The organism is Streptomyces sp. CB02980, assembly GCF_014451325.2.
In the GTDB taxonomy this organism is placed as follows: domain Bacteria; phylum Actinomycetota; class Actinomycetes; order Streptomycetales; family Streptomycetaceae; genus Streptomyces.
In genome coordinates this window covers 282,915-338,052 of the sequence record NZ_JACSCH020000003.1, presented here as the reverse complement: position 1 = coordinate 338,052, position 55,138 = coordinate 282,915, and the positions used below count along the sequence as shown (strand labels likewise).

52 protein-coding genes and 1 riboswitch (2 of these 53 only partly in view) are annotated in these 55,138 nt (G+C 73.2%); of the genes, 24 read left to right on the top strand and 28 right to left on the bottom strand.

The window, feature by feature from the left end:
* Positions 1 to 321: the beginning of a triphosphoribosyl-dephospho-CoA synthase gene (locus E0F75_RS08465; protein WP_187621871.1), read on the bottom strand. 456 nt of this gene lie to the left of the window's left edge; the window shows 321 of its 777 coding nt (coding positions 1-321); its start codon is at positions 319 to 321; its stop codon lies off the left edge, out of view.
* Between the two features lie 240 nt (positions 322 to 561).
* Between E0F75_RS08465 and E0F75_RS08460 the strand changes: the two genes are divergently transcribed.
* Together E0F75_RS08460 and E0F75_RS08455 are read left to right on the top strand one after the other, a co-directional pair.
* On the top strand, positions 562 to 1,119 hold the full coding sequence (locus E0F75_RS08460) for a Uma2 family endonuclease (RefSeq protein ID WP_187622164.1): 558 nt from the start codon (positions 562 to 564) through the stop codon (positions 1,117 to 1,119).
* A gap of 108 nt (positions 1,120 to 1,227) precedes the next feature.
* Positions 1,228 to 1,581, top strand: coding sequence for a DoxX family protein (locus E0F75_RS08455; RefSeq protein ID WP_229312594.1), 354 nt, complete (start codon positions 1,228 to 1,230; stop codon positions 1,579 to 1,581).
* Between the two features lie 82 nt (positions 1,582 to 1,663).
* Here the strand turns inward: E0F75_RS08455 and metG are convergent, their stop codons facing one another.
* Positions 1,664 to 3,271 carry a methionine--tRNA ligase gene (gene metG / locus E0F75_RS08450; protein WP_187621870.1) on the bottom strand — a complete coding sequence of 536 codons (1,608 nt, stop codon included), beginning with the start codon at positions 3,269 to 3,271 and terminating at the stop codon, positions 1,664 to 1,666.
* 88 nt (positions 3,272 to 3,359) lie between these two features.
* On the opposite strand from metG, the gene E0F75_RS08445 reads away from it, so the two are divergent.
* Entirely contained in the window at positions 3,360 to 4,016 is a 657-nt protein-coding gene (locus tag E0F75_RS08445) for a response regulator transcription factor (RefSeq protein ID WP_187621869.1), read from the top strand.
* On the top strand, positions 4,013 to 5,164 hold the full coding sequence (locus tag E0F75_RS08440; protein WP_187621868.1) for an ATP-binding protein: 1,152 nt from the start codon (positions 4,013 to 4,015) through the stop codon (positions 5,162 to 5,164). Before E0F75_RS08445 ends, E0F75_RS08440 begins: the two co-directional genes overlap by 4 nt.
* 7 nt (positions 5,165 to 5,171) lie before the next feature.
* Here the strand turns inward: E0F75_RS08440 and E0F75_RS08435 are convergent, their stop codons facing one another.
* The 3 genes from E0F75_RS08435 to E0F75_RS08425 all read right to left on the bottom strand — a co-directional run bounded on the left by E0F75_RS08435 (position 5,172) and on the right by E0F75_RS08425 (position 10,492).
* The gene (locus E0F75_RS08435; RefSeq protein ID WP_187621867.1) at positions 5,172 to 6,935 is read right to left on the bottom strand and encodes a methyltransferase; all 1,764 of its coding nucleotides are present in this window, start codon (positions 6,933 to 6,935) and stop codon (positions 5,172 to 5,174) included.
* A 111-nt stretch (positions 6,936 to 7,046) separates the two neighbouring features.
* Positions 7,047 to 8,234: a 4-hydroxybenzoate 3-monooxygenase gene (locus E0F75_RS08430; protein WP_187621866.1), complete on the bottom strand. Its 1,188-nt coding sequence runs from the start codon at positions 8,232 to 8,234 to the stop codon at positions 7,047 to 7,049.
* 209 nt (positions 8,235 to 8,443) lie between these two features.
* Positions 8,444 to 10,492 (bottom strand): VWA domain-containing protein, encoded by a 2,049-nt coding sequence (locus tag E0F75_RS08425; RefSeq protein ID WP_229312593.1) that lies wholly within the window; start codon positions 10,490 to 10,492, stop codon positions 8,444 to 8,446.
* Positions 10,493 to 10,749: 257 nt separating this feature from the next.
* Here E0F75_RS08425 and E0F75_RS08420 point away from each other — a divergent pair, with 257 nt between their 5' ends.
* Positions 10,750 to 12,822 (top strand): PhoX family phosphatase, encoded by a 2,073-nt coding sequence (locus tag E0F75_RS08420; protein WP_187621865.1) that lies wholly within the window; start codon positions 10,750 to 10,752, stop codon positions 12,820 to 12,822.
* A gap of 30 nt (positions 12,823 to 12,852) precedes the next feature.
* Here E0F75_RS08420 and E0F75_RS08415 read toward each other — a convergent pair whose 3' ends face one another.
* The 9 genes from E0F75_RS08415 to E0F75_RS08375 all read right to left on the bottom strand — a co-directional run bounded on the left by E0F75_RS08415 (position 12,853) and on the right by E0F75_RS08375 (position 22,070).
* Positions 12,853 to 13,842: a hypothetical protein gene (locus E0F75_RS08415; RefSeq protein WP_073908453.1), complete on the bottom strand. Its 990-nt coding sequence runs from the start codon at positions 13,840 to 13,842 to the stop codon at positions 12,853 to 12,855.
* Between the two features lie 90 nt (positions 13,843 to 13,932).
* Entirely contained in the window at positions 13,933 to 15,408 is a 1,476-nt protein-coding gene (locus E0F75_RS08410; protein WP_187621864.1) for an APC family permease, read from the bottom strand.
* A gap of 197 nt (positions 15,409 to 15,605) precedes the next feature.
* Positions 15,606 to 17,558, bottom strand: coding sequence for an FUSC family protein (locus E0F75_RS08405; RefSeq protein WP_187621863.1), 1,953 nt, complete (start codon positions 17,556 to 17,558; stop codon positions 15,606 to 15,608).
* A gap of 98 nt (positions 17,559 to 17,656) precedes the next feature.
* Positions 17,657 to 18,814 carry a hypothetical protein gene (locus E0F75_RS08400; RefSeq protein ID WP_187621862.1) on the bottom strand — a complete coding sequence of 386 codons (1,158 nt, stop codon included), beginning with the start codon at positions 18,812 to 18,814 and terminating at the stop codon, positions 17,657 to 17,659.
* Positions 18,815 to 19,003: 189 nt separating this feature from the next.
* Positions 19,004 to 19,240, bottom strand: a complete 237-nt coding sequence (locus E0F75_RS08395; protein WP_187621861.1) for a DUF2630 family protein — start codon at positions 19,238 to 19,240, stop codon at positions 19,004 to 19,006.
* 18 nt (positions 19,241 to 19,258) lie between these two features.
* Positions 19,259 to 20,338 (bottom strand): endonuclease/exonuclease/phosphatase family protein, encoded by a 1,080-nt coding sequence (locus E0F75_RS08390; RefSeq protein ID WP_187621860.1) that lies wholly within the window; start codon positions 20,336 to 20,338, stop codon positions 19,259 to 19,261.
* A 4-nt stretch (positions 20,339 to 20,342) separates the two neighbouring features.
* On the bottom strand, positions 20,343 to 20,780 hold the full coding sequence (locus tag E0F75_RS08385) for a hypothetical protein (protein ID WP_187621859.1): 438 nt from the start codon (positions 20,778 to 20,780) through the stop codon (positions 20,343 to 20,345).
* Positions 20,781 to 20,794: 14 nt separating this feature from the next.
* Positions 20,795 to 21,226, bottom strand: coding sequence for a hypothetical protein (locus E0F75_RS08380; protein WP_187621858.1), 432 nt, complete (start codon positions 21,224 to 21,226; stop codon positions 20,795 to 20,797).
* A 37-nt stretch (positions 21,227 to 21,263) separates the two neighbouring features.
* The gene (locus E0F75_RS08375) at positions 21,264 to 22,070 is read right to left on the bottom strand and encodes an alpha/beta fold hydrolase (protein WP_187621857.1); all 807 of its coding nucleotides are present in this window, start codon (positions 22,068 to 22,070) and stop codon (positions 21,264 to 21,266) included.
* A 58-nt stretch (positions 22,071 to 22,128) separates the two neighbouring features.
* Between E0F75_RS08375 and E0F75_RS08370 the strand changes: the two genes are divergently transcribed.
* The 5 genes from E0F75_RS08370 (at position 22,129) to E0F75_RS08350 (ending at position 26,364) form a co-directional block, all read left to right on the top strand.
* Entirely contained in the window at positions 22,129 to 23,487 is a 1,359-nt protein-coding gene (locus E0F75_RS08370; protein ID WP_187621856.1) for a PLP-dependent aminotransferase family protein, read from the top strand.
* Between the two features lie 68 nt (positions 23,488 to 23,555).
* Entirely contained in the window at positions 23,556 to 24,029 is a 474-nt protein-coding gene (locus E0F75_RS08365) for an Rrf2 family transcriptional regulator (RefSeq protein ID WP_187622161.1), read from the top strand.
* Between the two features lie 167 nt (positions 24,030 to 24,196).
* Positions 24,197 to 25,414: an MFS transporter gene (locus tag E0F75_RS08360; RefSeq protein ID WP_229312592.1), complete on the top strand. Its 1,218-nt coding sequence runs from the start codon at positions 24,197 to 24,199 to the stop codon at positions 25,412 to 25,414.
* On the top strand, positions 25,411 to 25,851 hold the full coding sequence (locus tag E0F75_RS08355) for a RidA family protein (protein WP_187621854.1): 441 nt from the start codon (positions 25,411 to 25,413) through the stop codon (positions 25,849 to 25,851). The genes E0F75_RS08360 and E0F75_RS08355 overlap by 4 nt, the downstream gene beginning before the upstream one ends.
* A 108-nt stretch (positions 25,852 to 25,959) precedes the next feature.
* Entirely contained in the window at positions 25,960 to 26,364 is a 405-nt protein-coding gene (locus tag E0F75_RS08350) for a hypothetical protein (RefSeq protein WP_187621853.1), read from the top strand.
* Here the strand turns inward: E0F75_RS08350 and E0F75_RS08345 are convergent.
* Entirely contained in the window at positions 26,322 to 26,897 is a 576-nt protein-coding gene (locus E0F75_RS08345; RefSeq protein WP_187621852.1) for a hypothetical protein, read from the bottom strand. The genes E0F75_RS08350 and E0F75_RS08345 overlap by 43 nt on opposite strands.
* A gap of 313 nt (positions 26,898 to 27,210) precedes the next feature.
* On the opposite strand from E0F75_RS08345, the gene E0F75_RS08340 reads away from it, so the two are divergent.
* Complete coding sequence (locus E0F75_RS08340; RefSeq protein ID WP_187621851.1) at positions 27,211 to 28,179, top strand: ATP-binding cassette domain-containing protein; 969 nt, start codon at positions 27,211 to 27,213, stop codon at positions 28,177 to 28,179.
* Positions 28,176 to 29,039 carry an ABC transporter permease gene (locus E0F75_RS08335; RefSeq protein WP_187621850.1) on the top strand — a complete coding sequence of 288 codons (864 nt, stop codon included), beginning with the start codon at positions 28,176 to 28,178 and terminating at the stop codon, positions 29,037 to 29,039. Before E0F75_RS08340 ends, E0F75_RS08335 begins: the two co-directional genes overlap by 4 nt.
* 7 nt (positions 29,040 to 29,046) lie before the next feature.
* Here the strand turns inward: E0F75_RS08335 and E0F75_RS08330 are convergent, their stop codons facing one another.
* Positions 29,047 to 29,418, bottom strand: coding sequence for a glyoxalase superfamily protein (locus E0F75_RS08330; protein WP_187621849.1), 372 nt, complete (start codon positions 29,416 to 29,418; stop codon positions 29,047 to 29,049).
* Between the two features lie 173 nt (positions 29,419 to 29,591).
* On the opposite strand from E0F75_RS08330, the gene E0F75_RS08325 reads away from it, so the two are divergent.
* On the top strand, positions 29,592 to 30,743 hold the full coding sequence (locus E0F75_RS08325) for a MerR family transcriptional regulator (RefSeq protein ID WP_187622160.1): 1,152 nt from the start codon (positions 29,592 to 29,594) through the stop codon (positions 30,741 to 30,743).
* A 10-nt stretch (positions 30,744 to 30,753) separates the two neighbouring features.
* On the opposite strand, the gene E0F75_RS08320 is transcribed toward E0F75_RS08325, so the two are convergent.
* The 3 genes from E0F75_RS08320 to E0F75_RS08310 are packed head-to-tail and all read right to left on the bottom strand — an operon-like array spanning position 30,754 to position 32,965.
* Complete coding sequence (locus E0F75_RS08320; RefSeq protein ID WP_187621848.1) at positions 30,754 to 31,182, bottom strand: universal stress protein; 429 nt, start codon at positions 31,180 to 31,182, stop codon at positions 30,754 to 30,756.
* A 52-nt stretch (positions 31,183 to 31,234) separates the two neighbouring features.
* Positions 31,235 to 31,873, bottom strand: coding sequence for an FMN reductase (locus E0F75_RS08315; RefSeq protein ID WP_187621847.1), 639 nt, complete (start codon positions 31,871 to 31,873; stop codon positions 31,235 to 31,237).
* 3 nt (positions 31,874 to 31,876) lie between these two features.
* On the bottom strand, positions 31,877 to 32,965 hold the full coding sequence (locus tag E0F75_RS08310) for an LLM class flavin-dependent oxidoreductase (RefSeq protein WP_187622159.1): 1,089 nt from the start codon (positions 32,963 to 32,965) through the stop codon (positions 31,877 to 31,879).
* 109 nt (positions 32,966 to 33,074) lie between these two features.
* Here E0F75_RS08310 and E0F75_RS08305 point away from each other — a divergent pair, with 109 nt between their 5' ends.
* From E0F75_RS08305 to cobM, 3 genes are all read left to right on the top strand, one after another.
* Positions 33,075 to 33,203 carry a DUF6126 family protein gene (locus E0F75_RS08305; RefSeq protein WP_229312591.1) on the top strand — a complete coding sequence of 43 codons (129 nt, stop codon included), beginning with the start codon at positions 33,075 to 33,077 and terminating at the stop codon, positions 33,201 to 33,203.
* A gap of 129 nt (positions 33,204 to 33,332) precedes the next feature.
* On the top strand, positions 33,333 to 34,559 hold the full coding sequence (gene cbiE, locus E0F75_RS08300) for a precorrin-6y C5,15-methyltransferase (decarboxylating) subunit CbiE (RefSeq protein ID WP_187621846.1): 1,227 nt from the start codon (positions 33,333 to 33,335) through the stop codon (positions 34,557 to 34,559).
* On the top strand, positions 34,556 to 35,305 hold the full coding sequence (gene cobM / locus E0F75_RS08295) for a precorrin-4 C(11)-methyltransferase (protein ID WP_187621845.1): 750 nt from the start codon (positions 34,556 to 34,558) through the stop codon (positions 35,303 to 35,305). The genes cbiE and cobM overlap by 4 nt, the downstream gene beginning before the upstream one ends.
* A gap of 104 nt (positions 35,306 to 35,409) precedes the next feature.
* Here cobM and E0F75_RS40700 read toward each other — a convergent pair whose 3' ends face one another.
* Positions 35,410 to 35,484, bottom strand: a complete 75-nt coding sequence (locus E0F75_RS40700) for a 50S ribosomal protein bL37 (RefSeq protein WP_015034725.1) — start codon at positions 35,482 to 35,484, stop codon at positions 35,410 to 35,412.
* Between the two features lie 63 nt (positions 35,485 to 35,547).
* On the opposite strand from E0F75_RS40700, the gene E0F75_RS08290 reads away from it, so the two are divergent.
* Positions 35,548 to 36,261 (top strand): hypothetical protein, encoded by a 714-nt coding sequence (locus E0F75_RS08290; RefSeq protein WP_187621844.1) that lies wholly within the window; start codon positions 35,548 to 35,550, stop codon positions 36,259 to 36,261.
* Between the two features lie 72 nt (positions 36,262 to 36,333).
* Here the strand turns inward: E0F75_RS08290 and E0F75_RS08285 are convergent, their stop codons facing one another.
* Positions 36,334 to 37,467 carry a cobalt-precorrin-5B (C(1))-methyltransferase gene (locus tag E0F75_RS08285; protein WP_187621843.1) on the bottom strand — a complete coding sequence of 378 codons (1,134 nt, stop codon included), beginning with the start codon at positions 37,465 to 37,467 and terminating at the stop codon, positions 36,334 to 36,336.
* A 12-nt stretch (positions 37,468 to 37,479) separates the two neighbouring features.
* On the opposite strand from E0F75_RS08285, the gene E0F75_RS08280 reads away from it, so the two are divergent.
* The gene (locus E0F75_RS08280; RefSeq protein WP_187621842.1) at positions 37,480 to 38,205 is read left to right on the top strand and encodes a cobalt-precorrin-6A reductase; all 726 of its coding nucleotides are present in this window, start codon (positions 37,480 to 37,482) and stop codon (positions 38,203 to 38,205) included.
* 3 nt (positions 38,206 to 38,208) lie between these two features.
* On the opposite strand, the gene E0F75_RS08275 is transcribed toward E0F75_RS08280, so the two are convergent.
* Positions 38,209 to 39,624, bottom strand: a complete 1,416-nt coding sequence (locus E0F75_RS08275) for a fibronectin type III domain-containing protein (RefSeq protein ID WP_229312622.1) — start codon at positions 39,622 to 39,624, stop codon at positions 38,209 to 38,211.
* A gap of 249 nt (positions 39,625 to 39,873) precedes the next feature.
* On the opposite strand from E0F75_RS08275, the gene E0F75_RS08270 reads away from it, so the two are divergent.
* Positions 39,874 to 41,394: a serine hydrolase gene (locus tag E0F75_RS08270; RefSeq protein ID WP_187622158.1), complete on the top strand. Its 1,521-nt coding sequence runs from the start codon at positions 39,874 to 39,876 to the stop codon at positions 41,392 to 41,394.
* Positions 41,395 to 41,421: 27 nt separating this feature from the next.
* Here E0F75_RS08270 and cobJ read toward each other — a convergent pair whose 3' ends face one another.
* The 3 genes from cobJ to E0F75_RS08255 are packed head-to-tail and all read right to left on the bottom strand — an operon-like array spanning position 41,422 to position 44,791.
* Positions 41,422 to 42,906, bottom strand: a complete 1,485-nt coding sequence (gene cobJ / locus E0F75_RS08265) for a precorrin-3B C(17)-methyltransferase (protein ID WP_187621840.1) — start codon at positions 42,904 to 42,906, stop codon at positions 41,422 to 41,424.
* Positions 42,903 to 43,538 carry a precorrin-8X methylmutase gene (locus E0F75_RS08260; protein ID WP_187622157.1) on the bottom strand — a complete coding sequence of 212 codons (636 nt, stop codon included), beginning with the start codon at positions 43,536 to 43,538 and terminating at the stop codon, positions 42,903 to 42,905. Before E0F75_RS08260 ends, cobJ begins: the two co-directional genes overlap by 4 nt.
* Positions 43,539 to 43,552: 14 nt before the next feature.
* On the bottom strand, positions 43,553 to 44,791 hold the full coding sequence (locus tag E0F75_RS08255) for a cobalamin biosynthesis protein CobG (RefSeq protein WP_374115383.1): 1,239 nt from the start codon (positions 44,789 to 44,791) through the stop codon (positions 43,553 to 43,555).
* A gap of 341 nt (positions 44,792 to 45,132) precedes the next feature.
* Positions 45,133 to 45,281: riboswitch (cobalamin riboswitch) on the top strand.
* Between the two features lie 39 nt (positions 45,282 to 45,320).
* On the opposite strand from E0F75_RS08255, the gene cobN reads away from it, so the two are divergent.
* Positions 45,321 to 48,932 (top strand): cobaltochelatase subunit CobN, encoded by a 3,612-nt coding sequence (gene cobN, locus E0F75_RS08250; RefSeq protein WP_187621838.1) that lies wholly within the window; start codon positions 45,321 to 45,323, stop codon positions 48,930 to 48,932.
* Here the strand turns inward: cobN and abc-f are convergent.
* Positions 48,929 to 50,527, bottom strand: a complete 1,599-nt coding sequence (gene abc-f, locus E0F75_RS08245; protein WP_187621837.1) for a ribosomal protection-like ABC-F family protein — start codon at positions 50,525 to 50,527, stop codon at positions 48,929 to 48,931. The two genes, cobN and abc-f, sit on opposite strands and share 4 nt — an antisense overlap.
* A 150-nt stretch (positions 50,528 to 50,677) precedes the next feature.
* Complete coding sequence (locus tag E0F75_RS08240) at positions 50,678 to 51,025, bottom strand: DoxX family protein (protein WP_187621836.1); 348 nt, start codon at positions 51,023 to 51,025, stop codon at positions 50,678 to 50,680.
* 92 nt (positions 51,026 to 51,117) lie between these two features.
* Here E0F75_RS08240 and E0F75_RS08235 point away from each other — a divergent pair, with 92 nt between their 5' ends.
* The 4 genes from E0F75_RS08235 to E0F75_RS08220 all read left to right on the top strand — a co-directional run bounded on the left by E0F75_RS08235 (position 51,118) and on the right by E0F75_RS08220 (position 54,180).
* Positions 51,118 to 51,561 carry a MarR family winged helix-turn-helix transcriptional regulator gene (locus tag E0F75_RS08235; protein ID WP_194480333.1) on the top strand — a complete coding sequence of 148 codons (444 nt, stop codon included), beginning with the start codon at positions 51,118 to 51,120 and terminating at the stop codon, positions 51,559 to 51,561.
* Positions 51,562 to 51,654: 93 nt separating this feature from the next.
* A complete protein-coding gene (locus E0F75_RS08230; RefSeq protein ID WP_187621834.1) occupies positions 51,655 to 52,530 on the top strand; it encodes an alpha/beta fold hydrolase in 876 nt (291 codons plus the stop codon).
* A 331-nt stretch (positions 52,531 to 52,861) separates the two neighbouring features.
* Complete coding sequence (locus E0F75_RS08225; protein ID WP_187621833.1) at positions 52,862 to 53,821, top strand: hypothetical protein; 960 nt, start codon at positions 52,862 to 52,864, stop codon at positions 53,819 to 53,821.
* Between the two features lie 2 nt (positions 53,822 to 53,823).
* The gene (locus tag E0F75_RS08220) at positions 53,824 to 54,180 is read left to right on the top strand and encodes a GntR family transcriptional regulator (RefSeq protein WP_055598364.1); all 357 of its coding nucleotides are present in this window, start codon (positions 53,824 to 53,826) and stop codon (positions 54,178 to 54,180) included.
* Between the two features lie 99 nt (positions 54,181 to 54,279).
* Here E0F75_RS08220 and E0F75_RS08215 read toward each other — a convergent pair whose 3' ends face one another.
* A protein-coding gene (locus E0F75_RS08215) for a D-2-hydroxyacid dehydrogenase family protein (protein ID WP_187621832.1) crosses the window boundary here: on the bottom strand, positions 54,280 to 55,138 show its 3' portion. Its footprint extends 101 nt past the window's final position; only the last 859 of its 960 coding nucleotides appear in the window; its start codon lies beyond the right edge, outside the window; it ends in the stop codon at positions 54,280 to 54,282.

Sequence of the window (55,138 nt, the reverse complement as noted above, 5' to 3'; positions counted from 1 at the left end):
CCCCGCGACCAGCAGCCCCAGCGGCCACACGGCCCCGTGGTGCAGGGTCGCACCGCCGTCCGCCCGCGCCATGTCCCGCTCCGTGGCCCGCCCGATCGCCCCGAGCTCGACCCGCAGCTCCCGCGAAGGCTCCCCGGTCCGCCGTGCCGCCCCCGCCATCGCGGCGAGCCCCGGCTCCAGCGCCCGCGCGGACCACCGCAGCCCCGGCAGATCCGCCTCCCGCGCATCCGGAAGCCCCGGCTTGGGCGTCAACTCCACCCCCGCCAGGAGCCCTTCCACCGCAGCCCGGGCCAGCACCTCGTCCTCACGCGTCACGACCATGCCGCGCACGCTAGGCACCGGACCTGGGCGTTTCCTCGCGCGGGCCTGTGCGTCGGCTGTGTCACCCACAGGGGTGAAGGCTGAGGATTCTTGGATCCCAGGCCGCCGGCATATGTCAATGTGCCCGCCATGGCGACAGCGACGAACCCGGTCACGCGGGCCGGCGAACACGTACCGTGGAGGGCACCACCGATCCAGGAGGACGCCGCCGTGGATGCAGTCGAGCAGCGGACACGTGCCATGACGCAGGAGCAGTTCGAGGAGCTCGCGCGTGTGGGCGACCGGTTGAGCGATGCACTGCGACTGGAGTTCATCGACGGGAAGATCGGGGAGAAGGCTTTGCCTGACGGCGACCACGGACGCATCATCCAGTGGCTGACCCGCCTGTGCATCCAGGCCGACGCGGGCTGGTGGCTGCACGTGGACCAAGGGCTACGGATCGGGTCCTACCGCAAGGGGAACGCTCGCCCCGACGGCTGCCTCGCGCCCAGCGACGCCTTCGTCGGCCAGGGCGAGTGGGCGAGCGCCGAAGGTGTGCTGATGGCGGTCGAGGTCACCTCGCACGACTCCGACACCGACCGACGTGACCGCGTCGAGAAGCCGCGCGCCTATGCCGAGACCGGCATCCCCGTCTATCTGTTGATCGACCGTGTGACGGGCGAGGTGAAGGTGCACTCCCAGCCCGGCGACGGTCGCTACGACATGATCGTGACGACGACCTTCGGAAAGACGGTCACGCTGCCGGAGCCGGTCGGCATGGAGCTCGACACCGAGCCGCTCAAGGACTGGGTGCACTGACCCCCGAAGATTTCTCGCGCGGGCTGTCACACATCCCGTCCGGGCTCCGTCAGTGCTGTGTCCGGCTCGGTCGAGGCGGACACGGGAGAGGCTGAAGGAGCCGTCGCGATGTTCACCGAGATGTCCACCACCGCCGTCGTCGTCACCGCCGTCGCCGCCTTCATGGCCGGGTTCTCCGCCGCGGCGATCTTCTTCAGGGCCGCGTTCGTCGTCGAGCCCCTCGCCCAGTACGGCGTACCGCAGTCGTGGTGGAACCGGCTCGGGGCCGCCAAGGCCGCCGGGGCCGCCGGGCTGATCGTCGGGTTCTTCGTGCCGGTCATCGGGACCCTCGCCGCGATCGGGCTGGTCCTGTACTTCGCGGGTGCCGTGATCACGATCGTCCGCGCCCGCTCGTACGGGCACGTGCCCTTCCCGCTCGTCTACATGGCCCCCGCCGTCGCCGCCCTCGCTCTGACCTGGTGACGAGCAGCGTGTACGGCGAAGGCCGCCGCCCCTGCGTGCAGGGACGGCGGCCTTCTTCGTACGACAGAGACGTCAGACGACGTCAGTCCTTCTTCGGGTCCTCCAGGCGGGGGAACAGCACCGCGCCCTTCGTCACCGTCGTGCCCGCGGGGAGCTGCCCCCACGTGCCGGAGGACTGGACCGGCTGTGCCGCCAGGGCGCCCAGGGACGCCTCGGCGCCCAGCGACTCCCACAGGGCCTGCGAGGTCTCCGGCATGATCGGGTTCAGCAGGACGGCGACGGCGCGGAGGGACTCGGCGGCCGTGTAGAGGATCGTCGCCAGGCGGGCCCGGCCCTCCTCGGACTCGTCCTTCGCGACCTTCCACGGCTCCTGCTCCGTGATGTAGCCGTTGACCTGCTTCACGAAGTCGAAGATCGCCAGGATGCCGGCCTGGAAGTCCAGCTCCTCGCCGATCTTCGCGTCGGCCGTCGCGACGGCCTTGGCGAGGCCCTCGTGGATCGCCTTCTCCGCGTCGCCGTCGGCCGTCGAGGCCGGCAGCGCGCCGTCGAAGTACTTGCCGACCATGGCCGCGACGCGCGAGGCGAGGTTGCCGTAGTCGTTGGCCAGCTCGGACGTGTAGCGGGCGGAGAAGTCCTCCCACGAGAACGAGCCGTCCTGGCCGAACGCGATCGCCCGCAGGAAGTACCAGCGGTACGCGTCCACGCCGAAGTGCGAGGTCAGGTCCTGCGGCTTGATGCCGGTCAGGTTCGACTTCGACATCTTCTCGCCGCCGACCATCAGCCAGCCGTTGGCCGCCACCCGGCCCGGGACCGGCAGGCCCTGCGCCATCAGCATCGCCGGCCAGATCACCGCGTGGAAGCGCAGGATGTCCTTGCCGATGAGGTGGACGTTCGCCGGGAAGGTCTCGTCGAACTTCTCCGGGTTCTCGTTGTAGCCGACGGCCGTCGCGTAGTTGAGCAGCGCGTCGATCCACACGTAGATGACGTGCTTCTCGTCCCACGGCACCGGGACGCCCCAGTCGAACGTCGAGCGCGAGATGGAGAGGTCCTCCAGGCCCTGCTTGACGAAGTTCACGACCTCGTTGCGGGCCGACTCCGGCTGGATGAAGCCCGGGTTCGCCTCGTAGAACTCCAGGAGCTTCGGGCCGTACTCGCTCAGCTTGAAGAAGTAGTTCTCCTCCTTGAGGATCTCCACCGGCTTCTTGTGGACGGCGCACAGCTTGGTGCCGTCCTCGGCCTCGATGAGGTCGCCGGGGAGCTTGTACTCCTCACAGCCCACGCAGTACGGGCCTTCGTACCCGCCCTTGTAGATCTCGTCCTTGTCGTACAGGTCCTGCACGAACTCCTGCACGCGGTCGGTGTGACGCTTCTGCGTGGTGCGGATGAAGTCGTCGTTCGCGATGTTCAGGTGCTCCCAGAGGGGCTTCCACGCCTCCTCGACGAGCTTGTCGCACCAGGCCTGGGGCGTGACGTCGTTCGCCTCGGCCGTGCGCATGATCTTCTGACCGTGCTCGTCCGTGCCGGTGAGGAACCACACCTTCTCGCCGCGCTGACGGTGCCAGCGCGTGAGCACGTCGCCTGCGACGGTCGTATAGGCGTGGCCCAGGTGAGGAGCGTCGTTGACGTAGTAAATGGGGGTCGTGACGTAGAACGCCTTCGCCCCCTGCTTCTCGGATCCAGTGGCCGCCATGGTCGAAATCCTAACGGTCGTACGAAGATCCACTCACATCGATAAACCCGGGGGCCGGCGGCGGGGGCCGGGTGGGGAGGATGGGGGCATGCGTGTACTGGTAGCCGAGGACGAACGACCCCTCGCCGAGCTCGTCGCCACCGGACTGCGGCGCGCGGGCTTCGCCGTCGACACCGTCCACAGCGGCGACGCCGCCCTCGACCACCTCGGGCTCCACCCGTACGACGTCCTCGTCCTCGACCGCGACCTGCCGCGCGTCCACGGCGACGACGTCGCCCGCCGCCTCGTCGCCGAGGGCTCCCCGACCCGCATCCTCATGCTCACCGCCGCCACCGCCACCGAGGACCGCGTCACCGGCCTCGACCTGGGCGCCGACGACTACCTCGGCAAGCCTTTCGAGTTCCCCGAGCTGGTCTCCCGGGTCCGCGCCCTGCGGCGCCGCACCGCCCGCGCGCCCCTGCCTCCGCTCCTGGAGCGGTACGGGCTCCGCATGGACACCGTCCGGCGGACCGCCACCCGCGACGGGCGGGACCTCGACCTCTCCCCCAAGGAGTTCTCCGTCCTCCAGATCCTCCTGGAGGCCGACGGGGCGGCCGTCTCCGCCGAGGAGCTCCTCGACCGCGCCTGGGACGCCCACGCCGACCCCTTCACCGGCGCCGTACGCGTCTGCATGAGCAAGCTGCGCGCGAAGCTGGGCGAGCCGGCGCTGATCAGGACGGTGCAGGGCGTGGGGTACCAGCTGTGAGGCCGGGCGGTGACGGATACCTGGGGTCCGGCTCCACCATCCGGACACGGATCGCGCTCGTGTACGGGGGTGCCTTCCTGGTCCTCGGGACGGTGCTGCTGCTCGTCGTGAACCTGCTCGTCCTCGCCGGGACGGACGACGAGACCGACGCGATCGTCGCTCGCGCCAACGGCGTCGCCGACGGTGCCGCGAACGGGGTCGCGAACGGGGTCGCCGTCGTCGAGGCGTACGAGCTGGGCGACGACATCAGCCGCGCCGCCGGCGAGCAGATGCTCATGTGGTCGGGCCTCGCCCTGCTCGTCATGGCCTGCTGCGCCGTCGTCGTGGGGTGGTGGACCGCCGGTCGCGTGCTCCGGCCCGTGCACGAGATGACCGCCCGCGCCGCCCGCCTCTCCGAACGCAACTTGCACGACCGGATCGCCGTCACCGGACCCGACGACGAGCTCAAGGAACTCGGCGACACGATCGACGCGCTGCTCGGCCGCCTGGAGACCGCCTTCGACAGCCAGCGCCGGTTCATCGCCAACGCCTCCCACGAACTCCGCACCCCCCTCGCCACCCAGCGCGCCGCGATTCAGGTGGGTCTGGACGACAGCTGCGACGTGCGACAGGTCCTCCTCGACAGCAACCGTCGAAGCGAACGCCTCATCGACGGTCTGCTGCTGCTCGCCCGCAGCGAGCGGGGGCTCGCCGAACGCGAGGACGTGCGGCTCGGGGAGCTCGCCGAGGAGGAGTGGGCGGACGCGTACGTGGTGGCCGACGGCGGCGTCGTACGGGGCAGCCGGGTGCTGCTCGGGCAGCTCGTACGGAACCTCGTCGCGAACGCGGTCGCCTACAACGTGCCGGACGGCACGGTCGGCGTACGGGCCGAGGACGGCGTGCTCACGGTGACCAACACGGGACCCGTCGTCCCGCCCGACGAGGTGGCCGGGCTCTTCGAACCCTTCCGGCGCGGCGAGGGGCGGGACCGGATGGGGCCGGGCGCGGGGCTCGGCCTCTCCATCGTGCGGTCGATCGCGGAGGCGCACGGGGGGCGGGTGCGGGCGGTGGCCCGGGGCGCGGGGGAGGGCGGCGGCCTGGTGGTGACGGTGACCCTGCCGGACACCGCCGCCTCCGCCCTTTCCCCCGCCGTCCCCTTCGCTCCCTGAACGGCCCCTACTGCCGACGGGCGTGCAGCACGTGGGCCTCCAGGGGCAGCGGACTGTGGCCGACGAGGGCGAGTCCGGCGTCGGCGAGCAGCCCGGCGTACGCGGCGGCCGTGCGCTCCCGCCCTCCCGTGTTGCACATCATGTGGAGGTCCCAGGCCGTCGCCAGCGAGGGCGTGGGGTCCACGGGCAGGAGGCGCTCCACGATCAGCAGGTCGGCCTCCGGCGGCATCGCGGCCGCGCAGTGGCGCAGGATCGCCCGGCACCGCTCGTCGTCCCAGTCGTGCAGGACCCTGGAGAGGACGTACACGTCCCCGTCCGGCGGCACGTCCGCGAAGTCGCCGGTCAGGAAGGCGCACCGCTCCGCGACGGTGCCGAGCCGGGCCCGGGCCGCGTCGACCACGTGGGCGCGTTCGAGGAGGACCCCGCGCAGGGCGGGGTGGGCGGTGAGGAGACGCCCGAGGAGTTCCCCGGTGCCGCCGGCGATGTCCACGACGGTGCGGCCGCCGGCGGCGGCCGCCGTGACGACCGGGTGCTGCGGCAGCGGGTCGAACATCGGGGCGCTCGCCGTCATGGACCGGTCGAACCGGGCGGCAAGCTCGGGATCGCGCGCGAAGTGGTCGAAGTGGTTCTCGCCGTACAGGTCCTCGAACCCCGGCTCCCCCGTCCGCACGGTGTGCGCGAGCCGGGCGAAGGACCCGTAGAACGGCCCCCCGTACATCAGCGCCAGCGCCCGCACCGACCCCTCGGCGTCCTCGCGCAGCAGCAGCCCCGCCTCCGTCAGCCGGAACGTGCCCCGCGCGCCGGGTTCCTCGGCCACCACACCCACCATGGCGAGGTACCGGAGCAGGGTCGCCAGGTTCTCCGGCCGGGCCCCCACCACCGGTGCCAGCGCCTCGGCTCCGCGCGCGGTGCACGGGCTCATCGCCTCCGGCAGCCGCAGCTCCGCGCACGCCGCCAGCGCCTGCGTCGTCCAGGCGCCGGTCAGCAGGCGAAGGAGCGTTTCCGCCGGATGCGCGGCCCGCCGCCCGGCGAGGTGCTCGGCCAGGACGTCCCGGTGGTCACCGCGCGCGTACAGCTCGACCCGCCGGTAGGGCGTCTTCGTCTCGTCGGGCGCGGCGAAGTAGAAGACGGTCCCGTCCTCGTGCGGGTTGTAGCCGCCGCCGTCCGGCGCTGCGCCGTGCCGCAGGAAGCCCGCCCGCAGCCCGCGCAGCACCAGGGGGTCCGGCCGCTCGACGTCGAAGGCCAGATGCGCCTCCCGGTCGGCGACCCGCTCCTCGGCGGCGACCGCCGCCGCCGATCCCGCCGGATCGGTCAGCACGAACACCTCGACCGCACGCCGCTCGCCGCCCGGCCCGTACACCGCCGGCCGGAGGATCCGTACGTCCAGCTCTCCGGCGGCCAGTCCGTGCCGTGCCGCCAGCCGGTCCCGCACCACCACGCTCGGCCGCGCCTCGCCGTCCGGGGACAGTCCGGCGGCGGCCAGCTCCGTCCGGAGGGCCCGTTCGTCGGGCGGGGAGACGAGCAGCGCGGCGTGCGCGAACCGGCACCGCTCGGTCATCGCCCGTAGCTCTGGGCCGTCGAGTCCGGGCAGGACGCGGGCCAACAGGTCGGGCGTCTCCTGATCCCGTACGAAATCGGCGGCAGCGCGCAGACGCTCGACGTCGGCAGCGGCGGTGGCGGCGGCATCGGTGGCGGCTGCGGCTGCGGCGGCGGGTGTCGGGCGGTCGGTGGCCTGGGCCGGGCGGTCGGCGGCCGGGGTGGTGGTCGTCATCGCGGGGGTTCCTTCGGGGAGGGGAAGGGACGGCGGAATTCGGGCAGGGGAGGGCGGAGCCACGGCCCCTGGGGCGGGGACGGGGCTTTCCGTGGCCGTACGGACGGACGGTCAGACGCCGACGTAGTTCTCGGCGAACCAGTCCTGTTGGGTACGGGAGTTCCGCAGCGCCTCCATACGGGCACGCCGCAGCCCCTCCTGGAAGGGGGAGGCGGCGCCGTCGGGGCCGGGCACGCGATGGAGGAGCCGGATCATCCAGTGCGAGAACTCCTGGGCGCGCCAGATGTGTTCGAGGCACCGCGCCGAGTACGCGTCGAGTCCCCCGGAGTCCCCGTGCAGCAGGTCGTCGGCGAGGGCCCGGGCGAGGAGGTCGGCCTCAAGGACGGCGAGGTTGGCCCCCTTCGCGGCGGAGGGGCTGATCAGGCTCGCGGCGTCACCGACGAGGAACAGCGGTCCGTGGCGCAGCGGTTCGAGGACGTCCGACTCGAAGTCGACCACCGTCCGCTGCAGAATGCCTCCCCGCCTCAGCGGCCCGAACTCCTCGGCGCGCATCCGCAGGCCGAGCTCGTCCCACACCCGCTCGTCGGGCCAGTCGTCCGGCACGGTGCCGCGCGGGCACTGGAGGTAGTAGCGGGTGACCTCGGGCGAGCGCGCCATGTGGCCCGCGAATCCCCGGGCGTGCGTGGCGTATCCGACGGCGTCGAGGCTCGGGGGCGCCTCTGCGAGCAGTCCCAGCCATGAGACCCCGTGGTCACGGTGGTGGTGCCGTACCGCGCCGGGCGGCAGCGAGCGGCGCCCCGCGCCGTACCGCCCGTCGCAGGCGGCGACGTACCGCGCCCGCCAGTGCGCGGTACCGCCGTCCGGCGTCCGTACGGCCACCGAGGGGCGCGGCCCGTCGAGGCCGGTCACGTCGACGGCCTCGGTGCCGAAGCGGATCCGCCCGCCGGCCCCGAGGAAGAGCCGGACGAGATCGGTGACCAGGTCGTGCTGCGGATAGACGGTGTGCGGTTCGCCGTTGCCGAGCCGGCTGTAGTCGAGGCGGAACCGCCCGCTCTCGGTGCGGAACTCGCAGACGCCGTGTTCCTGCCCGCGCTTCCGCAGCCCCTCGTCGAGGCCGTACCGGGCCAGTACCCGGGCGGTGTGCGGGACGAGGAAACCGGCCCGCGCCCGCTGCTGCACGTGCTCGCGGCTCGCCCGCTCCAGGACGACACAGTCGACGCCGCTGCGCAGGAGGAGGTTTCCGAGCACCAGCCCGGCGGGGCCCGCGCCGAGGATGACCACGTCGGCGGAATCGGTCATGTCCGGTGCGGATAAAGGATGTTGACTTGCTGTCACGAGAATGGATCTTAGGGGCGGCGAAACTCAGCGGATGCTGAATATCACCCGAATGCCGTACGGGAAGAGAAAAAGGATTCTGCCGGGGGACCCCGCGCGCGGACTGCACGTGCGCGGGCCGGGCCCGGAAGATCCCGGACCCGGCCCGCGCCGTGGAACTCCTTCTCGGAGCCTCAGAACTCCAGACCCGCGAGCAGGCCGGCGTAGAAGGCCGCGTGAGCGGTCTCGGCCGGGGCGGTGCCCGCGAAGTACGTCCCGGTACGAGGAGTGCCGTCGAGCTTCCGGACGAAGTCGAAGGCCTTGTTGTCCTCCTCGCCCCAGACCACGAACCGCCAGTGCAGCGGACGCTCCGCCGCCTCGGCCAGGGCCTGGGTGGCGGCGGTCTTCGACTCCGGCGCGCCGTCCGTCTGGAAGACGACCAGGGCGGTGCGGGTCGGGTCGGCCTTCTCGTGGTGGGCGAGGACCTCTTCCACGGCGCGGTGGTAGTTGGTCCGGCCCAGGCGACCGAGGGTGGAGTTGACCTCGTCGATACGGGTCGGCGTGAGGTCGGCCGGGGTCAGCTCGACCGTCCCGTCGATGTCCGTCGAGAAGAACACGGTCGTGACGGTGGCGTCCTCGTCGAGGTGCGCCGCGAGCGCGGTCACCTGCTCGGCGAGCCGCTGCACGGACCCGTCCTTGAAGTACCCGCGCATCGACCCGGACCGGTCGACCACGAGGTACACGGCGGCCCGGGCCCCGGTGAGCCCCTGCGCCTTCAGCTGCGCGGCGGCGGCGGCGTAGGCGTCCGCCAGGTGCGGCGGGAGGCTGTCGCCGGAGGCCGGGACGGCGACGGTCGCCTCCGGCTCGGTGACGGTGGCTACGGGCTCCGCCTCGGCCGCGGCGGCGACGAACTCCGGCTCCGGGGCGGGCGCCTCGGCGACGACGGGCTCGGGCGCGACCTGGGGCTCGGCGTCGGGCTCGGGCTCGACGGAGGCGGCGGGCTCGTCGGCCTGCGGCTCCGCCGCGACGGCCTCGGGCTCGGCCGGCTCTGCCTGCGGCTCCTCGGCGGCCTCCGCCGCCGGGGTCGTGTCGTCGGCGACGACAGCGGCCTCGGGCTCCGCGTCCTGCTCCGCCGGGGCGGGTTCGGCCTCCGCCGCGGGAACGTCCGCGACGACGTCGGTCGCCTCGGCGACGGGGGCCGCCTCCGGCTCCTCCGCCGTGTCGGCGGTCGCGGCCGGCTCGGCCGTCGCGCTCGCCTCGGCCTCGGCGGTGTCTGCGGTCGCCTCGGGCTCGACGGCGGCGGCGGTCGCTTCCGCCTCCGCCTCGGGCTCGACGGCGGCGGCGGTCGCTTCCGCCTCCGCCTCGGGCTCGGCGGCGGCGGCGGTCGCTTCCGCCTCCGCCTCGGGCTCGGCGGCGTCGGCCTCGGGCTCGGCAGCCGCGCTCGCCTCGGCCTCGGCCTCGACGGCGGTCACCTCCGCCTCGGCCGTGTCGGCGCTCGCCTCGGCCTCGGGCTCGACGGCGGCGCTCGCCCCCGCCTCCGCCTCGGGCTCGGCGGCGGTCGCCTCCGGCTCCACCTCGTCGGCCCCGGCCTCGGCCTGCACCTCGGTCGACTCCTCGGCCACCGGCGCCTCCACCGACTCCACGGCCTGCGGCTCGGCCGCCTCCGTGGACGCGGTCTCCGCCTCGGGCTCGGCGTCGGCCGCCGCCTCCGGCTCCGCCGGGGCGTCCGCGGTCGCGGCGGCGTCCGTCGACTCGACGTCCGCCGTGTCCGCCTCGACCGGCGCTGTCTCCGCGGCGGCCGCAGGCGCCTCAGCCTCCGCCGTCACCTCCACCTCGGCGGCAGGCGTCTCCGCAGCGGCAGCAGCAGGCGTCTCCACCTCAGCAGCAGGCTTCTCCGGCTCGGCCACCGGCTTCTCCGGCGCGGCCGACGGCGTCTTCGCTCGGGCCCGCGGGATCTGCGGGTTGTCGAACGACGCCGCCACGAGGTCGTCCGCCGCCTGGCGCGCCACCGCCTCCGAGGTGTCCGAGGACCCGGACCCGGACGACGCCGTGGCCCTGGCCGCAGTCGTCGGCGTAGCGGCCGAAGACACGGCCGCAACCGTCTTCTCGGCCGTCACCGTCTCCGAAGGCGAAGCCGTCGCCGTCGACGTGGTCTCACGCGTCTGGGGCGGGACGACGGAGGTTGCCGGGGATTCCTCGCGGTCTCGGCCGAACACCTTGCGCAGCATGCTCCGAATACCCATGGGCGAACCCTTTCGCATGAGTGGGGTGCGTGTGAATGTCCGTACTGGGCGTTTCGGGACGTTCATCCCTGGCCAGGGCGGACACGTAAGGTTAGCGGCCACCCCTCCCCTCCTCGGCGACCCGGTCGCCCTCGGTTGCCGTGCATTCATTCGTCGTTCACCCCGTCGCCGTCCCTGTGCAGATGTGCGCACATAGCGTCGCGGCCGAAGGCTTACCCGACACCATGTCGGCGCAGTGTGCGCCGGAGGAGGACGAAGTGCGCAAACTGCTGCCGCTGCTGAGCACGAACCCCCACGGAGGCGGACGTTCCGCTCTCACCTGCCGTTACCGGTGTGGTGACGCCTGCTTCCACGAGGTTCCCAACACCAGCGACAACGAGTACGCCGGCGACGTCATAGCCGGTGTTCTCTCCCGTCGTTCGGCCCTCCGCGCCGCCGCCGTCGTGACGGTCGCCTCCGCCGCCGGCGGTGCCATCGCGTTCGGCAACGCGCCCGAGGCCGTCGCCGGCCAGGAGACCTTCGGTCACGGGCACGGTCACGGCCACGGCTCCGGCAAGGTCGACGGCGCCCGCGGTCTCCGCTTCACCCCCGTCGCGCCCAACACCGCCGACAAGGTGACCGTCCCCTCCGGCTACTCGCAGAACGTGGTCATCCGCTGGGGCGAGCCCATTCTCCGTGGCGCCCCGGCCTTCGACTCCGAGAAGCAGACGGCGAAGGCCCAGGCCGGCCAGTTCGGCTACAACAACGACTTCCTCTCCCTGCTGCCGCTGCGCGGGGAGCACGACCGCCAGGTCCTCGTCGCGAACCACGAGTACACCGACGAAGTCCTGATGTTCCGCAACTACGACGCCGCGAACCCGACCCGCGAGCAGGTCGAGATCGCCTGGGCCGCGCACGGCCTCTCGGTCGTCGTCGTCCAGGAGGAGCACCGTACGGGCAAGCTGGCCCCGGTCTCCCGTCACCACCTCAACCGTCGCCTCCACACGACGAGCGAGTTCGAGGTGACCGGCCCCGCCGCCGGCAGCGGCCTGCTGAAGACCTCCGCCGACCCCGAGGGCCGTATCGTCCTCGGCACGCTCAACAACTGCGCCGGCGGCACCACCCCGTGGGGCACCACCCTCCACGGCGAGGAGAACTTCAACCAGTACTTCGCCAACGGCTCCAGCGCCACCGACAAGCGCTACGGCGTCGGCACCGGTGCCACCGAGCGCAAGTGGGAGCGGTTCGACAAGCGCTTCGACCTCAAGCAGGAGCCCAACGAGGTCCACCGCTTCGGCTGGGTCGTCGAGCTCGACCCGTACGACCCCGACTCCACCCCCCGCAAGCGCACCGCGCTCGGCCGCTTCAAGCACGAGGCCGCGCAGCCCCGTCTCACCGCCGACGGCCGTCCGGTCGTCTACATGGGCGACGACGAGCGGTTCGACTACTTCTACAAGTTCGTCTCCAGCAAGCGGATGAAGAAGGGGAACTCGCGGGCCGCCCGCGAGCACAACCTCACCCTGCTCGACGAGGGCACGCTGTACGTCGCCAAGCTGACCGGCGACTCCCCGGCCGCCGAGATCGACGGCACCGGCAAGCACCCCGCCGACGGCGAGTTCGACGGTTCCGGCGTGTGGATCCCGCTCGCCACCGGCGACGTCTCGCACGTCCCCGGCATGACCGCCGAGGAGGTGTACGTCTTCACCCGCCTCGCCGGTGACAAGGTCGGCGCCACCAAGATGGACCGCCCCGAGGACGTCGAGCCGTCCCCGCGCACCGGCCGCGTCTACGTCGCGCTCACCAACAACACCGACCGCGGCAAGGCCGGCAAGGCCGCCGCCGACGAGGCCAACCCGCGCAACCTCAACAAGCACGGGCAGATCCTCGAACTCGCCGAGAACTGGGACGACCCGTCCTCCGACGGCTTCGCCTGGCGCCTCTTCCTGGTCGCCGGTGACCCGAACGACCCGGCCACCTACTTCGCGGGCTACCCCAAGGAGAAGGTCTCCCAGATCTCCTGCCCGGACAACGTGGCCTTCGACCCGCACGGCAACCTGTGGATCTCCACGGACGGTGCCCAGCTCGGCTCGCACGACGGTCTGTTCGGCGTCGCGACGCAGGGCGAGCGTCGCGGTGAGCTGAAGCAGTTCCTGACCGTGCCCAAGGGCGCCGAGACCTGCGGCCCGATCATCCAGGACCGCCGCGTCCTGGTGGCCGTGCAGCACCCGGGCGAGATCGACGGCGCCTCCGTCGAGAACCCGAAGTCGGAGTGGCCCGACGGACCCGGCAAGATCGTCCGCCCGTCGGTCGTCGCCGTGTGGCGCACGGACGGCCGCGACATCGGCGTCTAGCAGCGGGCGCCCAGGGGGTGGAGTGCTCGCTCACTCCACCCCCAGGCCCTCCCTGAACCGGACGAACTGCTCCTCGGGATCCCCCGTGTACGCCCACGGCACCCAGGCCGCCCGTGCGCCGAGCATGCCGAGCAGCTCCCGCGCGATCTCCACCTGGCCCGCGTAACAGGCGGCGTGCACAAGGAAGTTGAGGTCGCCGACCTCCTCGGGCGCCACCGGAGCCGCCGGGTCGCGGCCGCCGATCCACCGCGCGTGCGTGCGCCGCAGCTCCGTCACCGCGAGCTCGTGCTTCCAGTGCTGGTCGAAGCCGCGCACCGGGCCCCGGCCGAGCGCCCCGTCCGCGATGTACCGGTACTCCTCCACCCGGGCCACCTGCACGAGTACCGGCAGCGGGGAGCCGGGCGGTGCCACCCCCGCCGCGTCCCGCGCGAAGTCGTACATACTGCCGTGCGTCCCGTGCCACCGCGCCGACCAGTAGCGCAGCACCTGGATGTGCCCCTCCGTGTTGTACGGGTCGCGGCGACGCAACTCGTCGAACCAGTGGCGCAGTTCGCGGCGCGGCACCCCGCCCTCGTACAGCCTGGCCACCGAGAGCAGCGACACCCACGGCATCGGGTCGGCGGGCGCCGCCTCGGCCGCGCCCCGGCAGGCGTCGACGGCGGCGTCGATCCGGCCCCGCTCGACGGCCGCGCCCCGGCCGGCCGCGATGGCCGCGTCGAAGACCCGCACCACCTCGGTCGCGGCCCGCAGCACGGCCGCGTCGGGGTTGCCCGGCTCGGCGGCCCGCCAGGTCTCCACGGTGGAGCTGCCCGCGGCCGCGTGCGAGAGGAGCCGCAGCCGGTGGGTGCGGCGCGCCCAGTGGTCACCGGTGGCGGCGAGCAGGTCCCGTACGCCCTGCCAGCGGCCGATGACGATGTCGTGGCGCGCCTCGGTCAGGGCGCGGTCCCCGAAGTCCGGGTCGAAGTCGGGCGCGAAGCGCTCCTGACGTGCCGAGCGCGCGGAGCGGCGGCGTACGGCCATCGGGGGCCTCCTTCGGGTTCGGCTGCCGTCAGAAGTGGTGACTCGCTTGTGTTCCCGTGCTCTTGGCTCTGCTCTTGGTGACGGCCGGGATCAGAAATCCGTTGCGTAGCTCTTGTCCCTGGTTCCGCTCCGCGCGCGCGTGGCCGGGCCCGAGCCCTCCGAGGCCGCCATCGCGCGGGCGGCGTCCAGCCGGGCCGGGCGGTAGTAGTCGCTGCCCTTGCGCCAGTACACGACCAGCGGGACGACCCCGAGGAGCAGGCCGCCGAGGCCGATGGTGAGGGCGGTGGTGGAGAGCTCGCCGATCGATTCGACGAAGGTCCAGAGCATGAACGCGGAGCCGAGCAGCGGCCAGACGCCGCCGAGCAGCAGGTTCCGTACGGAGCGGAAGAGGACCGACTTGTAGGCGACGACGGCGGCGATGCCCGCGAGGCCGTAGTAGAACGCGATCTGGAGTCCGATCGCGGAGACGGCGTCGCGGAGGATCTGCTGCACCGAGCCGGCGGCCGCGGCGGCCGCGAACAGCAGCAGGGCGGCCCCGCCGACGGCGACGATCGCGACCCACGGGGTGTTCCAGCGGCGGTGCACGGCGCCGAGCGCGGACGGCAGGGTCCGGTCGCGGCCCATCGCGAAGAGCGAGCGGGTGACCTGGAGGAGGGTGGTCTCCAGGGTGGCGACGGTGGACAGCAGGACGGCGACGACGAGGAGTCTGCCGCCGACCCCGGGCCAGACTTCCTGGCCGATGACGGCCAGGACGTTGGGTCCCGCGGTACGGATCTCCTCCGCGCTCAGCAGCACGTTGACGACGACGGTGACGGCGACGAAGAGGAGGAAGACGAAGCCGACGCCGACGAGCGCGGCGAGTCCCGCGGTGCGGCGGCTGTTCCGGGTCTCCTCGCTGAGGTTGCTGGTGACGTCCCAGCCCCAGTAGTAGAACGCGGCGATCAGCGCGCCGGCGGCGAAGCCCTGCGGCCCGTCGAACTGGCCGAGGCCGAACCAGGACCAGTCGAAGGCGGTGGCCCGCCCGCGGTGCGCCACGGCCGCCAGGATGAAGCCGACCAGGATCAGCATCTCGACCCCGGACATGATCAGCTGGGCGCGCACGGTCAGCCGGGCGCCGCCCAGGACCACGAGCAGCATCATCAGGAACCAGCCGGCGCCGACGGCCGCCGCGAGCGGGGTGCTGTCGGCGAGGTCCTGGTCGATCAGGGCGAGCGTGAGGGAACCGGCGGGCAGCGAGCCGGCCACCATGAAGACGGTGGCGGCGAAGACGAGGGCCCAGCCGGACAGGAAGCCGAGGAACGGGTGGAGGGTGCGGCCCACCCAGGAGTAGCCGGCACCGGCGTTGACGTCGATCCGCCCGAGACGGGCGTACGCGAGGACGATGCCGAACATCGGTATCGCGCAGTACAGCAGGGCGGCGGGCCCCGCGTAGCCGACGGCGCCGAAGAGCACGGCGGTGGTCGCGGCCATCGAATAGGCGGGGGCGCTGCCGGCGACGGCCATCACGATCGTGTCGAAGGTACCGAGGACATTGGGCTGCAGCCCTCTGTTCGTGGTGGTACGCATGGCGGTGTCCTCGGGGCGCGGGGGGTGAGGCAGGACGAAGTGGCCCGTCCGCCGCGCCGGTTGCCGACGGCGGCGGGCGCGGATCACGGTGAGATCGAGCGCATCGTAGTCGCCCGGATGGCTTCGGGTAACGGCGGTGGGGAGGGTTCCGTTCCGTGACCGCCGGTAAGTCCTCCCGTACGCCCTCGGGGGAAGGTTTACCGCAGGTCGGGACCGGCGATGGCGCGGGCCGCGCTGACCTCCTGGCGGAGGGGTGCGAGGACTCCGTTCTCGTCGCCGGGAAGCTCGCTGCGGACCTCGATCAGGGTGTCCGATTCCCGGATTCCCTGGGCGAGTTCGCGCAGCTCCCGCTCGACGGCGGCGACCTCGGCGGGGTCGGGGTCGGGGGCGCCGTGGTCGACCCTGATCCGGGCGGCGGTCGTGGCGTCCACGATCCGTTCGACGGCCACGACGAGCGGCCACCAGGCGGCGGCGCGGGTCCCGGTCGGCGGGGGCTCGGTGAGGGCGCGCTGGAACTCGGAGCGGACGGTGGAGAGATCGCGGTAGAGCTTCCGCCGGGCCCGCAGCCGCCCGTCCTGGTCCTCCGTCCCTCCGAAAGCGCAGGTCACATAGGCGGCGGAGTCGGCGACGGCGTCCGCGAGCCGGTCGCCGATCCGGGAGTGCCAGGACTCGGGCCAGAGGAGATAGCCGGCGATCAGCGCGATGCCGCAGCCGATCAGGGAGTCGTACAGGCGGGGCATGACGAGGTCGAAGCCCTGCTGGTTGAGGGTGTCGGAGAGCAGCAGGATGACCGGGGTGATGGCCGCCGTCTGGAACGCGTACCCCTTCGCGGAGAAGGCCGGGATGAGGGCGGCGAGCACGCACATCACGGGGACGTCCCACCAGCCGCGCGGCACCTCGGCGAGCACGAGGGCGGCGAGGAGGAGCCCGGCGGCGGTGCCGAAGGCGCGGAGCACGGCGCGGGAGAAGACCGAACCGAAGTCGGGCTTCATGACGAAGGTGACGGTGAGCGCGACCCAGTACGAGCGGGGGACGGGGATCAGCGAGACGAGCGCCTGCGCGAGCCCGATGCAGAGGGCGAGGCGGAGCCCGTACCGCCAGGACGCCTCGGAGAACAGGACGGCGCGGGTGGTCCGGCGGACACGGACCCGGAGCGCGGCGGGGCGGCCGAGCCGGTCGTCGACGTTGTAGGCGTCGGGCTCGGCCTTGTGGACGACGGCGGCGGCGTACCGCAGGGCGTGGTCGACGGCCTTCTCGGCGGGCCGCTCAGGGGTCGGCAGATCGAGTGCGGGTGCCCCGGTGCGGCCCTCCTCGACGGCGTCGGCGAGTTCGCGCACGGCCGCGGGGATCGTGGCGGACAGCGGGCCGTGGAGCTGGGCGCGGAGATGGGCGGCGGGGGCGGCCTCGACGAGCGGGATGGCGACGTTCAGCTGGGCGAGCAGCCGGACGAGGGAGGGCGCGCGGCCGTGCTGGCGGGCGCGGCGGGCGAGGACGAGGTCGTAGGACTGGTTGAGGGAGGCGGTGACGGCCTGCCGCTTCTCGTCGTACGCGGGGGTGCCGGTGGCCTCGTACAGCTCGGCGACGGAACGGTAGGTCGCGGCGACGGCGGACCGCTCGGGCGCCGCGCGGCGGAGGGGCCAGCCGAGCAGGGTGAGGAGGAGCACGAACAGCCCGCCGAGGCCGAGCAGCAGGGGCGCCTTCCACCAGGGGTCGGGCATGGGGAGCCCGGCCCCGACGACGGCGTTGAGGAGCAGGAGCAGCCCGGAGACGGAGGCGACGGCGCCGATCGAGGAGATCATCCCGGAGACGAGCGCGACGAGCGTGAGCACGGCGACGGCGACCCACCCGTGTCCGAAGACGAGGGTCCCGAGGGTGACTCCGACGGCGCCGAAGAGCTGCGGCACGGCGATGTTGAGGATCCGCATCCGGTAGGCGTCGGCGGTGTCGCCGATGACCCCGGAGAGCGCACCCATGGACACGAGCGCCCCGTAGGCCGGCTGCCCGACGGCCAGCCCGAGGGCGAGCGGCGCGGACAACGCGACGGCGGCGCGTCCGACGGCGGCCCAGGGGATGGGGGTGGGCGCGGGCTTGAAACCGGCGGTGAGCCAGGCGGGCGGGGCGAGGCGTACGGGCCGAGCGGGGCGTGCCATGCGCCCAACCTACGTCGCTGTCGCCGAGGACCCCCGTCCGCGCGCTGTCCTGCCCGGGGAGCCTCCGCGGGACGGCCGGCCGGTGCGGCGGACCCGTGTCAGATGATGAAGACGTCGAGGGACTGCGTGACGATGTCGATCGGGTTCGCGAACGACCTGATGCTCACCGTGCTGGACGAGGAGTAGACCAGGCCGATCGGAGTCCGGACGAGATCGAAGGTCCACGCGATCGCGCCGGAGTCTCCCTTCTTGCTGAAGGGAAGGGGACCGAAGGTTCCGGTCCCCTCGATGGCGAGGGAGCCTGCGAAGAAGGCGTTCTGCCCTCCCTGGTTGACCCAGTGAGAGGCGCCGATCTCCTTGACGGTTCCCGTCGTCACCTCGGTCGTCCGGCCGCTCTTGAAGACGAGCATCCCCAGGGTGGCCGCCCCTGTCATGGTGCTGATGGGCACTTCTACCGGCCCCAGGACTCCGTTGATCAGGATGTTGGAGTTGACCTGCGCCGGATCCACCCATGCCGTCGCGCAGTCGACGCTGTTGATGACGCCGCCGAACTCGATTCTGGTGAAACGCTCGAGCACCCCGATGAGATGCTGCGGGCAGACGCCCGCGTCGGCGCGGCCGGGCTGGGCGATGCAATTCCCCAGCGCTCCGGCATTGACGTCCGCGATGACGTGGTTGCAGCTGATGGCGAGCGTTCTCAGGTCGCGCGGGAACGATCGGCCCGTGGCCAGGCAGCCCAGCGTGCCGGCGCTCGGCGGGCTGACGGGGCTGCTGATCGACGTGCCACCCGATGCCGGCCTGCGGTGGAGGGTGAACATCTGCGTCGCTATCTCCCCGGTGACCACCGGAACGATCGGAACCCTCGACGACGCCGCGACGCGCACGCCCATCTCCTCGACGATCAGCGCCTCCACGTCGTCGGCGGTTCGCGGCTGGGACAGATAGACGCTCAAGGTGGGTTGCCCCGGCTCGATGACTCTGCTGCGGGGCCCGTATTCGGAGGGTGTGGCCCTGCCGATGCCGACGCCCTGCACGTTGGTCAGTTCGGTCAGATGCTCCGCGGACCGGAGTCCGCCGCGCTGCTCGCCCTGACCGCTGAGGACTCCTTCGAGCGCGGCTCGCGCGTCGACCAGCTCCGTGGGGAACTGATCGGGGTCGAATCCGATGTGATCGGACGTCACCTCGGGCTGGGGGATTTCCACGGCCTCGCCGGACTGCGCGAAATCATCGGGCGGCGGTTCATTGATTCTCGGCACGACAGCCTCCTGGAAGGCTCTGGATCGGGTGCCCCGCTCTCGGCGTTCACTTCACGAGAGGCGATGAATCAAGCGTAGATCCGGGTGAGGGGAGATCGCCACCTGCGGTATCGCCCTCTGCGGTTTCGGCGCACGGGATGCGCCGGACGGTTTCGGCGCGTACCGTACCGCCGCGCATCGTGGGGGACGTCAGTTGCGGTAGGACTCGACCTCGGTGGCGGGGCGGAGGGTCGCCGTGTCCGGGTCCTCGCCGAATTCCGCCTTCGCCCTCCGCTGCCGCAGCAGGTCCCAGCACTGGTCCAGCCGGACCTCCAGTTCCGACAGCCGCGCGAGTTCCTCCGGGAGGAGCCCGCCCGTGCGCTGCCGTAGGGCGCGTTCCTCCTCGACGAGGGCGCCGATGTCGTCCAGGATCTCCTCGTTCTCCATGTCCTCAAGGGTGGACGATCAGCGCGGCCCGCGCAGGTCGAGATCCGCGAGGACCGCCCGGTGGTCGGAGCCCGGCAGGTCCAGGAATCGGACCTCGCGGACGCTGAAGTCCCTCACCAGGACGTGGTCGATCTGGACGAACGGCGGCAGCGGCGGGCCCTCCATCGGCCAGGTCGGCGTGCGGCTCCGGTCCGCCCGCCGCGCCGCGTCCTGGAGCCCGCCCGCCGCGAGGACCGCGCGGAAGGCCGCGTGGTCCTGTGAGGCGTTGAAGTCGCCCGCGACCAGCATCGGCCCGGTGCGCTGCGCCGCGACGGCGTCCTTCACCCGCCCCAGTTCCCGCTTCCACAGGGACACCTGTCCCGGCACCGGCGGCAGCGGGTGCGCCAGCTGGAGCCGTACCGGCACGCCCGCGATCTCGGCCGTGGCACCGGGCATGCCCATGGCCGACGGGATCATCCGCCAGTCGCGCAGCGGGTACGAGCTCAGCAGGATCGAGCCGACCGACCCCTCTCCCTCGACGGAGGCGTAGTGGGGCAGCGCCGCGGCGAAGGTCCTGGTGAGGGTGGTCCGGCAGGCGCGGTCGCATTCCGACACGAACACGAGCTGGGGGCGTTCCCGCCGTACCGCCTCGACCAGGGAACCCGTCCCCTGGCCGAATTCGACGTTCGCCGCGATGACCTTCACCCGCGCCAGCGGCAGCCCGTACGAGATGACGGTCTGCGGCATGTACGGCACGGTGCTCCAGGCGGTCGCGCCCAGGACCAGGACCGTCACGAAGGTCAGCACCCGGCGCCGGGCCGCGGCGGCGAGGAGCAGGGCGAGGGCCGCGGGGACCGTCAGCCAGGGGAGGACCGAGAGGAGTTGGGGGACCGGGGTCATCGCGTCCGTGTCCAGGGCGCGGCAGGCGGCGATCAGGGCCGGCACCACCATGAGCAGCCCCGCGGCCCAGGCCATGACGCGGTGCCTGGGCCGGAGGGGCGGCGGCTCGGGGGCCGGCCCCGGGGTCGGCTCGGGTGTCGGCTCGGGGGTCGCTTCGGCGGGGCTGCTGTTCACGGGTTCCGCCGTCTCCCCGTGCTCCGCGGTCTGGACTCGGTCCACCCCGTCAGTGTCGCAGGGCCTGCGCGATCTCCGCCTTCGGTTCGCCCGAGAGCGTGCGATTGCTGCGTGCCGTACCGGTCTTGGACTTCCCGGGTTCCACTCCGTCGATGTTCAGGACGACCGAGTCGAGGAAGTTCCCGTCCCCGTCCCGGAAGGTGACCATGACCGTGTAGTCGGCGTTCGCGTCCTTCGGGTTGGTCGCCGTGATCTCGGCGACCGTCCGGTCCCCGTCGGTGCTCGTCGGCCCGGCCTTCACGTCGCCGGTGGCGTTCACCCCGTCCTTGACCTCGTTCATCTTCTCCTCGGCGGCCGAGGCGACCGCCGCCGTGGCGGAGGAGACGATGTCGCCCGCCGTGTCCTTGACGGTGTCGCACCCGGTGACCGTGAGGGTGAGCGCGGTGGTGGCGGCCAGGGACAGGGCCGCCGTCGTCGTGCGTCTCATCGTCCGCCCGCCCCTCAGAACTTCTCTTCCCGGCCGTACGCCTCGTCCGTGGCGAGCGCCCAGATCACGAAGACCGAGATGGCCATCGAGAACAGCGCCCACCACGGCTGGTACGGCAGGAACAGGAACTGGAGCAAGAGGTTCAGGGACGCGAGCGCGATACCGGCGACCCGGCCCCACTCCGCTCCCTTGAGGATCCCGAAGCCGGCGATCGCGACCACGACGCCGAGGATCAGATGGATCCAGCCCCAGGTGGTGAGGTTGAACTTGAAGACGTAGTCGCCGACGCGGGTGTAGACGTCGTCCTCGGCGATTCCGGCGATGCCCTGGAAGACGTCCATGAAGCCGGTGACGAGCATGAGGACGCCCGCGAAGAGCGTGCCGCCGCTCGCCCAGGCGGCGGAGGAGGACGTGGGCCTGCGGGGTGGTGCCGTGTTCTGGCTCATGAACCCATCGTCGGAGCGTTCGTACCGTTCCGAACGTTCAGTGGGGCCGTACGAGTGAGCGGAGGTAGTTCTCCAGTACGGCGTTGAAGTCGTCGGGGCGCTCCAGGTTCGGCAGGTGCGCGGCCTCCTCGATCACGGCGAGCGTGGAGTGGGGGAGGAGCGCGTGCATCTCCTCCGCGTCCGCGACCGGGGTGTACGAGTCGTCCCTGCCGACCACGACGAGCGCGGGGAACGGGACCGTCGTCAGCGTCTTCCGGTAGTCCGGGCGCTCGGCCCTGCCCCGCAGCGCGGCCGCCGCGCCGGCCGGGTCGGTCGCGCACATCATGCGGTGCACGTGCGGGGCCGCGTGGGTGTTGTACGGGGCCACCATGCGGTCGAGGACCTCGTCGGCGTACCCGCGCATCGCCTCCGCGCCGCCCGCGACCAGCCGGTCGGCCATGGCGTTCCTGGCGGCCTTGCCCTCGTCGGTCTCGGCGGCGGGGAAGGTGTCGGCGAGGACGAGGCCCCGGATGCGCTCCGGGTGGCGGCGGTAGAGCTCCATGGCGATCTGGCCGCCCATGGAGAGACCGGCGAGGACGCACTGATCGATGCCCAGGTCGTCCAGGAGGTCGACGAGGTCCTCGGCGAAGACACCCAGGTCGGTGGAGTCGGGACACGCGCCGAGCGGTGTGGCGCCGTAGCCGCGCAGGTCCGGTGCGATCACGCGGTGCGTGCGCGAGAAGTGATCGAGCTGGGGCTGCCACATCGTGTGGTCGAAGGGGTGGCCGTGGACGAGGAGGAGGGCCGGGCCCTCTCCCTCGTCCTCGTAGTGGATCTCGGTGTGGAGGGTGCGAGTGGCGTGCATGTCCGCAGGCTAGGCAGCCGCAACTTCTCGGTGCAATAAGATCTTTGCTCTCGGTGCAATGGGGGAGGGGCTGGGCGTGGAGGAGTACCGGAGGATCGCCGACCGGGTCGAGGCCGCCGTACGGGACGGGCGGCTGCGCCCTGGCGACCGGCTGCCGCCGCAGCGTGTCTTCGCCCGCCGGCACGCCATCGCGAACTCGACGGCCATCCGCGTCTACGGCGAGCTCGCCCGGCGCGGCCTCGTCGTCGGGGAGGTCGGGCGCGGCACCTTCGTCCGGGCCGCACCCCCGCTCCCGGGGCCCGCGCTCGCCGAGGCGACCGGCGCCGCACCCGTCGACCTCCAGCTCAACTACCCGGCCGTCGAAGGGCAGTCGGAGCTGATGGGCCGTGCCCTCGCGGCCCTCGCCCGGTCCGACGTCCTGGCCGATGCCGTCTCCCGGCCGGCCGCCGCCACCGGCACCGCGGAGGCCCGTGACGCGGCGGCGACCGTGCTCACCCGGCCCGGCTGGGCGCCCGGCCCCGAGAGCGTGCTCTTCGCCGGGAACGGCCGGCAGGCCATCGCCGCAGCCCTCTCCGCGCTCGTTCCGCCCGGCGGTCGGCTGGGCGTCGAGGCCCTTACGTATCCCCTGGTCAAAGCGGTGGCCGAGACGCTCGGCATCCGGCTCGTACCACTCGCCCTGGACGAGGAGGGGGTACGCCCCGAGGCGCTCGCGGCGGCCCACCGGGCGGCGCCGCTGGCCGCCGTCTACCTCCAGCCCACCCTGCACAACCCGCTCTCCTCGACCGCGGGGGAGGGGCGCCGGGCCGAACTGGCCGAGCTGCTGCGGAATCTGGACCTGACGGCGGTCGAGGACACCACCTGGGCCTTCCTCGTGCCGGACGCGCCCGCGCCGCTCGCCGCGCACGCCCCCGAGCGGGTCCTCCTCGTCGACAGCCTCTCCAAGCGCCTGGCCCCCGGTCTGACCGTCGGCTATCTCGTCGTCCCCGGACGGTTCCGGGCGGCCGTGGCGGAGGCCCTGCGCTCCGGCGCCTGGACGGCGGGCGGGCTCGCCCTCGCGGCCGCCACCCGGTGGACCGCGGACGGGACGGTCGCCGAGGTGGTCGCGGCCAAGCGGGCGGACACGCGGGCCCGGCACGCCCTGGTCCGGCGACGGCTGGCCGGGCAGGTGGTCCGGACCTCCCCGTACGCGTACTACTGCTGGTGGGAGCTGCCCGCGCCCTGGCGGGCGGAGACCTTCACGGCGGCGGCCGCCGCGCGCGCGGGCGTGGCGGTCACCCCGGGCGGCGCCTTCGCGGTGGGCGGCCGGGACGGTACGGGGGCGGCGCCGGACGCGATCCGGATCGGGCTCGCGTCCCCGCCGCGAGCGGTCCTCGACGAGGCGCTGGGGCGGCTGGCGGCGCTGGCGGCGGAAGCCTGAACAGGCTTCCCCCGTGCCCTCGTTCCTTGCGTTCTCTATTCTGGATATGTATGGTCCAGGATATGAAGATGAGCGAGGGCGTGGAGTGGGCGCTGCACAGCTGCCTGAACCTGGCCTGGATCGGGTCCGAGCGGGCGGTCACCGCCGCGCGTCTCGCGTCCTATCACGAGCTGCCCCCCGCGTATCTGAACAAGCAGCTCCAGGCGCTCGCCCGCGCCGGGATCGTCACCTCGGTCTCCGGACCCAAGGGGGGCTTCCGGCTGGCGCGCGCCCTCGACCGGATCACGCTGATGGATGTCGTCGCCGCCGTCGAAGGCCCTGACGAGGCCTTCCGCTGCACCGAGATCCGCCAGAAGGGACCCGGCGCGGGGGCGCCGGAGACGTACGCCGCCGAGTGCGCCATCGCCGGGGCCATGGGGCGGGCCGACCTGGCCTGGCGCCGGGAGCTCATGGCCCAGACCCTGGACGACATCCGGGTACGGGCCGAACTCCAGGCACCGGCCGCGCCCGAACGGCTGCGCCGCTGGTTCGCCAACGTCTGACACGGCCGCCCTCCCGGTGGTGGGAGGGCTCCTGAAGGGGGTGATTCTGGATGTTAGATGTCCAGTTAAAGAAGGGGCAGTCGACGGGCCGGTCGACGGGCCGGTCGAAGGGGCTGTCAGGGAAGGCGAAGGGCCCGGCGCGGGGTAGGCCGCCCGCCGTCGCCGCCGTGACGCTCGGCATCTTCACGGTCATGACCGCCGAACTGCTGCCGGTCGGCCTGCTCACACCGGCCGCCGCCGACCTCGCCGTCTCCGAGGGCACCGCCGCCCTCATGGTGACCGTGCCCGGCCTCGTCGCGGCACTGGCCGCACCGCTCGTCACCGTCCGCGCCGCCGGCGCCGACCGCCGGGCGCTCCTGGTCGCCTTCCTGCTCCTCGCCGCGGCCGCCAACCTCGTCTCGGCCCTCGCCGGACACCTCGCGGTCGTCCTCGCCGCCCGGGTCCTGCTCGGGATCGCCATCGGCGGCTTCTGGGCACTGGCCGGCGGCCTCGCGCCCCGGCTCGTGCCCGCCGGCGCCGTGGGACGGGCCACCGCCGTGATCTTCGGCGGCGTCTCCGCGGCCTCGGTCCTCGGCGTTCCCGCGGGCACGTTCCTGACCGAACGGGCGGGCTGGCGCTGGGCGTTCGCGGCCACCGGGGTACTCGCCCTGCTCGCGGCGGCCGCACTGCGGGCCCTGCTGCCGCGCCTGCCGGGAAGGGGCGCGGGAACGGGAGCGGGAGCGGGTACGGAATCAGGCGCAGGGAGCACAGGCGCAGGGACCGGCGCAGGCACAGGGACCGGCGCGACCGCCGACCGCACGGGCCCGGCCACCACCCTCCTCGCCCTCCTCCGCCGCAACCGGCGGGTGCGGGCCGGGCTGCTGCTCACCCTCGCCCTCGTCACCGGGCACTTCCTCGCGTACTCCTTCGTCCGCCCGCTGCTCACCGACCACTCCGGGATCTCCGGCTCGCTCCTCGGCGCCCTGCTCCTCGGCTACGGGGTCGCGGGTGTCGCCGGGAACTTCCTCGTCGGCACCCTGGCCGCCCGCTCCCCGGGCCGAACGCTCGCGGTCATCTCCGCCGCGCTCGGCACCGTCCTCCTCGCCGGCTTCCTCCTCGGCGACTCGGCGATCGCCGGCGCAGGGCTGCTGCTCCTCTGGGGGCTCGCCTACGGCGGGGTCTCGGTCGCGCTCCAGTCCTGGTTCATGGCCGCCGCCCCCGACGACGTCGAGACGGCCACCGGCCTCAACGTCAGCGTCTTCTGCCTCGCGATCGCGCTCGGCGCCCTCCTCGGCGGGCTCCTGGTCGACGCGTACTCCCTCGACACGGTGCTCCTCGCGGGCGCCGCACTCACCCTGGCCGCGTTCCCCGTGGCCGTCCTCTCCGGAAGGCACGATCAGTCATGACCGCCCAGCGCTCCGCCACCGCTCAGACCGCCGCCGACCAGCGGGTCATCACCAATCCCGACACCCTCCACGACCCGACCCCCTTCGGTTACAGCCACGCCGTCTCCGCGCCCGGCGAGCTCGTCTTCATCGGCGGCCAGTACGCCTCCGACGCGTCCGGCTCGCCCGTCCCCGGCGGCTTCGCCGCCCAGGTCGAGCTCTCGCTCACCAACCTGCGGCTCGCCCTCGAAGGCGTCGGCCTCGGTCTGGAGCACGTCGTCCGCCTCGGCTCGTACGTCGTCGACCACGACATGGCCAGGCTGGAGGTCCTCGGCAAGGGCCTGCACGCCCACTTCGGCGAGCGGCTCCCGGCCCAGACCCTCAGCGGCGTCGCGGCGCTCGCCCTGCCGGGCATGCTCTTCGAGATCGACGCGGTCGCCGTACGCCCGGCCGCCTGACCCCGTCGCCCGGCCCGCCGCCTGTTCCACTTGCGGGGTGCCGGGCGCGGGTGTGCCCTTGAGGGTGCGGGAAGCAGCAGGGGGGCGAGAGACGAAGGAGCTCCTGCCATGGCCGCACACGCAGCGATACCCGTCCGGAAGCCGTTCAGCACGCACGGCCTGGCCACCCCGATCATCGTCGGTGTCCTGTACGGCCTCTACGCGGCGACCGTGGTCCGCAAGGGCGGCGCCACCACCCTGGGGCAGCTGTGGCTCGGCCTGATCTCGGCCGTGGTGCTCGGCGCCGGGATCTACGTCCTCCGGCGCTACGGCCGCACCCTGCCCCGCGAGGCACGGGCCGCCGCCTGGGGGTCCCTGACGGGCATCGCGGTCGGTTTCCTCTTCAGTCTGTCGGGCGCCAGCGTCCTGTCGTCGAGCGGACTCGGGCTGGCCTTCGCCGCGCTCAACGGCGTCGGCGCCTACTACCTCTTCTACACCCACGAGGACGCCGAGGGACGGCCCGCGCCGTACTGACGGGTCCCACCCCCGGCAGGACCCCTCCCGCCGCGGCGGCGCCGGTGGTAGGCGACCGCCACGGCGGCGAGCAGCACCGGCCAGGCCAGGAGCGGCGCGTAGCAGACGACCAGCAGGGCGTCCTGGGCCGGTGTGGCGGGGATGCCGGGCCCCAGGTCCGCGTACGAGGCGTACGCGCCCCAGGCGGCGATCGCGCACAGCCCCGCCACCCCGGCCAGGGCGGCGCCGGTCGCGGCGGCCGGGTTCACCCGCCGCCCGCCGAGGAACGGCATCCACCGCGGGAAGACCTCGCCCCAGGAGCGGACGAGCCCCAGGGTGAGGAAGGCGAGCAGTTCGGACACGACGCTGAGGGAGACGACGTACACGGACTCCCCCGCGCTCATGCCGGCACCCCAGTCCGCGTCCTGGGTGACCGGCAGCCCGGCGACGAGCGCGAGCCGCCACAGCCCTGACGGGAGGGTGACGAGCGGAACGGCATGGGCGGCGAGGACGGCCCAACGGGGCACGTCGGGAAGGGCCTTGATTCTCATCATGGGATCAGGGTCCCGCCGGACCCCGCCCCCGGCCGTCGCCCCGAAGACCGTTCCGCCTCCGCCGGGCGGGGGAGACGCGATCCTCCGGGAGACGGGGTCCTCCGGGGGGCGTCACCGAGCAGGCCCACCGAGCAAGGCCCATGGAGCAGGCTCGCGGGAACGCCCCGCCCCGTTCGCGGCACACCGGGACGCCCCGCGCGGAAGACGCGCCTCCGCCGCTCTGGCGGTCCGGCGGTGGTCGACGGAGACTGGGAGGAGCGCTCTCTTCCGCGCGCGTCTGCTCCGCGCCCTCTTCCCCTGGAGGATCCACGGTATGACCGACCTCGCCATCGAGACCGAGGGCCTGGTCAAGGTCTTCGGAAGCAACCGCGCCGTCGACGGCATCGACCTCCGCGTGCCCACCGGCACCGTGTACGGGGTCCTCGGGCCGAACGGCGCCGGCAAGACCACCGCCGTCAAGATGCTCGCCACCCTGCTCCGCCCCGACGGCGGCCGGGCCCGCGTGTTCGGCAAGGACGTCGTCAAGGACGCCGACACCGTGCGGGGCCGGGTGAGCCTCACGGGGCAGTACGCCTCCGTCGACGAGGACCTGACCGGCACCGAGAACCTCGTCCTGCTCGGCCGGCTGCTCGGCCACACCCGGCCCGCCGCCCGCGAGCGCTCCGCGCAGCTGCTCGCCGCGTTCGGGCTCGCGGAGGCCGCCGACAAGCAGGTCAAGAACTACTCGGGCGGCATGCGGCGCCGTATCGACATCGCCGCGTCCATCCTCAACACCCCCGACCTGCTGTTCCTCGACGAGCCGACCACCGGCCTCGACCCGCGCAGCCGCAACCAGGTCTGGGACATCGTCCGCGCGGTGGTCGCCCAGGGCACCACCGTCCTGCTGACCACCCAGTACCTGGACGAGGCCGACCAGCTGGCCTCCCGGATCGCCGTCATCGACCACGGCAAGGTGATCGCCGAGGGGACGAAGGGCGAGCTGAAGGCCTCCGTCGGCTCCGGTTCCGTGCACGTACGCCTCCGGGACCCCGAGCAGCGGCCCGAGGCCCGGCGGGTCATCGTGGACGCCCTGAACGCCACCGTCCAGCTGGACTCCGACCCGGTGGCGCTCACCGCCACCGTCAACGGCCACGGAACGGACCTCGGCGCCGCCGAGCAGGCCGCACGCGCCCTTGCGGAGCTGGCGCGGGCCGGGATCACCGTCGACAACTTCGCGCTGGGCCAGCCCAGCCTCGACGAGGTCTTCCTGGCACTGACGGACAGGAAAGGAACGACGGCATGACCGTCACCACCGGCAAGGACACCCCGACGACCGACACGCTCGACTTCGTCGCCCCGAAGGCGGACGAACTCGCGGCGCTGCTCGTGGGCCACTCCCGCCCGCCGCGCCCCAGCGCGCTCTCCGCCTCGATGACCTTCGGCTGGCGGGCCATGCTGAAGATCAAGCACGTGCCGGAGCAGCTGTTCGATGTGACGGCGTTCCCGATCATGATGGTGCTGATGTACACGTACCTCTTCGGAGGTGCGCTGGCCGGCTCGGTCTCCTCGTACATCCAGTTCCTGCTGCCCGGCATCCTCGTGATGAGCGTCGTGATGATCACGATGTACACGGGGGTCTCGGTCAACACCGACATCGAGAAGGGCGTCTTCGACCGCTTCCGCACCCTGCCGATCTGGCGGCCGGCGCCGATGGTCGGCTATCTCCTCGGCGACGTCGTCCGCTATCTGATCGCCTCGGCCGTGATGCTGACCGTCGGCATGCTCATCGGTTACCGGCCGGACGGCGGGATAGTGGGCGTGCTGCTCGGGGTCGCGCTGCTGGTGATCTTCTCGTTCGCGTTCTCGTGGATCTGGACCATGTTCGGTCTGCTGCTGCGCAGCGAGAAGTCCGTCATGGGCGTCTCGATGATGGTGATCTTCCCGCTGACGTTCCTGTCGAACGTCTTCGTCGACCCGAAGACGATGCCGGGCTGGCTCCAGGCCTTCGTCAACAACAGCCCGGTGACCCACCTGGCGACGGCGGTACGCGAACTGATGGCGGGCAACTGGCCCGCCGCGGACATCGCCTGGTCGCTCGGGTGGTCGGCGGTGCTCGTGCTCGTCTTCGGGGCGATCACCATGCGGCTCTACAACCGCAAGTGACGGACCGCTACTTCCCGCGCGGGGTGGTCTGCTGGACCGCCCAGCGGTTGCCGTCCGGGTCGGCGAAGTAGACGAAGGAACCCCAGGGCTGGTCGTCGATCCCGCTGACCTCGACTCCGCGGCCGGAGAGCTCGCGGTGGGCCTCCTCGATGTCGGTGACGACGACCTGCATGTTGTCCAGGGAGCCCGGGGCCATCTCCGTGATCCCCTTGCCGAAGGCGATCGAACAGGCCGAGCCGGGCGGGGTCATCTGGACGAAGCGGATGTCGTCGCTGACCGGGATGTCATGGTCGGCGTGGAAGCCCACGCGCTCGTAGAAGGCCTTGGCCCGGTCGATGTCGGTGACGGGCACGCCGATCAGTTCGAGTCTGATGTCCATGAGGGCATCATGCGCCGGGCGGCAGCCGGGCGCACGGCGTGCGCCGCCTCGCGGTTGACCTTCCCCCGCGGGGAAGGCCCAGCATCTGGCGTGCCGGGCGGAAGGCCCGGTACAGGGAGGAGAATCGAGTCGTGCGCGACGAAGAGCTCATGCCTGCGCCCGTGTCCGGGCCGATGCTGACCATCGGGGACTTCGCCCGCGCCTCCCGGCTCTCCGCCAGGGCGCTGCGCCGCTACGACGAGCTCGGCCTGCTGCCGCCCGCCCGCGTCGACCCGTTCACCGGCTACCGCTACTACGCCGTGGAACAGCTCGAACGGGCCCGGCTGATCGCCTGGCTGCGGCGGATCGGCATGCCGCTCGCCGAGGTGGGACGGGTCTGCGCGCTGTACGCGTCGGACGCGGCGGGCGCGGCCCGTGCGATCCGCGGCTACTGGGCGCGGGTCGAGTCGGAGACGGCGGCGCGGCGGGATCTGGCGACCTCCCTGGTGGACCGGCTGAAGGGACCCACCGAGATGACCGACGAGATGACCGACAAGGCGATCGACGGGGTGAGCACCGCGAGCGCCGGGGCGAGCACCGGGGCGGCCACTGGGATGGCCACCGGGATGGCCGGCCGGCCCGCCTTCGTCCTGCGGACCGCCGTGCGGCTCGACCGCGGCCTCGTCCGCGCCGCCCAGCAGGACGCGGCCCACGCGGGCCCGCACCTGCTGGCCGTCGCGGACGGGTACGGCCCCGAGGGCGAGCGGGCCGCGCTGGCCGCGGTCGGAGCGCTGGAGGCCGTACCGTCGCCGGCCCCCTCGGCGCGCGCCGGGGACGTGCTCAACGCCCTGGAGGACGCGGTGCGCACGGCCGACGGCGCGGTCTCCGGACTTGCCGAGTCGGGCACGACGCTGACCGCGGCCGTGTGGACGGGCGGCCGCCTGGCCCTCGCGCACGTGGGCGACTCGCGGGCGTACCTGCTGCGGGACGGCGCGTTCGTCCGCCTCACCCGTGACCACACCGTCGTCCAGGCCCTCGTCGACGCGGGCGAACTGGACCCGGCCGAGGCGGCGGACCGCCCCGACCGGGCGCTGCTCCTGAAGGCCCTGGACGGCGGGGACGTGCCGCCCGAGCCGGAGCTCGGAGTGCACGAGACACGGCCGGGCGACCGCTATCTGCTGTGCACGGACGGGCTTTCGGCGGTCGCTCCGGCCGATGACATCCGCCGCGCGCTCGCCGCGGGCGTCGGTCCGGAGGAGGCGGCGGAGGCCCTGGTCGCGCTGGCGCGGGACCTGGGCGGCCCGGACAACGTGGCGTGCGTGGTGGCGGACGTGGTGCCCGCCTGAGGACGCCCCGTCAGTCCCCCGTGCCCCGTACGACCACCACCGGGCACGGGGCGTGCTGGGTCACCCTGCTGGAGACGGAGCCCAGGACCGCCGCCTTGAAGCCGCTGTAGCCGCGGTCGCCGACGACCAGCAGGGACGCGCCCTCGGCCTGGTCGATCAGGGCCTGGGCCGGGTTGCCGCTGACGACCGTTCGGGTCACGCCGGCGGCGACGGCCGGGTCGAGCGCCTGGGACAGGGACTCGTCCAGGGACTGCTCGGCGAGCATCTGGGGGTCGAAGTCCGGCGGTACCCCGGGCGCCGCCGCCCAGGACGCCGGGTACTCCCATCCGATGACCGCCTGGAGGGAGTCTCCGGTGAGGGCGGCCTGCCCGGCCGCCCACTGCAGCGCTTTCAGGGACGGTTCCGAGCCGTCCACGCCCACCACGATCCTGCCGGCCATCGCCGACCTCCGTTCGTTGTCGGGAACCCTCTCCCACAACGTAACAAAGAGCTCAATCCAGCCGCAGATCGGCCAATTGCTTCTCGAACGGGACGACCTCGTCGTCGTCGAGCCGCCGGGACGGCCGGGCGGCGACCGTGTCCGCGAACTCGTTCCCGGCCCGGGTGATCCGGGTGGGCAGCCCCTCCCCCCATCCCGTCGGGGAGGCCTCGTCGCCGCCGGTGCCCCAGTCCTCCGACGCCGCGTAGACGGCGGTCGGGACGACGAGGGCCCGCAGATAGGCGAAGAGCGGCCGCAGGGCGTGGTCGAGGACGAGCGAGTGCCGGGCGGTGCCGCCGGTCGCCCCGATGAGGACCGGGGTGCCGGTCAGCGCGGCCGGGTCGATCAGGTCGAAGAACGACTTGAACAGGCCGCTGTACGAGGCGGTGAAGACCGGGGTCACCGCGATGACCCCGTCGGCGCCGGTCACCGCGTCGATCGCGTCCTGGAGCCGCCCGGAGGGGAAGCCGGTCACGAAGTTGTTCGCGATGTCCACGGCCAGGTCGCGCAGTTCGACGACCTGGACGTCGACGGCGTACTCCTGCTCGGCCAGCCGGTACCGCGCGGCCTGGAGGAGCCGGTCGGTGAGCAGCCGGGTGGAGGAGGGGGAGCTGAGGCCGGCGGAGACGGCGACCAGCTTCAGGGTCTGCATGGCTTACGACTCCTTCTCGGTACGGGTCTTGAGGACGGCGGGGTGGAGCGGCGCCGTGTCCGGGACGCCGGCGGGGCGCAGGTCGGCGAACTCCTTGCGCAGCACCGGCACGACCTCCTCGCCGAGGATGTCGAGCTGCTCCAGGACCGTCTTCAGGGGCAGTCCGGCGTGGTCGACCAGGAACAGCTGGCGCTGGTAGTCGCCCACGTAGTCGCGGAAGGACAGGGTGCGCTCGATGACCTCCTGCGGTGAGCCGACGGTCAGCGGGGTCTCCCGGGAGAACTCCTCAAGGGAGGGGCCGTGGCCGTAGACCGGCGCGTTGTCGAAGTACGGGCGGAACTCCCGTACCGCGTCCTGCGAGTTCCTGCGCATGAACACCTGGCCGCCGAGGCCGACGATCGCCTGCTCGGGGGTGCCGTGGCCGTAGTGGGCGTACCGCTGGCGGTAGAGGCGGACCATCTTCTCGGTGTGCTGCTTGGGCCAGAAGATGTGGTTCGCGAAGAACCCGTCGCCGTAGTAGGCCGCCTGCTCGGCGATCTCGGGGGAGCGGATGGAGCCGTGCCAGACGAACGGGGGGACGTCGTCGAGCGGGCGCGGGGTGGAGGTGAAGCCCTGGAGGGCGCTGCGGAACTTGCCCTCCCAGTCGACCACGTCCTCCCTCCACAGCTTGTGGAGGAGCGCGTAGTGCTCGATGGCGAGCGGGATGCCCTGGCGGATGTCCTGGCCGAACCACGGGTAGACGGGGCCGGTGTTGCCGCGGCCCATCATCAGGTCCACGCGTCCGTCGGCGAGGTGCTGGAGGGTCGCGTAGTCCTCGGCGATCTTCACCGGGTCGTTGGTGGTGATCAGCGTGGTGGAGGTGGAGAGGATCAGGTTCTCCGTGCGGGCGGCTATGTGCCCGAGGAGGGTGGTGGGGGAGGAGGGCACGAACGGCGGGTTGTGGTGTTCACCGGTCGCGAAGACGTCGAGCCCGACCTCCTCGGCCTTGAGCGCGATGGCGACGGTGTTCTTGATCCGCTCGTGCTCGGTGGGGGTGCGGCCGGTGGTGGGGTCGGTCGTCACGTCGCCGACGGTGAAGATCCCGAACTGCATCGTGCTCACCTCTCGCGTTCCTGGTGCCTCGCGGCTAGTGGTTGAAGCTTAAACTATCCGCCTCAACGGTGCCACCCCTCCGTCTATTCCGGCCCGTACCCTGGAGCGCATGACCGATCTGGAGCGCTGGAAAGAGCGCGGAGTGATGCTCCGCGTCTTCGTCTACGTCTTCGCGACGCACGCGTTCGCCGGCTTCGTCTGGATCCTGTTCTACGTGGGGCAGAACGCCCAGAAGTAGGCGCCGCCCGAGAGGCCCGGGCGAGGGCTCGGCGAGGGCGCGGGCGAGGCTCTGCGAGGGCGCGGGCGAGGTACCGAGTGGGGCCCGCCACGTACCGCCGGAAAGCGGCCCTCACGTAAAGTCGCGCAGGTGAACGGTGCGATAGCGGTCGTCGGAATCGGCGCGGACGGCTGGGACGGGCTCCCCGAGAGCTCCCGCCGGGTCCTGCGGACCGCCGAGGTCCTGATCGGCGCCCCCCGCCAGCTCGACCTCCTCCCGGGCGACGACTGCCCCGGCGAGCGCGTCACCTGGCCCTCTCCGCTCCGCCCCGCCGTCCCCGGACTGCTCGCCGCCCACGAGGGCCGGGCGATCGCCGTCCTCGCCAGCGGCGACCCCTCCTTCTACGGCATCGGCCGCACCCTCGCCGAGACCGCCGGCGCCGACCGGCTCCGGATCCACCCGCACCCATCCTCCGTCTCGTACGCCGCCGCCCGCCTCGGCTGGCCCCTGGAGGCCGTCGAGACCGTCTCGCTCGTCGCCCGGCCCCTCGCCGCGCTGTCCGCCGCGCTCCACCCCGGGCGCCGGCTCCTCGTCCTCGGCGAGGGCCCCGGGACTCCCGCGCGGGTCGCGGCCCTGCTCCGGGAGACCGGCTGGGGCGGCACCCGGATCCGGGTCCTGGAACAGCTCGGCGGGGACCGCGAGCGGGTCCTCGACGGGACCGCCGCCGACTGGCCGTACGAGCGGACCGACGCGCTCCACGTCCTCGCCCTCGACTGCGTACGGGACCCGGACACACTGCGGCTCGGCGCGGTGCCGGGTCTGCCGGACGAGGCGTACGAACACGACGGCCAGCTCACCAAGCGGTACGTGCGCGCCGCCACGCTCGCCGCCCTCGCGCCCGCGCCCGGCGAACTCCTCTGGGACATCGGCGGCGGCTCCGGCTCCATCGGCATCGAATGGATGCGGGCGCACCGCTCCTGCCGGGCGGTCGCGGTCGAGAAGTCGGCGGAACGGGCGGCGCGGATCACGCGGAACGCCGACCGCCTCGGCGTGCCCGGCCTGCGGGTCGTGACGGCCCCGGCCCCGCAGGGTCTCGCCGGTCTCCCGGCCCCCGACGCGATCTTCATCGGCGGCGGCCTCACGGCCCCCGGCCTCCTCGACGCCTGCTGGGACGCGCTGCCCGCCGGCGGCCGGCTCGTCGCGAACACCGTGACGCTGGAGTCCGAGGCCCTGCTCGCCGACCGCTACCGCCGCCACGGCGGCGAACTGGTCCGGCTCGCCGTGGCCGCCGCCGTCCCCGTGGGCGGCTTCACCGGCTGGCGCCAGGCGATGCCGGTCACGCAGTGGTCCGTAACGAAAGGTTCTGAAGAGCGATGACCGTCTACTTCATCGGCGCGGGTCCCGGCGCGGCCGACCTGATCACCGTGCGCGGCGCGCGGACGCTCGCGAAGTGCGGGGTCTGCCTGTACGCGGGCTCCCTCGTGCCGACCGAGCTGCTCGCCGAGTGCCCGCCGGAGGCGCGGCTCGTCGACACGGCCCGGATGGACCTGGACCAGATCGTCGCCGAGATCGCCACGGCCCACGAGGCCGGCCAGGACGTGGCCCGTCTGCACTCGGGCGACCCGTCGGTGTTCAGCGCGATGGCCGAGCAGATGCGACGCCTGGACGCGGCGGGCATCCCGTACGAGGTCGTCCCCGGGGTCCCGGCCTTCGCCGCCGCCGCTGCCGCGCTGAAGCGGGAGCTCACGGTCCCGACGGTCGGCCAGACGGTCATCCTCACCCGCATCGCACAGCAGGCCACGCCGATGCCGGAGGGCGAGGACCTGGCGACCCTGGGCCGCAGCGGCGCGCTGCTCGTCCTGCACCTGGCCGCGCGCTACGTGGACCGGGTCGTCGCCGAACTCGTCCCCCACTACGGCCTGGACTGCCCGGCGGCGGTCGTGGCGATGGCCAGCCGCCCCGACGAGATCGTGCTGCGGGGCACGTTGGAGGACATCGCGGCCCAGCTGAAGGACGCCGGCATCACGAAGACGGCCGTCATCCTGGTCGGCCGCACGCTGGCCGCCTCGGAATTCCGCGACAGCCACCTGTACGACCCGACACGCGACCGCCACGTCTGCTGACGCCTGTGGGCTGACATCCGTGGGGTGCACGAACGCGCCGGGGCCCCGGGGAGTCCGATCCCCGGGGCCCCGCGCGTGGACGTCAGGGCTGCGACGTCGGGCGGTCAGGCGTTGGGACGCTTGCCGTGGTTCGCGTTCTTCTTCTTGCGGGCGCGCCTCTTGTTGCCTCGCTTGGCCATGGGGCTCCCTCTCGCTGCGGGGATCATGTGCTGGTAAGCCTAGGTTCGTGACCCGGGGGTCGCATGTCGGCCGTCAGCGGCGTGCGGTCTCATGGAGACGTGACTGTCTACGACGTGGCCCGGGCGCTGCCGGGCATCGAGGAACTGCGCGACCACAGCCGGGGGCTCGCGATGGTGGAGGCCGTGCTGAGCCCGGAGTGGGAGAGCCGGTACTACTCCTTCGACGCGCACTGGTCGGAGACGGAGCAGCTGGCGTCGATGAAGGACGGCCAGGGTGGCGAGTACACGATCGTCCTGTCCGCGGCGGGGGCCTTCGCACGTGGCTTCGACCACGAGTCGCCGATGAGCCCGTTCGGGGCCGTCGCGGACGGGGAGACGTGGCCCGGGGTGCTCGACGGAGTCCCGGAGGCGTTCCGCGAGTACCTGACGGAGCCCGCCTTCACGGACGAGGACGGGGTCCACGTGACCACCGCCTGTCTGTGGCGCGAGCCGGCGGACACGGCCTGGCACACGGGCCCGGTGGAGTTCACGGGCCTGGAGGACCGCGAGGACCCGGACGGTTCCGTACGCCTCTTCCAGCACCTCACGGACCGCTCGGCGGAGGCGTATGCGGAGTTCGCCGAGGACTACTACGAGCGGTCGGTCGACATCGAGGCGGTCCGGCACATCCTCGCCCTGCGCCCGCTGACGGCGGAGATCGTCGCCGCCCTCAACCCGGAGGTGACGCTCACGGACCTCGCCGAGGACGTGGGGGAGATCGGCTATCCGACGCCCTGACGGCCCGAGGAGCGCGGCGGCCGACGAGCCGGGCGTGGTGACGCGCCCGGTCCCGGCACCGCCGACGGCCGGCTACGAGCCGCCCGGTCCCGCCACCGCCGACCGTCCCACCACCGTCCCCGCCCGGTCGATGCAGACCACGTCCACCGCCACCGGGGCGCCCCTGAGCACCGCCAGGGCCTCGTCGCGGGCCCGGGCGGCCACCAGGTCGCCCAGCGGGACGTGCGCGGCCTCGCAGAGGCGGAGGGCCGCCAGGCCCGTGTTCGCCCCGGCGATCTCCGCCGCGAGGGACTCCGACGCGCCGCCCGTGCGGGCCAGCTCCGCCAGGAAGCCCTTGTCGACCTGGGAGCGGGCCGAGTGGAGGTCCAGATGGCCGGCGGCCAGCTTGGAGAGCTTCGCGAAGCCGCCGCAGATCGTGAGGCGGTCGACGGGGTGGCGGCGGACGTACTTGAGGACCGCGCCCGCGAAGTCGCCCATGTCGAGGAGCGCGATCTCCGGCAGGTCGTAGAGGGCCGCGACGGTCCGCTCCGACGTCGAGCCCGTGCAGCCCGCCACGTGCGTCAGACCGCCCGCGCGGGCCACGTCCACGCCCCGGCGGATCGAGTCGATCCACGCCGAGCACGAGTACGGGACCACGACCCCCGTCGTGCCGAGGATCGACAGCCCGCCCAGGATGCCGATCCGGGGGTTCCAGGTGGAGCGGGCGATCTCGGCGCCGTTGTCGACGGAGACGGTGATCTCGACGTCGCCGCTCCCGCCGTGCCGGGCCGCGACCTCCGTCACGTGCTCCCGCATCAGCTGTCGCGGCACCGGGTTGATCGCCGGCTCGCCGACCTCCAGGGGCAGGCCGGGCAGGGTGACCGTGCCGACGCCCTCACCGGCCCGGAAGACGACGCCCGAGCCGGCCGGCAGGAGCCGTACCGTCGAGCGGATCACGGCGCCGTGCGTGACGTCCGGGTCGTCGCCCGCGTCCTTGGTCACGGCGGCCATGGCCGTACGGGCTTCGGCGTCGAGGGACTCCGCCGTGAGCGCGAAGGACGGCGTCTGGCCCTTCGGCAGCGTGATGGTCACCGGGTCCGGGAAACCGCCGGTCAGGAGCGCCGTGTACGCGGCCGTCGTGGCCGCCGTCGCGCAGGCGCCCGTCGTCCACCCCGGGCGGAGACCCGTGTGCTTGAGTTGGGCCTCACGCCCGCCGCCTGAAGTCACGAAGAGGCTCCTGTGCACATACTCATTCTCGGGGGGACCACCGAGGCCCGCGCACTGGCGGGACTGCTGCACGCCGAGGCCAGGGTCACCAGCTCCCTCGCGGGGCGGGTGGCGAGCCCCCGGCTGCCCGAGGGCGAGGTGCGGATCGGCGGGTTCGGCGGCGTCGACGGGCTCGTGGAGTGGATCAGCGGGCACGCCGTGGACGCGGTCATCGACGCCACGCATCCCTTCGCCGAGCGGATCAGCTTCAACGCGGCCCGGGCGGCCGCCACCGCCCATGTTCCCCTGCTGGCGCTGCGCCGCCCCGGCTGGGTCCCGGGGGAGGGCGACGACTGGCGCTCCGTGGCGTCCCTGGAGGCGGCGGCCGGGGCCCTCGACGGCCTCGGCGACCGCGTCTTCCTGACGACCGGCCGGATGGGTCTCGCGGCGTTCGCGGACCGCCCGGAGTGGTTCCTGGTCCGCTCGGTGGACGCCCCGGAGGCTCCGATGCCCGCCCGCACGGAGGTCCTCCTCGACCGGGGGCCGTTCACCCTGGACGGCGAGCGGGAGATCCTGGCCCGCCACCGGATCGACGTCCTGGTGACGAAGGACAGCGGCGGCGCGGCGACCGCCCCGAAACTGACCGCGGCCCGCGAGGCGGGCCTCCCGGTCGTCGTGGTCCGGCGCCCCCCGGTTCCGGAGGGCGTACCGGTGGCGGCGACCCCCGAGGAGGCCGCCGCCTGGGTACGGACGAGGTGAGGCTCAGCCCTCGGCCGGCGTGCCCAGCTCCGTGACCTCGACCCATTCGATGGCCGGGTCCGGGATGTAGAGCATGTTGTGCGCGGTGTCCACGGCGATCACCGCGTAGAGCACCGTCTCGCCGTCCGCCGCGCTCTCGTGGACGTACGACGAGGCCGTCGGCATCAGGTACTCGACGCGGTGGGCGACCCAGGCGGTGTCGCCCTCGCCGTCGTCCCACAGCGTGGCCTTGAAGACCTCGTACCGCTTGAGGTCGACCTCCGTGTTCGGCGTCCACGCGAGGTGGACGCCGTCCTCGTGAGCGGTCGCCGTCAGGCCCTTGACGGCCGCCGGGGCGGTCCAGTCGTCGTGCGTGGCGGTGACGGCGGTCCGGGCGGAGGCGTTGCCGGCGGTGTCGACGGCCGAGACCCAGTACGTGTAGTCGGTCCGCTCGGCGGCGCCGGCGTCCGTCCAGGTGGTGCCGGTGACGCCGGTCGCGACCTGGGCGACCGGGTCCGTGGTGCCCTTGCGCTGCCGGTGCACGTGGTACTTCGCCGCGCCCGCGACGGGCTTCCAGGCGAGCGTGACGCCGGGGGCGCCGTCGTCCGCCGTCACGCCGGTCGGCGCGGCCGGGGCCGTGCGGTCGACCGTGGCGACGGTGAGGTCGGCGCCGCCCCAGGACTCGTTGCCGGCCTTGTCCACGGCGCGGAGCTCGTAGAGGAACGATGCGCCGGTGGCCGGCGGGGAGTTCACGTACGAGGTGCCGGTGATCAGGGCGGTGGCGCTGCTGACCTTGGCCCAGGCGGTGGTGGGGAGCCGCCGGTAGAGGCGGTAACCGGCGTGGTCCATCTCCTTGTTGGCCGCCCACTTCACGGTGACCTTGTTGAGCGCGCGGTCGTACGCGAGGGACGCGCCGGCCGGCGCGAGCGGGCGGACCTTGTCGGTGGTGGGCGACGTGTTGGGCGTGTAGCCGAACTTGACGTTCGCCGCGCCGGTCCACGTCGCGTAGTCCACGCGGAGCGTGTGCCGTCCGGCGGGGACGGTCACGGCGACGGTCTTCCGCTGCGTCGCGGAGACGTTTCTCCAGAGGTCGATCTTCCGGACGCCGTCGAGGCTGACACGGATGCCGTCCTGCGCCTCGGCGGTGAACGTGAAGGGGCCGCCGGAGCCGAAGTCCCGGGTGACGGACCAGCGGACGGAGAAGTTGTCCCTGGGCAGCGTGACGCCCGTCGGGTCGCCGAGGCCGTAGTTCTCGGCGATGACGCTGTCGCAGGTGGTCAGCTTGGCCGTGCCGGTGAGCGTGGTGTTGGCGTAGTACTCCGCCTTCCACACCGGGGAGGCGCAGGAGACGGCAGCGGCGGCCGGGGTGGCGGTCAGCAGACCGCCGGAGGCGACGAGCGCGGCCGTCGTGGCCAGGGCGCTCAGCCGATTACGAGTCATCACAGAGAGAGGGCCCTTTCCGGACCTACGGGAAACAGGTGATGTGGTGCGGACTCGTGGGGGAGTCGGGCGGTCCGGGTGGGGCCGGGTCACCGCCGGATGCGGACTCTACCGGCCGGTTCCGCCGCTGGACCAGCGAGTTCCGGCCTCCGGTCCGCCCGGCGCGACAGCGGCTTCCTCCGGGCGTTCAATGGAAGCGTGGTTACTGTCCGATGGCTGGTCACAGCGGGGCTCGCGGCCGTGCTGGGCATGGGTTCCCTCGCCGGGACCGCCCCGCCCCCGACCCCGACCCCCACCCCCGAGCCTCCCCCGGCCCAGCCGCCGCCCCTGCTCGACCGGGCGGACGTGGACCGGGCCGTCGCCCGGGTGGACCCGAGCGTCACGGAGCTGATGAGGAAGACCGGGGTGCCCGGGGTCTCCGTCGCCGTCGTCTACAAGGGCGAGGTCGTCCACATCAGGGGATACGGCGTGCGCGAGGTCGGCAAGGAGAGCAAGGTCGACGCCGACACCGTCTTCCAGCTGGCCTCCGTGTCGAAGCCGATCGCCTCCACCGTCGTCTCCGGAGCGGTCGGCGTGGAGGGCTGGCAGAAGCCGGTCAACCCCGAACTCCCCGAGTTCCGGCTGAAGGACCCGTGGGTCACCGGCCATGTGACCGTCGCCGACCTGTTCTCGCACCGCAGCGGCCTCCCCGACCACGCGGGCGACCTGCTCGAGGACCTCGGCTACGACCAGGAGTACATCCTGTCCCACCTGCGGTACGAGCCCCTCGCGCCGTTCCGCGCCAGCTACGCGTACACCAACTTCGGCCTGACGGCGGCCGCCGAGTCCGTCGCAGCGGAGAAGGGCGTGTCCTGGGCGAAGCTCGCCGAGGACACCCTCTACAAGCCCGCCGGCATGAACGACACCAGCTCCAGCTTCCAGGACTTCATCTCGAACCCCGACCGGGCCCACGGCCACGTCAAGCAGGCCGACGGGACCTGGAAGGCGCAGTTCGTCCGGGACCCGGACGCCCAGTCCCCCGCCGGCGGCGTCAGCTCCTCGGCCCGTGACATGGCGATCTGGCTGCGACTCCAGCTCGCCAACGGCTCGCTCGACGGGAAGCGGATCGTCGCCGAGGACGCCCTCGACCTCACCCACCACCCCGAGTCCGTCGCCAACCCGGCGCACGCACCCGCCGCGAGGACCGGCTTCTACGGCCTCGGCTGGAACGTGTCGTACGACGACGAGGGCCGGCTCCGGCTCTCCCACACCGGCGCGTTCGCGCTCGGCGCGCACACCAACGTCACGATGCTGCCGGGCGAGCAGCTCGGCATCGTCGTCCTCACCAACGGCGCGCCGGTCGGCGTCGCCGACGCCGTCGCCCTCGACTTCTTCGACACCGCGCAGGACGGGAAGCCGAGCCGGGACTGGCTGCCGATCGTCAACGCCCTGTACGAGCAGGAGGCGGAGGCCGGCCGCTCGGCCACGGACTTCGCGAAGCCGCCGGCCGACGCGACGCCCGCGAAGGCGGACAGCGCCTACGCCGGCACGTACAGCAGCGACTACTACGGCCGCCTGACGGTGGCCGAGGAGAACGGCGGTCTGGTCCTGCGACTGGGGCCGGAGCCCCAGTCGTACCGGCTCACGCACTACGACGGCGACACGTTCAGCTTCCCGACGCGCGGGGAGAACGCCGTCGGCCCCACCGGCGTCACGTTCTCCCCGGACGGCAAGACCGTCCGCGTCGAGTACCTGGACGAGACGGGTCTCGGCACCTTCACCCGCGACTGACCGGACCTCCGTCGGTGGTCGGGGACGTCACCCGTAGCGTCGCGGCGTCCACGTGATCGTCCGGCCGTCGGCCCGCTCGACCGCCCGCGTCTGCGAGGAGCCGATGAGGAGCAGGGTGCGCATGTCGACCTCGGAGGGCTCCAGGGTCTTCAGGGTCACCACCCGGACCGACTGCTCGGGGCCGCCGACGTCACGGGCGACGACCACCGGGGTCTCGGGCGACCGGAGTTCGAGCAGGAGGTCGCGGGCGGCGGCCACCTGGTGCGTACGGGACTTCGAACCCGGGTTGTAGAGCGCGAGGACCAGATCGGCGGCGGCCGCGGCGCGCAGCCGGGCCTCGATGACGTCCCAGGGCTTGAGCCGGTCGGAGAGCGAGATCGTCGCGTAGTCGTGGCCGAGCGGGGCGCCCGCGGCGGCGGCGGCCGCGTTGGCGGCGGTCACCCCCGGGAGGACCCGTACGGGCACGTCCGCGTACTCCGGCTCGCAGGCGACCTCCAGGACGGCCGTGGCCATCGCGAAGACGCCCGGGTCGCCGCCGGAGACGACCGCGACCTTGTGGCCGCGGCGGGCCAGGTCGAGGGCGAACTCGGCGCGCTCGGACTCCACCTTGTTGTCCGAGCCGTGCCGGATCTGCCCGGGGCGCAGCACCGGCACCCGGTCCAGGTAGGTGGTGTAGCCGACGAGGACGTCGGCGTTGACGAGGGCGCCGCGCGACTCGGGGGTGAGCCAGGGCGCGCCGGCCGGGCCGGTGCCGACGACGACGACCTCGCCCCGCTCGCGTACGGCGGGTTCGCGGTCGACACGGGAGGGCAGCACGGCGACGGAGAAGTAGGGGACCGACCCGGGGTCGACGTCCACGAGGTCGCCGGTCCGCTCGCCCGCCATGAACGCCCGCTCCACGTACCGGGCGTCGTCGAGCCGGCCGGCCCGCTCCAGGGCCCGCTTCACGGTGGGGAAGGTGCGGCCGAGCTTCATCACGACCGCCGAGTCGGTGCCCGCGAGACGGGCCGTCAGCTCGTCCTCCGGCAGGGTGCCGGGGATGATCGTGAGGACCTCCTCCGCCTCGCACAGCGGCTCGCCGAGCCGGGCGGCGGCGGCGGACACCGAGGTGACACCGGGGATGACGGTCGTGTCGTAGCGGTCCGCGAGCCGCTTGTGCATGTGCTGGTACGAGCCGTAGAACAGCGGGTCGCCCTCGGCGAGGACGGCGACGGTGCGGCCGGCGTCGAGGTGCGCGGCGAGGCGGGCCGCGGCCTCCTCGTAGAAGTCGTTCAGGGCGCCCCGGTAGCCGCCGGGGTGGTCCGTGGTCTCCACCGTGAGCGGGTACATCAGCCGCTCCTCGATGTGGTCCTCACGCAGGTGCTCGGCGGCGATCGAGCGCGCGATGGACCGGCCGTGGCGGGCCGAGTGGTACGCGATCACGTCGGCGGCGGCGATGGCCTTCACGGCGGCCACCGTCATCAGGTTCGGGTCGCCGGGACCGAGCCCCACGCCGTACAGCTTGCCGGTCACTTCTGAATCTCCGCTTCGTGGGCGATCGCGTTGATCGCGGCGGCCGTCATGGCGCTGCCGCCGCGCCGGCCCCGTACGACGAGGTAGTCGAGGCCCAGGTCCTGCGCGGCCAGGGCGTCCTTGGACTCGGCGGCGCCGATGAAGCCGACCGGTATGCCGAGGACGGCGGCGGGCCTTCCGGCCCCTTCCGCGACCATCTGCAGGAGGTGGAAGAGGGCGGTCGGCGCGTTGCCGATGGCGACGACGGAGCCTTCGAGGCGGTCCCGCCACAGTTCGAGGGCGGCGGCGGAGCGGGTGGTGCCGAGGTCGGCGGCGAGGGCCGGCACGGACGGGTCCGAGAGGGTGCAGATCACCTCGTTGTCGGCGGGCAGCCGGCGCCGGGTGACACCGCTCGCGACCATCTGCGCGTCGCAGAGGATCGGCGCTCCGGCCCGGAGGGCGGCGCGGGCGTTCGTGACGACCTGCGGCGACCAGGCGATGTCGCGTACGAGGTCGGTCATGCCGCAGGCGTGGATCATCCGGACCGCCACCTGGGCGACGTCGGCGGGCAGGCCCGCCAGATCCGCCTCGGCGCGGATCGTGGCAAAGGACCGGCGGTAGATCTCCGCCCCGTCCTTCTCGTAGTCGAACATCCTGTTGCTCTCGCTCATCTCGTCGTGCGGGCCGCGGTCACGGCTCCGGGCAGGGCGGTACGGGGGGTGGGGACGCCGTCCACCAGGTAGTCGCCGCCGGCGGTGGCGAGGACGTCGGTCCAGGCGCCGTGCGGGTGTCCGCAGCGGCGCTCGCACCCGGAGAAGTGCACGGGGAGGACGGGGGCGGCGGTGTGCTCGACGGGGTGGTCGACGTCCCCGGCACCGAGCCGGCCGGCGTCGGCGCGGACGTCGGCGAGGGACTTCGCGCAGCCGGGCCGCCCGGTGCAGGCGGTGACACCGGCCCAGGGGGAGTCGGGGCGGGTGATGAGCCCGGCCGCGTCGAGGGCGGGCAGCCGGTCGGCGCCGGCCCCGGCCACGACGACCCCGCGCCAGGGCGTGAGCCGGACCTCCTCGGCGGGGAGCAGCGCCCGGAGCTGTGCGGCGGTGAGGCGGCCGAGCGGGGCGAGTACGGAGAGTGCGGCGGGCCCGAGGACGCCGGGGGAGAGGGGCGGGCCCTGGGGGAGTTCCGGCGCGGCTACGGGCCGCGCCGTCACTCCGGACTCCGCCACGTCCACCGCGTACCCCTCCGGGAGTTCCCGGACCCGCCAGGCCCCGGTTCCGGCCTTCCGGGCCGCTGCCAGGAACCCGCCCGCCACCGCCAGGGCCGCGCCGGGCGCGTCGGAGCTCGCGAGCCGGACGGCCCGTCCGCCGACGTGCAGCTCGGCCTCTCCGCCACGCACTGCGACCAAGGTCACATCCCCGCCGAGCCCGGCGACGTCACCGCGCCCGTCGTCGAGGACGAAGAGGAACCGGCCGGAAAGCGCCGCCGCCCAGGGCGCGGAGCGCAGGTGGGCGTCCAGCTCGCAGGCCCACAACTGCACGTCGGCGGCGCCGAGTCCGTCGAGGCCCGAGGCGGGGGAGGCGACGATGTTGCGGACGCGTTCGTGGGTGGGGGAGGGCAGCAGGCCCGCCTCGTCGAGGAGCGCCGCCAGCTCGGCCCCGCAGTCGTCGGCGAGGCCGCGCAGCTCGGCGTTGCCGCGCGAGGTGATGCTGAGCCGTCCGTCGCCCAGGGTCTCCGCCGCGTCCGCCAGCATCTCGACCTGACGAGACGTCAAACGGCCGCCGGGCAGGCGGAGTCGGGCGAGGCGACCGTCGTCGGCGGAGTGCAGGCGCAGCGCCCCGGGGCACGCGTCGCCACGGTCCCGTATGCGAGGTTCGCCCGGGTCGGGCGTCGGGGGCGGGGTGGGCGGCATGGCGGCGAGCATACCGACGGGCCCCCGGGCGGCCACCGGGCGCGATCCGGCCGCCAGGTCGGCCCGCCCCTCGACCGCGGGCCGGCCGACCGCGGGGGCGGAGGCCGGTAGGTCCGGCGGCGGAGGCCGGTCGGGTTCGGGGGCGGAGGCCGGCCGGTCCGGGGCGGAGGCCGTTCGGGTTCGGGGGCGGAGGCCGGTCGGTCCGGGGCGGCAAGCGGGCCCGGCGCACGATCCCGCGCGCAAGGTGATCCGCAGGGCGATCCGCAGGGTGATCCGCAGGGTGATCCGCAGTGTGATCCGGCTGACTCCGGGACCCGGCCCGGCCCGTCGACCGCACGATCTACTATGCAGACGGCATGGGGTCCCAGGACCCCGGGGAGGAAGCCCGGTGAGAATCCGGCGCGGTCCCGCCACTGTGAGCCCGTACCGGACGTGCCTCGGCACGAACCGGAACGGGTGAGTCAGGAACTCCTGCCATCCACACGACCACCCGGGGCGCGGACAACCCCGAGGAAGGCCTGCGCTCGCCATGCTTCTGCTGCTGTCGCACTCCGACACCGACCTGCTCAGCGCCCGCGCGGCCGGCGGCCCGGTGGAGTACCGCTTCGCCAACCCCGCCCGTCTCCCGCTGGCCGACCTGACCGGTCTCCTGGCCGAGGCCGAGCTCGTCGTCGTACGGCTCCTCGGCGGCCTCCGTTCCTGGGAGGAGGGCCTCGACTCGGTGCGTGCGGCCGGAAAGCCGGTGGTCGTCCTCAGCGGCGAACAGGCCCCCGACGCACAGCTGATGGAGGCGTCCACCGTCCCCGTCGGCGTCGCCACCGAGGCGCACGCCTACCTGGCGCACGGCGGCCCCGCGAACCTGGAGCAGCTGGCCCGCTTCCTCTCCGACACCGTCCTGCTCACCGGGCACGGCTTCGAGTCCCCGGCGGCCGCCCCCACCTGGGGCCCGCTGGAGCGCGCCGCCCGCACGACGACCGGCCCGACCGTCGCCGTGCTCTACTACCGCGCCCACCACATGAGCGGGAACACCGCCTTCGTCGACGCGCTCTGCGTGGCGATCGAGGACGCCGGCGCCCAGGCCCTCCCGCTGTACGTGGCCTCCCTGCGCGCCCCCGAGCCGGAGCTGCTCGACTCCCTCCGTACCGCCGACGCGATCGTCACCACCGTCCTCGCGGCGGGCGGCACCAAGCCCGCGGAGGCGCAGGCCGGCGGCGACGAGGAGGCCTGGGACGCGGGCGCGCTGGCCGCGCTCGACGTGCCGATCCTGCAGGCCCTCTGCCTGACCGGTTCGCGCGCCGCCTGGGAGGAGAGCGACGAGGGTCTCTCCCCGCTGGACGCCGCGAGCCAGGTCGCCGTCCCGGAGTTCGACGGCCGGCTCATCACCGTGCCGTTCTCCTTCAAGGAGATCGACGAGGACGGGCTGCCCGCGTACGTCGCCGACACCGAGCGCGCGGCCCGCGTCGCCGGGATCGCCGTACGGCACGCCCGGCTCCGGCACATCCCGAACGCCGAGAAGAAGCTGGCGCTCGTCCTCTCCGCGTACCCGACGAAGCACTCCCGCATCGGCAACGCCGTCGGCCTCGACACCCCCGCCTCCGCCGTCTCGCTGCTGCGGCGGCTCCGCGAGGAGGGGTACGACTTCGGGCCCGTCGAGGACCTGCCCGGCCTCGTCTCCGGCGACGGCGACGAGCTGATCTACGCCCTCATCGAGGCCGGCGGCCACGACCAGGACTGGCTGACGGAGGAGCAGCTCGCCAAGAACCCGGTCCGCATCCCGGCCGCCGACTACAAGCGCTGGTACGCGACGCTCCCCGAGGAGCTGCGGACCCATGTCGAGGAGCACTGGGGCCCGGCGCCCGGCGAGATGTTCCTGGACCGGTCGCGCAACCCCGAGGGGGACATCGTCCTCGCGGCCCTCCGCCGCGGGAACCTGCTGATCCTCATCCAGCCGCCGCGCGGCTTCGGCGAGAACCCGATCGCGATCTACCACGACCCCGATCTCCCGCCGTCCCACCACTACCTGGCCGCCTACCGCTGGATCGCGGCCCGCGCCGAGGACGGCGGCTTCGGCGCCGACGCCATGGTGCACCTGGGCAAGCACGGCAACCTGGAGTGGCTGCCCGGCAAGAACGCCGGTCTGTCCGCCGCCTGCGGCCCCGACGCGGCCCTCGGCGACATCCCGCTGATCTACCCGTTCCTGGTCAACGACCCGGGCGAGGGCACCCAGGCCAAGCGCCGCGTGCACGCCACGCTCGTCGACCACCTGGTGCCGCCGATGGCCCGCGCCGACTCGTACGGCGACATCGCGCGCCTGGAGCAGCTGCTCGACGAGTATGCGCAGATCTCGTCGATGGACCCGGCGAAGCTGCCCGCGATCCGCGCCCAGATCTGGACGCTCATCCAGGCCGCCAAGCTCGACCACGACCTGGGCCTGCAGCAGCGCCCCGAGGACGACGGCTTCGACGACTTCCTGCTGCACGTCGACGGCTGGCTGTGCGAGGTCAAGGACGCCCAGATCCGCGACGGTCTGCACGTCCTCGGCGGCGCCCCGGAGGGCGAGGGCCGGGTCAACCTGGTCCTCTCCATCCTGCGCGCCCGCCAGATCTGGGGCGGCACGCAGGCCCTGCCCGGTCTGCGCGAGGCCCTCGGTCTCGACGAGTCGGCCGCGACCCGCACCACCGCCGACGAGGCGGAGGCGAAGGCCCGCGAGCTGGTCGAGGCGATGGAGGCGGCGGACTGGTCCGTGGACGCGGTCCCGGCGGTCGCCGCCGCGTACGGCTCCGAGGTGCACGCCGTGCTCCGCTTCGCCTGCGAGCAGGTGGTGCCGCGACTGGCCGCCACCACCGACGAGCTCACCCACGCCGTGCATGCCCTGAACGGCGGCTTCGTCCCGGCCGGCCCGTCCGGTTCGCCGCTGCGCGGCCTGGTCAACGTCCTGCCGACCGGCCGGAACTTCTACTCGGTCGACCCGAAGGCCGTGCCGTCCCGGCTCGCCTGGGAGACCGGTCAGGCGCTCGCCGACTCGCTCCTGGAGCGCTACCGCACCGACAACGGCGAGTGGCCGACGTCCGTGGGCCTCTCCCTGTGGGGCACCAGCGCGATGCGCACCGCCGGTGACGACGTCGCCGAGGCGCTCGCCCTGCTGGGCGTCCGCCCGCTGTGGGACGAGGCCTCGCGCCGGGTGAACGGCCTGGAGCCGATCCCGCTCGCCGAGCTCGGCCGCCCGCGCGTCGATGTCACCCTGCGCATCTCGGGCTTCTTCCGGGACGCGTTCCCGCACGTCATCGGTCTCCTCGACGACGCCGTACGACTGGTCGCCGGCCTGGAGGGCGAGTCCGCAGAGGACAACTACGTCCGGGCGCACGCGCAGGCCGACCTCGCCGAGCACGGCGACGAGCGGCGCGCCACGACCCGTATCTTCGGCTCCCGGCCGGGCACGTACGGCGCGGGCATCCTCCAGCTGATCGACTCCCGCGACTGGCGCACCGACGCGGACCTCGCCGAGGTGTACACGGTGTGGGGCGGGTACGCGTACGGGCGCGGGCTCGAAGGCCGCCCGGCGCGCGCCGAGATGGAGACGGCGTACAAGCGGATCGCGGTGGCCGCGAAGAACACCGACACCCGTGAGCACGACATCGCCGACTCCGACGACTACTTCCAGTACCACGGCGGCATGGTCGCGACCGTCCGCGCGCTCAAGGGCACGGCCCCCGAGGCGTACATCGGCGACTCGACCCGCCCCGAGACCGTCCGCACCCGGACGCTCGTCGAGGAGACCTCCCGGGTCTTCCGCGCCCGCGTGGTCAACCCGCGCTGGATCGAGGCGATGCGCCGCCACGGCTACAAGGGCGCGTTCGAGCTGGCGGCGACCGTCGACTACCTCTTCGGGTACGACGCCACGACCGGCGTCGTCGCCGACTGGATGTACGACAAGCTCACCCAGGAGTACGTCCTCGACGCCGAGAACCAGGCCTTCCTGAAGGAGGCCAATCCCTGGGCCCTGCACGGCATCGCGGAGCGGCTCCTGGAGGCCGAGTCGCGCGGCATGTGGGAGAAGCCGGACCCGGAGACCCTGGCCGCGCTGCGCCAGGTGTTCCTGGAGACCGAGGGCGACCTCGAAGGCGCCTCCGACGAGGACTAGGTCCTCACCAGGGCGGGGGCCGGTGCCAGTTCCAGGCGGCGGCCCCGGAAGCCCTCCCTGAGGCGCCGGTCGTGGGTGACCACGACCAGCGTGCCCGGGTAGTGCGCGAGCGCGGCCTCGATCTCCTCCACGAGCGCCGGGGCCAGATGGTTGGTCGGCTCGTCGAGGAGGAGCAGATCGGCCGGTTCGGTGACGAGACGCGCCAGTTCGAGTTTCCGGCGCTGTCCTGTCGACAGATACCGGACCGGGGTCGTCAGGTCCCCGGCGGAGAAGAGACCGAGGGCGAGCAGTTCGTCCGTACGGTCCGCTCCGAAGGCCTCGCCCACCGTACGGGGGTCGGTGGGCGGGGCCGTCTCCTGACGGAGCGTGCCCACCTGGGCAGGCACCTCCACCGTGCCCGCGTCCGGGGCGAGTTCGCCCGCGAGCACCTTCAGGAGGGTGCTCTTCCCGGCGCCGTTCGGCCCGGTGACCAGGAGGCGCTCTCCCGCGTCGAGGTGCAGGGCGTCGAGCCGGAGCCGGCCGTCCACGCGGACGCCGGCGAGGTCGACGGGCACGCCCTCCCCCCTGAGCTCCGCGCGGAACCGCAGCGGTTCCGGGGGAGCCGGCACCGGGTCGGTGGTCAGCCGGGCGAGCCGCTCGCGGGCGGCCCGGATCCGGCTCATCGCCCCGTGCGCCCGTGACCGGGCCCGGAAGGCCCCCGCCCCGCTGAACGAGGCCGGCGCCTTGCGCGGGATGGCCGAGAACCGGTCGATGTTCGTGTCGGCGAGCGCCCTGTACCGGGTGAGCTCGGCCTTCCACTCCTCGTGCTCCCGCTGTCTGCGGGCCCGTTCGGCGGCGCGCCCGGCGAGATAGCCGGCGTAGCCGTTGCCGTAGCGGCGGACGGTGTGGCGGTCCTCGTCGACCTCCAGGACGGCGGTGGTGACCCGGTCGAGGAAGACCCGGTCGTGGGAGACGGCCACGACCGTGCCCCGGTGGGCGCGCAGCCGCTCCTCCAGCCAGGCCACGGCCTCGTCGTCGAGGTCGTTGGTCGGCTCGTCGAGCAGCAGCAGTTCGGGTTCGGCGGCGAGGACGGCGGCGAGCGCGAGCCGGGACCGCTGTCCGCCCGAGAGGGTGCCCAGGGGTCGGGCCCGGTCGAGCGGGCCGGGTTCGCCGAGCCGCCGGAGCGTGGTCTCGACCCGCCGGTCGGCCCCGGCGCCGCCCCGAGCCTCGTAGGCGGCGAGCAGCTCCGCGTACCCGGCGAGGTCACCGGTCTCGGCGAGCTCCGCCTCGGCCGCCCGGATCGCCCGCTCCAGCTCCCGTACGTCCGCGAGCACGTGGTCGACGGCGTCTCCGACGGTCGCGGTCGGGGGAAGGTCCAGGGTCTGGGCGAGGTGGCCGAGGCCGCCGGGGGACTCGACGGTCACCGTGCCGTTGTCGGCGGTCTCCAGACCGGCGAGGAGCCGGAGGAGGGTGGACTTCCCGGAGCCGTTGTCGCCGACGACGCCGAGGCGTTCACCGGGGCGGACGGTGAGGGAGATCCGGTCGAGCACGGTCCTGTGCTGGACGTGCCGGTCGTCGTAGCGCTTGCTGACGTCGGTGAGTTGGACACGGAACAAGGGCGATCTCCTGTACGTCGACGACGGATCAGGACCAGGGCGGGACCAGATCAAGACGAGACGTCTCGTCTTATGTCGTCGACGGTACTCCAGATGCGACCTCTCCGCAAGACGTTCCGTCTCGTTGGATCGCGAGCGCTGGATCGGGGGTCAGGCCGAGACCGTGCGCAGCACCAGCGCGGCTATCGCGAGCAGGGTGATGACCACGACCGGCGCCACCTCGTAGTCCTTCGCCCGCAGGTGGGTGATCAGGGCGCCGATGAAGTAGAGCGCGACGCCGATCGCCGCCGCCCCGCCGAGCGCCGGCACGGCGAGCCCCGCGAGCAGGCCGAGCGCGCCCGCCGCCTTCAGCGTCGCCAGGCGTGGCAGCCAGGAATCCGGCACGTCGAGCTTGGTCATGCTGCCGACGATCTGCGGGTTGCGGGTGAAGGTCAGGAAGGCCGAGGCCGAGAGTGCGAGGGCGAGCAGCGCGGCGACGACGACATAACCGATAAACATGGACGTACTCCAATGGTCTGAGTGCCTCAATCATTGAACTGTATCAACGATTTCCCTCGCTCCACAATAGGGCCGCTGCTACGGTGGAGGACATGGCAGCTCTCCCGACCGACCGCCTCGGCTTCCTCCTCTCCTTCCGCGGGGAGCTCACCGGTGCGCGCATCCGCGCCGCCCTGGGCGTCGCCGGACTTCACCCGAGGAACGCGATGACGCTGATGCAGCTCGCCCCCGGGTCCATGAGCCAGCGCGAGCTGGCCGCCGCCATGGAGGTCGATCCCAGCCAACTGGTCGCGATCCTCAACGAGCTGGAGTCGGAGGGGCTCGCCGAGCGGCGGCGCGACCCTGCCGACCGGCGCCGCCACATCGTGGAGATCACCGAGGCGGGCGCGGCCGCCCTGGACCGGGTCGACGCGGCCGTGAGCGCGGCCGAGCGCGAGCTCTTCGGCGACCTCACCGCAGCCGAACAGGTCCTGTTGCGCGGCCTGCTGGACCGGGTCGTCGTGGACGCGGCCGATCACGAGTGCGACGCCGGGTAGATCCCCGAAGCGCGCGCGCGACCGATGAGTTCCGGTGGGGCCGGGGGTCTACCCCGATGAACAGCCGCATGGCCCACCACCGAGGAGACGACCATGGTCGAGACCGACACCCGCGTCCTGGACACCGCCGGCGCGACCCTGCGCTACGACGTACGCCCCGGCACCGGGACCGGCGAGCGCCCCCTGCTGCTGATCGGCTCCCCGATGGACGCCACCGGCTTCACCACGCTCGCCTCCCACTTCGCCGACCGCACCGTCGTCACGTACGACCCGCGCGGGGTGTCCCGCAGCGAGCGCACCGACGGCGCGACGGAGACGCTCCCCGAGGAGCACGCCGACGACCTGGCCCGGCTGGTCGAGGCGCTCGGCGCCGGCCCCGTGGACGTCTTCGCGAGCAGCGGCGGCGCGGTCAACGCCCTCGCGCTGGTCGCCCGGCGCGGCGACCTGGTGCACACCCTGGTCGCGCACGAGCCCCCGACCGCCCAGGTCGTCCCGGACCGCGAGGCGGCCCTGGAGGTCTGCGCGGACGTCCACGCCACCTATCTGCGGGACGGCTGGGGGCCGGCGATGGCCAAGTTCCTGGCGCTGACCTCCCGCAAGGGCGAGTTCCCGGCGAACTGGGCCGAGGAGCCCGCCCCCTCCCCGGCCGCGTTCGGCCTGCCGGCCGAGGACGACGGCTCGCGCGGCGACCCGCTGCTCGGCCAGAACATGCGCGGCTGCACCTCCTACGTCCCCGACTTCACGGCCCTGCGCGCCGCGCCGACCCGGATCGTCGTCGCGGCCGGCAAGGAGTCCGAGGACACCTTCGCCGCCCGCGCGGCGGTCGCCGTCGCCGAGGGCGTCGGCACCCCGCTCGCCGTCTTCCCGAGCCACCACGGCGGCTTCCTGGGCGGTGAGTTCGGCCAGCAGGGCGCTCCGGCGGAGTTCGCCGAGGCGCTGCGCGCGGTCCTCGACGACAACGCCAACTGAACCTCTGCGTCAGCTCCTCGTCGCGGCGGCGGCCCCCACGGCCGCCGCCGCGTCGACGTTGCCGAGCCCCAGCTCGACCAGGTTCTGCGGGTCGCCGCCGAGTCACGCATGAAGATCTCCCCATTCGTCGGCATTTGGGTCATTCGGCAAGCTGTGGACGGAATCCGCATCCGGAAGCAGAGGCGAGTTGTTCTAGCGGAGTGCGAACAACTTGTTCTATCCTGATGCGAACAAGGGAGGGTTTCTCATGAACCGAGCCAGGCCGTCCACACCCGCCGTGCCGCCCGCCACTCCGGCGAAACCCGGGACATCCGCGACACCGCCGAATCCGGTGACCACACGCCGCCTTCGCGCGCTCGCCGCGTTCCCGTTCGCCCTCACCCTCGTCGGCTGGCTGACGCTGCTCGCCGTCTGGGACGACCGGATCCCCGACACCCTCGCCACCCACTTCTCCGGGGGCGACGGCGGCCGCGCCGACGGCTTCACCGGCCGCACCGCGTTCACCGTCATCAGCGTCGCCCTGCTCGTCGGACTCGGCACCGGCTGGACGGTCCTCGTCCGCCGTACCGCGCTCTGGGGCGCATGGGCGACGGCCGGCTTCGCCGGAACACTGCTCGCCCTCCTCGTACGGGACAACCTGGACGCCGTCGACCCGGTCCTGGTCGTCTCTCCGCTCACCAACCTGGCGCTCGGCGCGGCGGTCGCCGCCCTGTGCGCCCTCGCGGGCTGGGCGCTGACCCGCCTCGTACCGGCCGGTGAACGAGCGGACGCCCCCGCGGGCGAGCCCGACGCACCCCGGCTCACGCTCGGCGCGAGCGAGGTCGCCGGCTGGACCCGCGCCACCGACTCCCGGCCGCTGACCGTCCTCGCGGCGCTCGCCCTCGTCGCCGTCCCGGTCGGCCTGGTCCTCGCGCCCTGGCCCGGCGCCCTGCTCGCGCTGCTCGGCCTGGCCGTCGGCGTACCGGGGCTGGCCCTCGCCCGGGTCCGGGTCACCGTCGACCGGCGCGGTGTCACCGTCCGGCCCTCGTTCGTCTCCCGGCCACGCGTGCGCGTGCCGCTCGACGAGGTCACCGGTGCGAGCGTCCGGGAGCTCGACACCGCCGCCGTGCTCGCCGACTACGGCGGCTGGGGCTACCGGGTCCGAGCCGGCCGTACGGGCGTGGTGCTGCACTCCGGCGAGGCCCTCGTCGTACGGCGGGTCGACGGCCGCGAGTTCGCGGTCACCGTGCCCGACGCGCACACCGCCGCCGCCCTCCTCAACACGCTCGCCGAACGGCATGGGAAGGTCTGACCGTGCTCTTCCGTGTCGACCCGGCCTCCGCCGTGCCCCTCGGCGACCAGATCGCCGCCTGCGTCCGCGGCGCCCTCGCCGACGGCTCCGCCGCGCCCGGCGAGCGCCTCCCGGCCGCCCGGGAACTCGCCGACTCCCTCGGCGTCAACGTCCACACCGTCCTCCGGGGCTATCAGCGGCTCCGCGAGGAGGGCCTGATCGAACTCCGCCGGGGCCGCGGCGCCCTCATCGTCCCCGGCGCCACCGCCCCCGACCGCGCCCGCCTGGTCTCCCGGCTCCGCGAGGCGGCAGCGGACGCCCGCGAACTGGGCCTGACGGACGAGGAGTTCGTGGAACTGGCGCGGACGAGCCTGGCCTAGGTCACGGCGACGCGCGGACGAGCCCGGGCAGGTCACGGCACCTGGTGCGGACGAGCCCGAGTGACCGGCGCCCGGGACCGGGCCGCCTCAGCGGCCGGCTCAGCCCAACTCCCGTACCGGCGCACCCGCCAGAAACGCCTCGATGTCCTCCACCGCCTGCCCGAAGTACCGTCCGTAGTTCCCCTCCGTCACATAGCCGAGGTGCGGCAGCGCGAGCACGTTCGGCAGGGACCGCAGCGGATCGTCCGCGGGCAGCGGCTCCGTCTCGAAGACATCGAGCCCGGCCCCCGCGATCGACCCCTCGCGCAGCGCCCGCAGCAGCGCACCGCCGTCGACGAGCCCCGCCCGGGAGGTGTTGACGAGGTACGCGTGCGGGCGCATCGCCCGCAGCTCGGGCTCCCCGACCAGGCCGCGGGTCCGGTCCGAGAGCACCATGTGGAGCGAGACGAAGTCGCTGTCCGTGAACAGCTCCCGCTTGTCCTTCGCGCACCGCACGCCGTGCTCGGCGGCCCGCTCCTCCGTCAGGTTCGGGCTCCACGCGCGCACGTCCATCCCGAAGGCGAGGCCGATCCGGGCCACCCGGGCGCCGATCTTGCCGAGACCGACGAGACCGAGGGTCCGGCCCGCCAGGTCGGCGCCGACGGTGGACTGCCAGGGCCCGCCCTCGCGCAGCGCCCGCGCCTCGGCCGGTACGTGCCGGGCCAGGCCGAGGAGGAGCGCCCAGGTGAGTTCGGTGGGCGGCTCGGAACTGCTCGCCGTGCCGCAGACGGTGACCCCGCGCGCGCGTGCGGCGGCGACGTCGACGGAGGCGTTGCGCATCCCGGAGGTGACGAGGAGCCGGAGCCGGGGGAGCCGGGCCAGGAGCTCGGCGTCGACGGGGGTCCGCTCCCGCATGACGACGAGGATCTCGCAGTCCTCGACGGCCGCGACGAGCGCGTCCCGGTCGGTGAGGTGCTCG

Excerpts from the sequence above, each read along its gene's own strand:
- E0F75_RS08460 (WP_187622164.1), top strand. The coding sequence starts at position 562 with ATGACGCAGGAGCAGTTCGAGGAGCTCGCGCGTGTGGGCGACCGGTTG.
- E0F75_RS08455 (WP_229312594.1), top strand. The coding sequence starts at position 1,228 with ATGTTCACCGAGATGTCCACCACCGCCGTCGTCGTCACCGCCGTCGCC.
- metG (WP_187621870.1), bottom strand. The coding sequence starts at position 3,271 with ATGGCGGCCACTGGATCCGAGAAGCAGGGGGCGAAGGCGTTCTACGTC.
- E0F75_RS08445 (WP_187621869.1), top strand. The coding sequence starts at position 3,360 with ATGCGTGTACTGGTAGCCGAGGACGAACGACCCCTCGCCGAGCTCGTC.
- E0F75_RS08435 (WP_187621867.1), bottom strand. The coding sequence starts at position 6,935 with ATGACGACCACCACCCCGGCCGCCGACCGCCCGGCCCAGGCCACCGAC.
- E0F75_RS08430 (WP_187621866.1), bottom strand. The coding sequence starts at position 8,234 with ATGACCGATTCCGCCGACGTGGTCATCCTCGGCGCGGGCCCCGCCGGG.
- E0F75_RS08425 (WP_229312593.1), bottom strand. The coding sequence starts at position 10,492 with ATGGGTATTCGGAGCATGCTGCGCAAGGTGTTCGGCCGAGACCGCGAG.
- E0F75_RS08415 (WP_073908453.1), bottom strand. The coding sequence starts at position 13,842 with ATGGCCGTACGCCGCCGCTCCGCGCGCTCGGCACGTCAGGAGCGCTTC.
- E0F75_RS08410 (WP_187621864.1), bottom strand. The coding sequence starts at position 15,408 with ATGCGTACCACCACGAACAGAGGGCTGCAGCCCAATGTCCTCGGTACC.
- E0F75_RS08405 (WP_187621863.1), bottom strand. The coding sequence starts at position 17,558 with ATGGCACGCCCCGCTCGGCCCGTACGCCTCGCCCCGCCCGCCTGGCTC.
- E0F75_RS08395 (WP_187621861.1), bottom strand. The coding sequence starts at position 19,240 with ATGGAGAACGAGGAGATCCTGGACGACATCGGCGCCCTCGTCGAGGAG.
- E0F75_RS08385 (WP_187621859.1), bottom strand. The coding sequence starts at position 20,780 with ATGAGACGCACGACGACGGCGGCCCTGTCCCTGGCCGCCACCACCGCG.
- E0F75_RS08380 (WP_187621858.1), bottom strand. The coding sequence starts at position 21,226 with ATGAGCCAGAACACGGCACCACCCCGCAGGCCCACGTCCTCCTCCGCC.
- E0F75_RS08375 (WP_187621857.1), bottom strand. The coding sequence starts at position 22,070 with ATGCACGCCACTCGCACCCTCCACACCGAGATCCACTACGAGGACGAG.
- E0F75_RS08370 (WP_187621856.1), top strand. The coding sequence starts at position 22,129 with ATGGGGGAGGGGCTGGGCGTGGAGGAGTACCGGAGGATCGCCGACCGG.
- E0F75_RS08365 (WP_187622161.1), top strand. The coding sequence starts at position 23,556 with ATGAGCGAGGGCGTGGAGTGGGCGCTGCACAGCTGCCTGAACCTGGCC.
- E0F75_RS08355 (WP_187621854.1), top strand. The coding sequence starts at position 25,411 with ATGACCGCCCAGCGCTCCGCCACCGCTCAGACCGCCGCCGACCAGCGG.
- E0F75_RS08350 (WP_187621853.1), top strand. The coding sequence starts at position 25,960 with ATGGCCGCACACGCAGCGATACCCGTCCGGAAGCCGTTCAGCACGCAC.
- E0F75_RS08345 (WP_187621852.1), bottom strand. The coding sequence starts at position 26,897 with ATGATGAGAATCAAGGCCCTTCCCGACGTGCCCCGTTGGGCCGTCCTC.
- E0F75_RS08340 (WP_187621851.1), top strand. The coding sequence starts at position 27,211 with ATGACCGACCTCGCCATCGAGACCGAGGGCCTGGTCAAGGTCTTCGGA.
- E0F75_RS08335 (WP_187621850.1), top strand. The coding sequence starts at position 28,176 with ATGACCGTCACCACCGGCAAGGACACCCCGACGACCGACACGCTCGAC.
- E0F75_RS08330 (WP_187621849.1), bottom strand. The coding sequence starts at position 29,418 with ATGGACATCAGACTCGAACTGATCGGCGTGCCCGTCACCGACATCGAC.
- E0F75_RS08325 (WP_187622160.1), top strand. The coding sequence starts at position 29,592 with ATGCTGACCATCGGGGACTTCGCCCGCGCCTCCCGGCTCTCCGCCAGG.
- E0F75_RS08320 (WP_187621848.1), bottom strand. The coding sequence starts at position 31,182 with ATGGCCGGCAGGATCGTGGTGGGCGTGGACGGCTCGGAACCGTCCCTG.
- E0F75_RS08315 (WP_187621847.1), bottom strand. The coding sequence starts at position 31,873 with ATGCAGACCCTGAAGCTGGTCGCCGTCTCCGCCGGCCTCAGCTCCCCC.
- E0F75_RS08310 (WP_187622159.1), bottom strand. The coding sequence starts at position 32,965 with ATGCAGTTCGGGATCTTCACCGTCGGCGACGTGACGACCGACCCCACC.
- E0F75_RS08305 (WP_229312591.1), top strand. The coding sequence starts at position 33,075 with ATGACCGATCTGGAGCGCTGGAAAGAGCGCGGAGTGATGCTCCGCGTC.
- cobM (WP_187621845.1), top strand. The coding sequence starts at position 34,556 with ATGACCGTCTACTTCATCGGCGCGGGTCCCGGCGCGGCCGACCTGATC.
- E0F75_RS08290 (WP_187621844.1), top strand. The coding sequence starts at position 35,548 with ATGTCGGCCGTCAGCGGCGTGCGGTCTCATGGAGACGTGACTGTCTAC.
- E0F75_RS08275 (WP_229312622.1), bottom strand. The coding sequence starts at position 39,624 with ATGACTCGTAATCGGCTGAGCGCCCTGGCCACGACGGCCGCGCTCGTC.
- E0F75_RS08270 (WP_187622158.1), top strand. The coding sequence starts at position 39,874 with ATGGGTTCCCTCGCCGGGACCGCCCCGCCCCCGACCCCGACCCCCACC.
- E0F75_RS08260 (WP_187622157.1), bottom strand. The coding sequence starts at position 43,538 with ATGTTCGACTACGAGAAGGACGGGGCGGAGATCTACCGCCGGTCCTTT.
- E0F75_RS08255 (WP_374115383.1), bottom strand. The coding sequence starts at position 44,791 with ATGCCGCCCACCCCGCCCCCGACGCCCGACCCGGGCGAACCTCGCATA.
- cobN (WP_187621838.1), top strand. The coding sequence starts at position 45,321 with ATGCTTCTGCTGCTGTCGCACTCCGACACCGACCTGCTCAGCGCCCGC.
- E0F75_RS08240 (WP_187621836.1), bottom strand. The coding sequence starts at position 51,025 with ATGTTTATCGGTTATGTCGTCGTCGCCGCGCTGCTCGCCCTCGCACTC.
- E0F75_RS08235 (WP_194480333.1), top strand. The coding sequence starts at position 51,118 with ATGGCAGCTCTCCCGACCGACCGCCTCGGCTTCCTCCTCTCCTTCCGC.
- E0F75_RS08230 (WP_187621834.1), top strand. The coding sequence starts at position 51,655 with ATGGTCGAGACCGACACCCGCGTCCTGGACACCGCCGGCGCGACCCTG.